The organism is Photobacterium sp. (assembly GCF_033720175.1).
Taxonomy (GTDB): domain Bacteria; phylum Pseudomonadota; class Gammaproteobacteria; order Enterobacterales; family Vibrionaceae; genus Photobacterium.
On sequence record NZ_JAWWDA010000003.1, the window covers coordinates 1 to 57,671 of the forward strand.

42 protein-coding genes, 5 tRNA genes, 1 pseudogene and 1 riboswitch (1 of these 49 running past the window's edge) are annotated in these 57,671 nt (G+C 45.9%); of the genes and pseudogenes, 27 read left to right on the forward strand and 21 right to left on the reverse strand.

Going from position 1 to position 57,671, the window contains the following annotated elements; all coding sequences use genetic code 11:
• The first annotated feature begins 51 nt into the window (after positions 1-51).
• The 3 genes from R3289_RS04470 to R3289_RS04480 all read left to right on the forward strand — a co-directional run bounded on the left by R3289_RS04470 (position 52) and on the right by R3289_RS04480 (position 379).
• Positions 52-138, forward strand: a tRNA-Leu gene (locus tag R3289_RS04470).
• 47 nt (positions 139-185) lie between these two features.
• A tRNA-Cys gene (locus tag R3289_RS04475) sits at positions 186-259 on the forward strand.
• Between the two features lie 44 nt (positions 260-303).
• Positions 304-379 (forward strand) — tRNA-Gly (locus R3289_RS04480).
• A 235-nt stretch (positions 380-614) separates the two neighbouring features.
• Here R3289_RS04480 and R3289_RS04485 read toward each other — a convergent pair.
• The 5 genes from R3289_RS04485 to R3289_RS04505 all read right to left on the reverse strand — a co-directional run bounded on the left by R3289_RS04485 (position 615) and on the right by R3289_RS04505 (position 5,446).
• Positions 615-923 carry an AzlD domain-containing protein gene (locus R3289_RS04485; protein WP_318924296.1) on the reverse strand — a complete coding sequence of 103 codons (309 nt, stop codon included), beginning with the start codon at positions 921-923 and terminating at the stop codon, positions 615-617.
• Positions 920-1,651: an AzlC family ABC transporter permease gene (locus R3289_RS04490; protein WP_318924297.1), complete on the reverse strand. Its 732-nt coding sequence runs from the start codon at positions 1,649-1,651 to the stop codon at positions 920-922. Before R3289_RS04490 ends, R3289_RS04485 begins: the two co-directional genes overlap by 4 nt.
• A 242-nt stretch (positions 1,652-1,893) precedes the next feature.
• Positions 1,894-3,123 (reverse strand): alanine racemase, encoded by a 1,230-nt coding sequence (alr, locus tag R3289_RS04495; RefSeq protein ID WP_318924298.1) that lies wholly within the window; start codon positions 3,121-3,123, stop codon positions 1,894-1,896.
• Positions 3,124-3,250: 127 nt separating this feature from the next.
• Positions 3,251-4,882 (reverse strand): methyl-accepting chemotaxis protein, encoded by a 1,632-nt coding sequence (locus tag R3289_RS04500; protein WP_318924299.1) that lies wholly within the window; start codon positions 4,880-4,882, stop codon positions 3,251-3,253.
• A gap of 165 nt (positions 4,883-5,047) precedes the next feature.
• A complete protein-coding gene (locus R3289_RS04505) occupies positions 5,048-5,446 on the reverse strand; it encodes a hypothetical protein (protein WP_318924300.1) in 399 nt (132 codons plus the stop codon).
• Positions 5,447-5,619: 173 nt separating this feature from the next.
• On the opposite strand from R3289_RS04505, the gene R3289_RS04510 reads away from it, so the two are divergent.
• The 4 genes from R3289_RS04510 (at position 5,620) to R3289_RS04525 (ending at position 7,059) form a co-directional block, all read left to right on the forward strand.
• A tRNA-Leu gene (locus R3289_RS04510) sits at positions 5,620-5,706 on the forward strand.
• Positions 5,707-5,753: 47 nt separating this feature from the next.
• A tRNA-Cys gene (locus tag R3289_RS04515) sits at positions 5,754-5,827 on the forward strand.
• A gap of 117 nt (positions 5,828-5,944) precedes the next feature.
• Positions 5,945-6,247 (forward strand): PTS fructose transporter subunit IIB, encoded by a 303-nt coding sequence (locus R3289_RS04520; protein WP_318924301.1) that lies wholly within the window; start codon positions 5,945-5,947, stop codon positions 6,245-6,247.
• Positions 6,244-7,059, forward strand: coding sequence for a PTS sugar transporter subunit IIA (locus R3289_RS04525; RefSeq protein ID WP_318924302.1), 816 nt, complete (start codon positions 6,244-6,246; stop codon positions 7,057-7,059). The genes R3289_RS04520 and R3289_RS04525 overlap by 4 nt, the downstream gene beginning before the upstream one ends.
• A gap of 2 nt (positions 7,060-7,061) precedes the next feature.
• Here R3289_RS04525 and R3289_RS04530 read toward each other — a convergent pair whose 3' ends face one another.
• The gene (locus R3289_RS04530) at positions 7,062-7,907 is read right to left on the reverse strand and encodes an AraC family transcriptional regulator (RefSeq protein WP_318924552.1); all 846 of its coding nucleotides are present in this window, start codon (positions 7,905-7,907) and stop codon (positions 7,062-7,064) included.
• A 435-nt stretch (positions 7,908-8,342) separates the two neighbouring features.
• On the opposite strand from R3289_RS04530, the gene R3289_RS04535 reads away from it, so the two are divergent.
• The gene (locus tag R3289_RS04535; protein ID WP_318924303.1) at positions 8,343-10,244 is read left to right on the forward strand and encodes a fructose-specific PTS transporter subunit EIIC; all 1,902 of its coding nucleotides are present in this window, start codon (positions 8,343-8,345) and stop codon (positions 10,242-10,244) included.
• 158 nt (positions 10,245-10,402) lie between these two features.
• The gene (gene manA, locus R3289_RS04540) at positions 10,403-11,602 is read left to right on the forward strand and encodes a mannose-6-phosphate isomerase, class I (RefSeq protein ID WP_318924304.1); all 1,200 of its coding nucleotides are present in this window, start codon (positions 10,403-10,405) and stop codon (positions 11,600-11,602) included.
• Between the two features lie 232 nt (positions 11,603-11,834).
• Here the strand turns inward: manA and R3289_RS04545 are convergent, their stop codons facing one another.
• Positions 11,835-12,317: a methylated-DNA--[protein]-cysteine S-methyltransferase gene (locus R3289_RS04545; RefSeq protein WP_413466679.1), complete on the reverse strand. Its 483-nt coding sequence runs from the start codon at positions 12,315-12,317 to the stop codon at positions 11,835-11,837.
• Positions 12,318-12,795: 478 nt separating this feature from the next.
• On the opposite strand from R3289_RS04545, the gene R3289_RS04550 reads away from it, so the two are divergent.
• The 4 genes from R3289_RS04550 to R3289_RS04565 are packed head-to-tail and all read left to right on the forward strand — an operon-like array spanning position 12,796 to position 19,402.
• A complete protein-coding gene (locus tag R3289_RS04550) occupies positions 12,796-16,956 on the forward strand; it encodes a response regulator (RefSeq protein WP_318924306.1) in 4,161 nt (1,386 codons plus the stop codon).
• The gene (locus R3289_RS04555) at positions 16,956-17,795 is read left to right on the forward strand and encodes a protein-glutamate O-methyltransferase CheR (RefSeq protein WP_318924307.1); all 840 of its coding nucleotides are present in this window, start codon (positions 16,956-16,958) and stop codon (positions 17,793-17,795) included. The genes R3289_RS04550 and R3289_RS04555 overlap by 1 nt, the downstream gene beginning before the upstream one ends.
• 3 nt (positions 17,796-17,798) lie before the next feature.
• Complete coding sequence (locus R3289_RS04560) at positions 17,799-18,389, forward strand: chemotaxis protein CheB (protein ID WP_318924308.1); 591 nt, start codon at positions 17,799-17,801, stop codon at positions 18,387-18,389.
• 2 nt (positions 18,390-18,391) lie between these two features.
• Positions 18,392-19,402: a diguanylate cyclase domain-containing protein gene (locus R3289_RS04565; protein WP_318924309.1), complete on the forward strand. Its 1,011-nt coding sequence runs from the start codon at positions 18,392-18,394 to the stop codon at positions 19,400-19,402.
• Positions 19,403-19,503: 101 nt separating this feature from the next.
• On the opposite strand, the gene katG is transcribed toward R3289_RS04565, so the two are convergent.
• Together katG and R3289_RS04575 are read right to left on the reverse strand one after the other, a co-directional pair.
• A complete protein-coding gene (gene katG, locus R3289_RS04570) occupies positions 19,504-21,714 on the reverse strand; it encodes a catalase/peroxidase HPI (RefSeq protein WP_318924310.1) in 2,211 nt (736 codons plus the stop codon).
• A gap of 466 nt (positions 21,715-22,180) precedes the next feature.
• Complete coding sequence (locus R3289_RS04575) at positions 22,181-23,269, reverse strand: GNAT family N-acetyltransferase/peptidase C39 family protein (protein ID WP_318924311.1); 1,089 nt, start codon at positions 23,267-23,269, stop codon at positions 22,181-22,183.
• 80 nt (positions 23,270-23,349) lie between these two features.
• Here R3289_RS04575 and R3289_RS04580 point away from each other — a divergent pair, with 80 nt between their 5' ends.
• On the forward strand, positions 23,350-24,801 hold the full coding sequence (locus tag R3289_RS04580) for a RimK family protein (protein ID WP_318924312.1): 1,452 nt from the start codon (positions 23,350-23,352) through the stop codon (positions 24,799-24,801).
• 164 nt (positions 24,802-24,965) lie between these two features.
• Here R3289_RS04580 and R3289_RS04585 read toward each other — a convergent pair whose 3' ends face one another.
• The 5 genes from R3289_RS04585 to R3289_RS04605 all read right to left on the reverse strand — a co-directional run bounded on the left by R3289_RS04585 (position 24,966) and on the right by R3289_RS04605 (position 32,143).
• Complete coding sequence (locus tag R3289_RS04585; protein ID WP_318924313.1) at positions 24,966-26,120, reverse strand: M14 family metallopeptidase; 1,155 nt, start codon at positions 26,118-26,120, stop codon at positions 24,966-24,968.
• A gap of 105 nt (positions 26,121-26,225) precedes the next feature.
• Positions 26,226-27,434 (reverse strand): PLP-dependent decarboxylase, encoded by a 1,209-nt coding sequence (locus tag R3289_RS04590; RefSeq protein ID WP_318924314.1) that lies wholly within the window; start codon positions 27,432-27,434, stop codon positions 26,226-26,228.
• Positions 27,434-28,204: a 2,3,4,5-tetrahydropyridine-2,6-dicarboxylate N-succinyltransferase gene (locus R3289_RS04595; RefSeq protein ID WP_318924315.1), complete on the reverse strand. Its 771-nt coding sequence runs from the start codon at positions 28,202-28,204 to the stop codon at positions 27,434-27,436. Before R3289_RS04595 ends, R3289_RS04590 begins: the two co-directional genes overlap by 1 nt.
• Positions 28,189-29,115 carry a 4-hydroxy-tetrahydrodipicolinate synthase gene (gene dapA / locus R3289_RS04600; RefSeq protein WP_318924316.1) on the reverse strand — a complete coding sequence of 309 codons (927 nt, stop codon included), beginning with the start codon at positions 29,113-29,115 and terminating at the stop codon, positions 28,189-28,191. The genes R3289_RS04595 and dapA overlap by 16 nt, the downstream gene beginning before the upstream one ends.
• A gap of 91 nt (positions 29,116-29,206) precedes the next feature.
• Positions 29,207-29,377, reverse strand: a riboswitch (Lysine riboswitch).
• 504 nt (positions 29,378-29,881) lie between these two features.
• On the reverse strand, positions 29,882-32,143 hold the full coding sequence (locus tag R3289_RS04605) for an acetyl-CoA hydrolase/transferase C-terminal domain-containing protein (RefSeq protein ID WP_318924317.1): 2,262 nt from the start codon (positions 32,141-32,143) through the stop codon (positions 29,882-29,884).
• 418 nt (positions 32,144-32,561) lie between these two features.
• Here R3289_RS04605 and R3289_RS04610 point away from each other — a divergent pair, with 418 nt between their 5' ends.
• Positions 32,562-32,921: a phasin-related domain-containing protein gene (locus R3289_RS04610; RefSeq protein ID WP_318924318.1), complete on the forward strand. Its 360-nt coding sequence runs from the start codon at positions 32,562-32,564 to the stop codon at positions 32,919-32,921.
• 116 nt (positions 32,922-33,037) lie between these two features.
• Positions 33,038-34,702 carry a wax ester/triacylglycerol synthase family O-acyltransferase gene (locus tag R3289_RS04615; RefSeq protein WP_318924319.1) on the forward strand — a complete coding sequence of 555 codons (1,665 nt, stop codon included), beginning with the start codon at positions 33,038-33,040 and terminating at the stop codon, positions 34,700-34,702.
• A 175-nt stretch (positions 34,703-34,877) separates the two neighbouring features.
• Here R3289_RS04615 and R3289_RS04620 read toward each other — a convergent pair whose 3' ends face one another.
• Together R3289_RS04620 and R3289_RS04625 are read right to left on the reverse strand one after the other, a co-directional pair.
• Positions 34,878-35,144 (reverse strand): acyl-CoA-binding protein, encoded by a 267-nt coding sequence (locus R3289_RS04620; protein ID WP_318924320.1) that lies wholly within the window; start codon positions 35,142-35,144, stop codon positions 34,878-34,880.
• Between the two features lie 64 nt (positions 35,145-35,208).
• On the reverse strand, positions 35,209-37,200 hold the full coding sequence (locus tag R3289_RS04625; RefSeq protein ID WP_318924321.1) for an SDR family oxidoreductase: 1,992 nt from the start codon (positions 37,198-37,200) through the stop codon (positions 35,209-35,211).
• Positions 37,201-37,491: 291 nt separating this feature from the next.
• Here R3289_RS04625 and R3289_RS04630 point away from each other — a divergent pair, with 291 nt between their 5' ends.
• From R3289_RS04630 to ald, 10 genes are all read left to right on the forward strand, one after another.
• Positions 37,492-39,129: a choline dehydrogenase gene (locus R3289_RS04630; RefSeq protein ID WP_318924322.1), complete on the forward strand. Its 1,638-nt coding sequence runs from the start codon at positions 37,492-37,494 to the stop codon at positions 39,127-39,129.
• A gap of 406 nt (positions 39,130-39,535) precedes the next feature.
• Complete coding sequence (locus tag R3289_RS04635; protein ID WP_318924323.1) at positions 39,536-40,585, forward strand: lipase/acyltransferase domain-containing protein; 1,050 nt, start codon at positions 39,536-39,538, stop codon at positions 40,583-40,585.
• 85 nt (positions 40,586-40,670) lie between these two features.
• Complete coding sequence (locus R3289_RS04640; protein WP_318924324.1) at positions 40,671-41,465, forward strand: metalloregulator ArsR/SmtB family transcription factor; 795 nt, start codon at positions 40,671-40,673, stop codon at positions 41,463-41,465.
• Between the two features lie 38 nt (positions 41,466-41,503).
• Complete coding sequence (locus R3289_RS04645) at positions 41,504-42,013, forward strand: tyrosine-protein phosphatase (RefSeq protein WP_318924325.1); 510 nt, start codon at positions 41,504-41,506, stop codon at positions 42,011-42,013.
• Between the two features lie 319 nt (positions 42,014-42,332).
• Entirely contained in the window at positions 42,333-43,334 is a 1,002-nt protein-coding gene (locus tag R3289_RS04650) for an ArsJ-associated glyceraldehyde-3-phosphate dehydrogenase (protein ID WP_318924326.1), read from the forward strand.
• A gap of 75 nt (positions 43,335-43,409) precedes the next feature.
• Complete coding sequence (gene arsJ, locus R3289_RS04655) at positions 43,410-44,642, forward strand: organoarsenical effux MFS transporter ArsJ (RefSeq protein ID WP_318924327.1); 1,233 nt, start codon at positions 43,410-43,412, stop codon at positions 44,640-44,642.
• A 255-nt stretch (positions 44,643-44,897) separates the two neighbouring features.
• A complete protein-coding gene (locus R3289_RS04660; protein WP_318924328.1) occupies positions 44,898-47,192 on the forward strand; it encodes a putative bifunctional diguanylate cyclase/phosphodiesterase in 2,295 nt (764 codons plus the stop codon).
• Between the two features lie 182 nt (positions 47,193-47,374).
• Positions 47,375-48,055 (forward strand): HAD family phosphatase, encoded by a 681-nt coding sequence (locus tag R3289_RS04665; protein WP_318924329.1) that lies wholly within the window; start codon positions 47,375-47,377, stop codon positions 48,053-48,055.
• 134 nt (positions 48,056-48,189) lie between these two features.
• Entirely contained in the window at positions 48,190-48,456 is a 267-nt protein-coding gene (locus R3289_RS04670) for a hypothetical protein (protein ID WP_318924330.1), read from the forward strand.
• A 626-nt stretch (positions 48,457-49,082) separates the two neighbouring features.
• The gene (ald, locus tag R3289_RS04675) at positions 49,083-50,198 is read left to right on the forward strand and encodes an alanine dehydrogenase (RefSeq protein ID WP_318924331.1); all 1,116 of its coding nucleotides are present in this window, start codon (positions 49,083-49,085) and stop codon (positions 50,196-50,198) included.
• A 171-nt stretch (positions 50,199-50,369) separates the two neighbouring features.
• Here the strand turns inward: ald and R3289_RS04680 are convergent, their stop codons facing one another.
• The 3 genes and pseudogenes from R3289_RS04680 to R3289_RS04690 all read right to left on the reverse strand — a co-directional run bounded on the left by R3289_RS04680 (position 50,370) and on the right by R3289_RS04690 (position 55,095).
• Positions 50,370-51,017, reverse strand: a complete 648-nt coding sequence (locus R3289_RS04680) for a murein L,D-transpeptidase catalytic domain family protein (protein ID WP_318924332.1) — start codon at positions 51,015-51,017, stop codon at positions 50,370-50,372.
• Positions 51,018-51,632: 615 nt separating this feature from the next.
• Positions 51,633-53,933 (reverse strand): annotated as a pseudogene (locus R3289_RS04685) (chitinase C-terminal domain-containing protein); the annotation flags it as partial.
• A 535-nt stretch (positions 53,934-54,468) separates the two neighbouring features.
• On the reverse strand, positions 54,469-55,095 hold the full coding sequence (locus R3289_RS04690) for a DUF2057 domain-containing protein (protein ID WP_318924333.1): 627 nt from the start codon (positions 55,093-55,095) through the stop codon (positions 54,469-54,471).
• 218 nt (positions 55,096-55,313) lie between these two features.
• Between R3289_RS04690 and R3289_RS04695 the strand changes: the two genes are divergently transcribed.
• A complete protein-coding gene (locus R3289_RS04695; protein WP_318924334.1) occupies positions 55,314-56,072 on the forward strand; it encodes a sulfite exporter TauE/SafE family protein in 759 nt (252 codons plus the stop codon).
• A 101-nt stretch (positions 56,073-56,173) separates the two neighbouring features.
• Here the strand turns inward: R3289_RS04695 and R3289_RS04700 are convergent, their stop codons facing one another.
• The gene (locus R3289_RS04700) at positions 56,174-57,364 is read right to left on the reverse strand and encodes a class I SAM-dependent methyltransferase (protein WP_318924335.1); all 1,191 of its coding nucleotides are present in this window, start codon (positions 57,362-57,364) and stop codon (positions 56,174-56,176) included.
• A gap of 114 nt (positions 57,365-57,478) precedes the next feature.
• Positions 57,479-57,671, reverse strand: the end of a protein-coding gene (locus R3289_RS04705; RefSeq protein ID WP_318924336.1) for a methyl-accepting chemotaxis protein. It continues 1,208 nt past the right edge of the window; only the last 193 of its 1,401 coding nucleotides appear in the window; the start codon falls outside the window, past its right edge; the stop codon is at positions 57,479-57,481.

Sequence of the window (57,671 nt, forward strand, 5' to 3'; positions counted from 1 at the left end):
AGATGGTGTCTAACTTAAATCAGTTACGAGCACCGCAATCAAGAATTGCGTGCCCTGGTGGTGGAATTGGTAGACACAAGGGATTTAAAATCCCTCGGCGTTCGCGCTGTGCCGGTTCAAGTCCGGCCCGGGGCACCATCTTACTTTTGTCTTTACCATAGAAGCTAAAGTACGCAATCAAATATGGCGCGTTGGCAGAGTGGCTATGCAGCGGATTGCAAATCCGTGTACCTCGGTTCGACTCCGGGACGCGCCTCCATCCTCTCTCTTTCTTTGTTTACGAGAAAGAAAATGAGTGAAAATGCAATACTAGCTCAGTTGGTAGAGCGCAACCTTGCCAAGGTTGAGGTCATCGGTTCGAACCCGATGTATCGCTCCAAATTATTCAGATATGGTAATTACGATATCTCGATGCTAAAAGCATCAACTTAAAACCAGCGAAAGCTGGTTTTTTTGTATCTGAATTTCGAGAACTCTATGCCATTTCATTTGCTTTATCACTTGGTTTATACCAGTCGCTAACTGCGCTCTTACATTTAGCACTTCGACAGTCGCGGTGAAAATATCCAGCAGAACACATTGGAGAAGTGTTATTGTTACCGTAGAAAGAGCAACTAAATAGCTCGTACGGCGGCGGCGGCGATGATGCCTGCTGCAATGGCTGGTAGAGGCTTTTTTACGATGAACATGACGACAGCTGTCGAAAAGAGTGCTGCTCTAGCGCCATTGTCACCTTCTACTGCAAGAGGTGCTAAAAGAGCGACTAATACGGAACCTGACATCGCGGAAATAAAACGTTGAACACGTTCGCTAATTGGAACAAATGACATTACATATACACCACCCCAGCGGGTGATAAGCGTTACTAATGCCATTGCAATGATTATCAGTAGTGTTCCACCTACGCTCGTTTCGATATTCATGCTTTTTTCTCCTTCCAACAAGCACCCAGAATTCCGCCAGCGATAGCACCAACTACAACATGGCTATTTTCCGGCAAATACCAATATGCCAACATTGAAGACACTGCTGCCGTGGTCCAAATCGCAAAAATTCTTAAGCTTTTAGGCCCCACAGCCACCATGGAAAGTAAAAAACAGCCCATAACCATGTCGAGCCCAAGGCTCACAGGATCTTGGATTGCGCTACCAAAGTAAATACCAACCCAAGTGCCAACAATCCAAAAAGACCAAAGTGCTAAACCACCACCAACGAGCAAACCAAAACCTGGTTCTTTCTTCCCAAATGCATTGAGTGCCATTGCCCAGTTTGCGTCCGAAGCAATCAACATAACACCATATCGCTTTGTCGGTGGGAGTTGGCGTAACCAAGGATAAAGCGTTGCACCCATCAAAAGGTGGCGAGCATTGATCGCAAACACGGTAATAAGAACAGGAATAAGAGGCACTTCTGCTCCCCACATATCTAACGTGGCAAACTGTGAAGCACCCGCAAAAACGAGTGTGCTCATTAACATAGTAGGAAAAGCATCCAGCCCAGTTTGTACAGCTGCAACACCGAATGCGAGGCCAAATACGATCACAAACATGGAGAGAGGCAAAAGTTGGGTGAAGCCGTTCCAGACGTCGATACGCGTAAACTCGTGTAATTCAGTCGAGGAGCGTTGAAGATGTTGAGTATTTTCTGTCATAGAGGTACCTAGCCAGCAGGCAAAAGGGCAGAGCCATGGAAGGATCTTGTTGTTATTTTGTAAACTGCATGTTTAACATCAATTGGGTAGGCTTTCAAACGCTACGTTGCATATAAAAATACATAAACGGTGGCAAAGACAGAATCTTGAAAGCCTAGTTCAATCAATAACATCATGAGCCATTAAATAAGAAAGCGAGCACGAGGCTCGCTTTTTCGTTCCGTTAGGAAGACCGAATCGGTCTATTTTACATATACACGAGGGTTTGCAGTACCCCAAACCGTGTATAACTCAGGGAAGATAACTTCTGAGTGCTTTTCCATTTCCGCAGCGGAAATGGTCTTGCCTTGCTGAGATCCGAATAGCACAACTTCAGAGCCAGGAGCGACATCTTTGATATCGGAGACATCAACCATGGTAGTGTTCATTGAAGCCACACCCGCGACTTTAGCGCGTTGGCCATTGATCAGTACTTCTGCTGTATTGCCCATTTTTCTCGGGTAGCCGTCAGAGTAGCCAACAGGAATATTCGCCATTAGACTCTCTTTACTTGTCTTGTAACTGCTGTCGTAGCCGACAGTGCTATTCTTTGGCAGGTGGTGAAGTGATGCTACGCGTGTTTTGAAAGACACGATAGAAGGGTATTCAGGGTTGGTTGGCAAATCACCATACAAAACGCCACCTGGACGAACCATATCAAGCTGTGCTTCTGGAACATTAAGCGCGGTGTAAGAGTTTGCAACGTGCAGTAAAATGTCTTCGCGCTTTAGATCTGCTTCTTTAATAAGCCATGCTGATCTGTTTTTAAATGAAGCTAACTTCTGACGAACATCGTCAGCGTTGTAGTTAGGGAAGTGAGTCATAATACCGACAATGTTAACGCCAACTTGTTGAGCGATCTCTAGCGCTTCTTGTTGACCTTCTTCTGTCGTCATATCTACGCCATTTCGCCCCATACCACCGTCGTTCAGAGCAAGGTGAATCTTGATTTCTTTATCGGCTTTTTCTGCTAACTTAGACAATGCTTTCGCTTGTTCAGCGCTACCAATAAGCTCTTCGATATTTAGGTCGATTGCGGCTTCGATTTCACCAATGTCAGCAGAGCGTACGCGCATAAGTTGACCTTTAAAGCCATTGTCGCGAACGGTTTTAGCTTCGGCATTACTTGCAATGGCAACGCATGGGATTTTCTGTTCAATAATGGTTGGCATGAGACCTGCGATGCCATTACCGTATGCGTCGGCTTTCATTACTGCGCATATTTTAGTTTTGCCATCCATGTGCGATTTAAACTGCTCAATATTTTCTTGGAATTGACCCAAGTTTACTTCCAGCCAAGCGTTAGCGCCTTGAACTTGCTCTGCTTTTACTGCGGCATTGGTGATTTGAAGAGGAGCAGCTGTTGCTTGCATAGCTGGAGCAAAAGTTGCGGCGGCGATGGTAAGTGCTAGTAAGGTTTTCTTTAAGTGCATAAAGTCTCCGTACGCGTTTTCTATTGGTTATGTCATTGGTTACTTGGGGAGAGTACCTGACGAAGTAAAACGCTCCAAGTGGTTACTTGGAGCGTTTCTGAGGGTCATGATTTAGCCTAGATCAAGCTTAACTTAGTTTGAAGCGGCCCATCACATCTTTAAGAGAAATAGACAGTTGGCTTAGCTCACGACAAGCTTGAGCTGTTTGCTCAGAACCTTGTGAGACTTCTTGAGATGCCAAATGTATATTTTCAATACTGCGGTTAAGCTCTTCTGCAACCGAATCCTGTTGGTGACAAGCGGTCGCGATTTGGCTGCCCATGTCTGAGATATCAGAAATAGAGTGCTCAATGTCGCTCATCAGTTGTTTCGATTGAACCCCTTGATCTGCACATTGTGAAATACTGCTTCTAGAAAGTTCAGTGGCAGATTTTGCGTCTTTTGCAAGAGATTGAAGCTGTTCAATGATCGCAGTAATTTCACTGGTTGAATCTTGTGTACGACCAGCAAGTGTTCTAACCTCGTCCGCAACCACTGCAAAACCACGACCAGATTCACCGGCACGTGCAGCCTCAATGGCAGCGTTAAGCGCGAGTAGGTTAGTTTGATCGGCAATGTCGCGAATAACATCTACGATAACGTTGATTTTGTTCGATTGCTGTTCTAGTTCAGCCACAGTATCCCCAGCAGCCCCAATAACGTTTGAAACTTCTTGGATCGTGTCAACCATACTTTGAGTTTCACGAACGCCGTCCTGTGTGCGACGGTTAGCTTCGTTAGCATGGTTCGCTGAATCTTCGGTGTTGCGTGCTACATCGGCTACCGCTGCTTTCATTTCTGTCATTGCAGTTGCAACGTGCGTGATTTGTAGCTGTTGGTCTTTCATCCCAGATGCTGAAATATCAGAGATTTGGTTCATCTCTTCTACTGCGCTGCTTAACTGAGTCACTGCTGAAATAACGTTATCAATTACTTGGCGTAAATCGTCTTGCATCTTCGTGGTCGCATCGGCTAGTTCACCAAGTTCGTCATTGCCGATTGCTTTACGGTCAATGTCGCTTGATAGGTCACCCGTCGCGATCGCGTTTGCTTGTTGAACGACAAGCTTAAGTGGACCGCAAATCAACTGTGTCAGGGCATACGTCATGCCAACCATGATCAACAGAATAATCACGTTGCTCGCGATCGACGAATTGCTTAATCCGTTTACAGAAGAAAGGATACGAGTTTTGTTATCGTCCATGGCATTTTTAAGCAGTCGGATCAGTTCACCTAGCTCAGAGTCGACCGCTTCGAAAGAAGGCAGTGAGTTCGCCAAGATAGGGTGAGCCTTGATTTTGTCGTTGGCTATCATCGCTTCGTTGTACTGGTCCATAGTAACCAAGTACTGTTGCCACTGACGCATAAGACGCTGGTAAGTTTGTTTCTCTTCACCTGGCCAAATTGTTTCACCATAAGCGTTTAGATCGTTACTGATCTTCTCGCGTTCGCGGATGTTACTGGCGATTTTATTTCTGATTTGGGCTGCGTCGTTATAGGTGTAAGTAGCAAACTGAGCACGGCGCCAGAGAGACATGTGATCTCGAATTGAGTCTACTCTTTCCATCGCAGGCAGAGTATCGTCGGTATAATTTAAAAGCTCAGATTTAATATTTTTGAGCTCTGTAGATAAAAATACGCCAAACGCAATGTTGACGATGGCAATGAGTAAAAATGATAGCGATATCTTTTTCGCTATAGAAAGGTTCTTGATAGACATTGGTGATATACCTTGTTTTTCTTATGTTGTGTCGCCAAAGTAAACCACGTCCTTATATGTGATATTTATCCATTAAATTACCGCAACAAATGTAACGTAACACTAATTAATGACATTTTCGATAATGAATTGAGCTTCAAATGAAAATAAAAAATGTCAATGATTTTATAAAGGTACGATCACATGAAATATAAAGTTATCAGTAACAAAATATAATGCTTGGCATGAATTAGAGCCAAGAGTAGGAACTTCAATTGTTACGGGACTGGAATAGCAGTAGCCAGTGATTTCCATTTCTAGTTGCTCGTCACTAGCTGGCATATCTTGAAGAACACAGCCAGAATCACCTTCAGTGACGCTGTAACTATTTAAGCCGTGTACACAGTCAATTTTCTCGTATTGGTTAATCCCAATGACGCCGTAATGGATCGTTGGTATCTGTCTGGTAGGATTGGTAGAGTCATATTCACTGTTATTTGCGATTTGGACATCGCTGATCCCTCTCGCAGTTAACACCTTGTACAGGGGGCGATATAAAACAGCTTCTATTTTCTTTGAAATCAATGCTAGCTGCTTACCTTTACGAACAACTTTTGTGAGCCATCTATATATTGATATCTCTTGCGTTAATCTTGCGCGATGTGAGGTTGAAAGATCGGTGGTTGGATTGATTTGTAACCAATTGAATCAAAGTCTTTCTAGACTATAGTGCCGATTATCGCAATCAAGAATTGCGTGCCCTGGTGGTGGAATTGGTAGACACAAGGGATTTAAAATCCCTCGGCGTTCGCGCTGTGCCGGTTCAAGTCCGGCCCGGGGCACCATCTTACTTTTGTCTTTACCATAGAAGATAAAGTACGTAATCAAATATGGCGCGTTGGCAGAGTGGCTATGCAGCGGATTGCAAATCCGTGTACCTCGGTTCGACTCCGGGACGCGCCTCCATCCTCTTTCGAATTCCCCCACTATCCTAATCTAAGTCAGTTTTTCCTGCCTTATGGCTTGACTATCGACCCCGGATCGAGACAATCATCTAAAACAACATCTGCCAACAGAGAAATTATGAAAATTGCAGCAGTTACTGCTTGCCCGACTGGGATTGCGCATACTTACATGGCGGCGGCCGAGCTAAAGAAAGCGGCACAGCAGTTAGGCATTCAGATCATGGTAGAAACTCAGGGTGCGATGGGGATCGAAAACCAGCTTAGCTTCCAGGATATTGGTCGTGCTGATGTGGTATTGATCGCCTCAGACATTGAAATAGAACACCGAGCCCGTTTTACTGGCAGCACTATCCATTGTGTCACCATTGAAGACGTGCTGACGGATCCCGCCAGTGTGCTGGCACGCTGCCAAGAATTATGATCGAGCGCAGTATTACCTTCATCATTGGTGATGAAGGAATCCCTGCCTGGAAATTGAATCAGCTAAAAACCTTGGCGGGTTATTTTCGTTCGGTAGTTGTGATGCTGGATGTCACCTATCTGCGCCGGGCCAATGTCGAGCAGACGGTCCGTATCATGAGTCTGGGCTGTATGCCGGGCGATCTCTGCCAGCTGCTCATTGAAGGCTCCGATGCTGAGCTGGCCTGTATGGTGCTGACGGATTTTCTGGCCGAGCAATTTACGCTGGTGAAAACCAGCGGTAAGAAAAAGAACCGTAATGCCTGCAGTGTTGATAGTGATGATGAGGGCAATAGCACTTTTTATCTGCCTTTCGAAATGAAATTTACCAGTCAGGTATTGGGCGAAGGGCTGGCAAATGAAGATAAGGCAAGCCAAGCCAAAGAGAAGCTGCTTGCCCGGTTGTGTCGTATGCTCAACCCTGAAAAATCGGCAGTGTTATTGAAGCTGATGCTCAAGCGGGAGCAAGTATCATCGACAGCGATGGGAAATGGTATTGCGTTGCCGCACATAATGTCAGCAGAAATCCAACAGCCAGCCATGGCGGTGATCCAAATGCCACGACCGATAGAGTGGGGATCGAATCGAGGCCCTGTCACACGACTGATTGCGATGACGCTACCAGCCCACGCACAACGCCCACAGACTCAGGCGTTTGTTCATTTCTCACAAGCTCTGCTGGAACCGGAGTATTGTCATTTGTTGACCGGAAACAACGAACCGGAAGCACTTAAAGCCATTATCCTCCACACCTTATCTCGCCCGTTTCATTAGGCCTAAACTGAGCTGCGATACTCTGAAGGTGTTAAGCCTGTTTTGTTCTTGAACACCCGGTAAAAGTAGTTTACGTCCTGAAATCCGCAGCGGGTCGCCACTTCATGTAGCCGGAACGCGTATTTCTTGAGCATGAATTTCGCGCGTTCGATCCTTACCCAAGTAATGTAATCGGCGAATCGCATATGACCTTGCTGGCGGAATAGCCGAGAGAGGTGGTTGGGCGTAATGTTAAATCGCTTGGCAATGGCATCCCGGCTGATTGCCCGGTGAAAATTTTCCTGAATAAAGATACAGATCCCCTGATAGAGATCTTCACTGCGTTTTTTACTCGAGTCTGACGGTATTGACAACATGGTCTGGCAATAGCTCATCAGTGCCAAGAGCAGGTGTTCGTCCATCGGTTGCTTTAACGGTTCTTTTGACAGGGCATTGAGCGCCGACAGTATATGGTCGATGGCGTGGCCTGTACGGGTCTGGATACTGTGCTTTTGGATATCATAAAAATTTGTCTGCTCTTTGGTCTTACTTACCAGGCTAAATCCGAGCTGCCTGCGGCCAAACAGCAGGCTCAGCACTGAGCAATCTGTATCCCAATTAGGCTTATTCCAACTATTGGGTGGGATATAAATTGCGTCGCCTGCCATAATTTTCACTTCGCTGATCCCGTGCTCCGGATCTTCGAGCTCGTTGATGTACTCGCCACTGATCACCAGTTCCAGACGGGGAAAGTTCACCTGATAGCTAAACGGCGGTGGTGTGAGTTGATCACCGGCAAACCAAATGCGGTTGAAGTGTTCCCGCTCCGAAAGCAGGGTAGCGATGAGATCATGGAAAACTTGGCTCATGGTGTTCGCAACTATGCCTATCTGTTCTGTAAATACAGACACTATTATTCATTGTCCCGCAGTTTGATACTACCCGAGCGAGCAGTCAGGGGAGATATCCGTGAGCGGGGTCACGCAAACAGACGTGCTGGTCTCGCATCATTGGTTACTCCTGTCTAGTTGAAGAGTAATTTTTTATTTCTGATTGGTGAGAGTAGTGAAGGTTTCATGATCAATATTCATATCAACTTACTGATATTTAATATTTTAGTGTGATTTTTATTTTTGGTGGTATATGGTTGGCAATATGAGAATTAGATCACAAAGACAAAGTGATGTTACAAATATCCAGTAAATGCCTCTCTGATACACTATCAGAGTGGTGCCGGATAGATGAAAATATCCCCCAACGGCAACACAAATGCTGAACATAAAAATAAAACAGGGGGAACACTTATGATCACCAATTTAATTAATGAGAAATTGATATGCCTGAGCCTTCAGGCAACGACCAAAGAAGAGGTCTTTGTTGAGATGATCGACGTCTTGCATCAGCAAGGTCGAGTTCATGACAAAGCACAGTTTTTAGCAGATATTCATGCTCGTGAAGAACTGGGCAACACCGGTTTCGAAGATGGAGTTGCCCTGCCTCATGCCAAAAGTGGCGCGGTTGCTGAACCTGCAGTCGCAATCGGTATCAGCCGAGGGGGTATCGAATACGGCGCAGAAGACGGCCTGCCATCAAAACTCTTTTTCATGATTGCCTCGCCAGACGGCGGTGCAAACCACCATATTGAAGTGCTGGCCGAACTTTCCTCAAAACTGATTGAAGACGGTTTCATTGATGCCTTTATGTCAGCGGAAAATGAACAGGACGCACTGAACCTGTTACTGGAAAAAACAGAACCGAATCAAGCAGCACCAGCAGCGGATAAAGGCCTGCTAATTGGCGTCACGGGTTGTCCGGCCGGTGTGGCGCATACTTACCTTGCCGCTGAAGCGCTGGAAAAAGCCGCGGCTGAGCTTGGTTATGAAATCAAAGTGGAAACCAACGGCTCGATTGGGGTAAAGAACAGCCCGACTGCGGAAGATATCGAACGTGCTGAAGCGATTATTGTTAGCTGTGACAAGCAGGTAGACATGGCACGTTTTGCCGGTAAAAAACTGGTAAAAACCGGAGTGAAGGCACCAATTAAAGATGGCAAAGGGCTGATCAACCAAGCGCTTCAAGCCACATGTTACCAGGTCTCGGGTGATGATGCGGCAGCGCAGACGGAAAACAAAGTGTCTCAGGCACGTTCCGACCTGTATCGCTTCCTGATGAACGGCGTATCCCACATGATCCCGTTCGTGGTCACCGGTGGTCTGTTGATTGCGCTGGCTCTGGCACTAGGTGGCCAGCCAACGGAAGCCGGGATGGCGATCCCTGAAGGTAGCATGTGGCAGAAAGTGCTTGATGTGGGTGTAGTTGCCTTTACTTTGATGATCCCTATTCTGGCCGGTTACATTGCCTATGCCATTGCCGATCGTCCTGCTCTGGCTCCGGGTCTGATTGGTGGCTGGATTGCTAACAACGGCTCATTCTATGGTGCGGAAGCGGGCACGGGTTTTATCGGTGCGATTGTTGCGGGCTTGTTGGTCGGTTATTTCGTTAAGTGGGTAGTTAACCAAAATTACCACAAGTTTATCCAGCCGTTGGTGCCAATCATGATTGCACCAATTACGGGTAGCTTGTTTATCTCTAGCCTGTTTATTTTTGGTATCGGCGCACCGATTGCAAGTTTGATGGATGGTCTGAATGCAATGCTAACCAGCATGAGCACAGGTAACGTGGTTCTGCTGGGTATTGTATTAGGTGGTATGGCTGGCTTTGATATGGGCGGTCCATTCAACAAGGTTGCCTTCCTGTTCTCTGTCGGCATGATTGCAAGTGGTCAGACACAATTTATGGGAGCGATGGCGTGTGCCATTCCTGTTGCTCCTCTGGGTATGGGTCTTGCGACAATATTGGGTCGCAAGCTGAATATCTTTGAACAATCGGAAGTTGAAGCGGGTAAAGCTGCCAGTGCGATGGGCTTGGTAGGTATCTCTGAAGGTGCAATTCCATTTGCCGCTCAAGACCCAATGTCAGTGATCCCTGCTAACGTGCTTGGCTCTATGGTTGCGGCAGTGATGGCATTCTCATTCGGTATCACCAACAGCGTGGCGCATGGTGGGCCTGTGGTAGCACTCCTTGGTGCGATGAACAAACCACTAATGGCTATCGTCTGTATGATAGCGGGCTCTGTAGTGACGGCATTGGTTGCGATTTCTCTGAAGAAAATGCGTCAGGCGAAAGCACAAGCGGCACTAGCATAAGCCACTGCTGAATTTGTACTAATGAAACAATAGCTAATAACGGCGTCACAGTCTCCTGAGTGAAAAAGCTTTGTACCCCCGGCTTGGCGCTTAACCTCCCTCCTTAATCGGGGGGAGGATTTTCTCGTTAAATCAGTAATAAAGATGAAAGGTAAACAATGACTGTCTCTACATCTCCGTGTTTTTTCCGCATGCACAATGCCATCCAAGATTACTCATGGGGTAGCACAACATCGATTGAATCTCTTTTTGGCATCGCCAACCCTGAAGGCAGGCCACAAGCGGAAATTTGGATGGGTGCCCACCCAAACGGTTGTTCGCAGGTTGATGTCGCCGGCAAGGCAACCCATCTGGCTGAATTTATCGAGACCGATAAAGCAACGATTATTGGCGAGGCAGCTGACAAGCAGTTTGGTGAGCTACCTTACCTGTTTAAAATATTAGCGGCAGAAAAAGCCCTGTCTATTCAAGTTCACCCAAGTAAGGCACAGGCCGAAGTTGGTTTTGCCAAAGAGCAAGAAGCAGGTATTGCGCTAAATGCCGGTCACCGTAACTACAAAGATCCAAATCACAAGCCGGAGCTGGTTTTCGCGCTGACACCTTATCAGGCAATGAACGGCTTCCGTGAATTTGCCGAAATTATTAGTTTCTTTCATGTTCTGGAAAACGCTGATTTAAATGAATTGGTGATAGCACTGGAAGAAAATCAAAATGAAGCCGGCCTGCGTCAGTTCTTCGAAGCGATTCTATCGTTGCAGGGTGAAATGAAAGAGACCGCGGTAAATGCGCTATTGGTTTATGCTGCGCAGCACAAAGAAGAGGCTCTGTTTGCGTTAATTTTGGATTTGGCCGGACAGTATCCGGGTGACATCGGCCTGTTCTCGCCGCTGATGCTGAATGTGCTGACACTGCAGCCTGGTGAAGCAATGTTCCTCGATGCTTGCACGCCGCACGCCTATATCAAAGGCACAGGCCTTGAGATCATGGCGAACTCCGATAACGTACTTCGTGCGGGCCTAACCCCGAAGCATATGGATATTGCTGAGTTGGTGGCAAGTACACGGTTTGTACCGATGCCAGCAGATATGCTACTACTTGCTCCAGAGCAATCTGAGGGGGGGCTTCACTACCCAATTCCGGTACCCGACTTTAAGTTCAGTGTGTATCAGAACCAGCAAGGTACAAAACTAACTACAGCAAGTGCTGAAATTCTTCTGGCGATCGATATGCCACTAACCGTAAATCACAGTAATGGCGAAACACTGACTATCCAAAAAGGTGAGTCGGTGTTTATTCCCGCTTATGCCTGCAATTACACAGCAAGCACAAAAGGTCGATTTGCTCGTGCTTATAACTAACATCACAGTTAGCTAATGAGAAAGTTTGGTGCGCTTAATCAGTATTTAGTACTTTTTCAAATAAATTCTAAATAATTGAAGCATCTAAAGATACCACTCCGGGATCGATACCCGAGATGTCTGGGAGACAGTTCTAACTGTATGTGCTTAAGGTTCCATATAAGTTTTTTCCTCACTTGGTGGAATGACGGCGTTTGGTTGCTGAACTCGTCAAAACTTCGTTGGTGAAGTATTAGATCTGAAGGGCTCCCTCATGTTTGAGTAGCCCCTCTTTTTGTTCAATACCACCGGCATAGCCGGTGAGCTTACCATTTTTCCCGATAACACGATGGCAGGGCACAATAATTGAAATCGGGTTCTTACCGTTTGCAAGGCCGACCGCGCGTACGGCTTTCGGGTTACCAATGGCATTCGCCAAGTCTTGGTAACTCCAGGTTGTGCCGAATGGGATCGTGGTAAGAGTCTGCCAGACTTTCTGCTGAAACTCAGTGCCTGTTGCGGCAAGAGGTACCTCAAACCGCTGGCGTGTTCCGGCAAAATATTCCTGGAATTCAGATACCGCTTGCTTCAGAACGGGATGTTCACTATCGAGCTTTCCCAGATTGTCTGGCTGGGTTGTCTGGGTTTGAAACCAAGCGCCAAGTAACCCTTCGTCATTCGCCTGGATAGTGACTCGCCCGATAGGACTTTGATAATGCGTATAAACATTCATGATTGTGAACTCCAATAATGAAAAGTGTCAACCGGTATACTCTGCAATACGTTTGTGGCACACGTGCCTGTTGGCATTGCTTTACGGTTACTGTTCAAGTTTAGCAATAAGCGTAGTGTAACCTTTCTAACCCGCCAGACTAGTCATTTTCGGGAGCCGGAACGCAGATAACTCATAGGCTATATTTTTTTGAGCTATCGCCGTGTAGCCGTTATCAACGACTGGCATTAAGTGAATATCTTGGCCTGTGGAGCCTCCTTTGGTTATTAATCGTATTTCAATTGATCCAATCACTTATCTGAGTCGAACTCTTACGTACTAATTATTGATTTTGTTAATAAGTTTATGGAAAAATATCCCCGCGACTTATAAGGCCTCTATTCGAACACTCTGGTTGGACTCATTGTCACCCAAGATTTCCCTGATAGATTGAAAGCGCGTATCTGAGCGCATGGGCTGCTTTTTAAATTTTGGAGTAACAATGATTCGTTTTGCCGATTTACGTATTCGCCCCAAGCTGGTGGGCCTGCTGGTTATCACGGGTGTTATCCCTATGGTGATCGCTGTTTATTTCAGCAGCCGACTTGCCACTGAAGCCCTGATTGACGAGTCGTTTGATGGGCTTATCACGATTCAGTCGATCCGAAAGGGGATTATTGAGGACTTTTTTAACCAGCGCTTGGCGGATATTGAAGTTCTGGCTGATTCTGAACGTGTCATTGAGTTATCACAGCAGCTAAATCAGCATGAGCATGAGAGTGATACGGAAACAACGTCCACTTTAGATGCCGAATCTGACGGTTATTCTCAGTTAATCGGGCGTTTTCTTCCTCATTTCGAGAGTTATGTTGAAGCTTATGGCTACAGCGATCTCTATATCCTTGATGCCGATCACGGGCATGTCATGTTCTCCCTCTCTAGCAGCGATATTCAGGGAAGCAATCTGGTGCATGGCCAATACCGAAACAGCGGACTGGCCAAGGCGTGGCGCGAGGTGATTTCGACCGGCAAGGTGGTTTTTACCGACTTTGATGCCTTCGAGCCTTCTGCCGGCAGCGAAACCGCTTTTCTTGCCCACCCAATCTCTGATGAACACGGGCAGCTGAGCGGTGTACTGGCTCTGCAACTGTCGCCGGAGCTTATTACCCGTATCGTGGATTCTCGTATTGGTATGGGGAAGACGGGTGAGTCTTACCTGATCGGTGCAAATGAGAAGACGGGCTTATACGAGTTTCGCAGTAACATGCAGACGATGGGCAACGGGCGGAATGTGGTTGGCTATTCTTTGCCCGTACCACTTGATTATTGGCTCAATGCGGCCGAAAAAGGAGTGGGCGGAGGCTTTGATACCTATATTGATAGTGCTGGCGTTTCTGTTCAGGTGGCCTATAACAAGGTCATTATACCGGGTGTTGATTGGTATCTGATATCTAAAATTAACGAGAATGAGGTGACCCAGCCGATATATATGATCTACCAGACACTGTCCATTGTCGGTGGCTTGCTGTTGATGCTGATTATTTTTGCCGCTTCAGTTCTTTCCCGGGCCACCACGCGACCTTTGATTGAAGGGATGCACTTTGCCCAAGCGATCGCTAAAGGTGAACTGTCATCAAGCCTGGATCTGGATCGTAAAGATGAGCTTGGCGATTTGGCTCTGGCATTAAACAATATGGCGAGTAATCTTCAGGATCAGGATTGGCTTAAATCGGGTAAAGAAACATTGGACGATCAGTTACGCGGTGATTTGGAAACGACTGATCTTGCAACTCGGTTTATCACCTTTTTTAGCAAACATATGGGGGCCCAGCTGGGCGCTTTATACCTTGTAAATGAAGATGTTCTTGAGCTTCAGGCAAGCTACGCGTTCACTGACCGAAAAGGGAACTTCAACCGTATTAAGTTGGGTGAAGGCATGGTCGGACAGGCCGCGCTTGAAAATGAAATAATTACTTTTACCGATATTATTGATAACGCACCAGCCATTAATTTCGGTGCCGGAGAAGTGGTTCCGCACAACTTTATGGCGATCCCTATTACCTTAGACGACAAGCTGATCGGTGCCGTGCTACTTGGTACATCAGGCCAATTTACCAAGCTGCACCGGCGCTTTGTGAATCAAGTGATCCTCAATGCCGGTATTTTGTTTAATGCCGCTAACAATCGCCAAGTGATCCGCGAACTACTTGAACAAGCTCAGAAGCAACAGGAAGAGCTTCAGGTGGCCAATGAAGAGCTGGAAGAGCAAGCGATAGCGCTCAAGAAATCGGAAGAGATACTTCAGACCCAGCAGGAAGAGCTTCGTGTGAGTAATGAGGAACTGGAAGAGCAGGCGCAAGTGCTTAAGGAATCTGAGTCTGAATTGCAGGCGCAGCAGGAAGAACTGCGAGTTACCAATGAAGAGCTGGAAGAGCGTACCAAGGCGCTAGAAGAACAAAAAGGGGAAATACTCCTAAAAAATGAAAAGCTGGTTCAGGCACAAGAAGTGGTAAAAGAAAAGGCTCGCGAGGTTGAAGTAGCGAGTAAATATAAATCCGAGTTTCTTGCCAATATGTCTCATGAGCTGAGAACCCCGTTAAATAGCATTCTTATTCTTTCCCAGCTATTTGCTAATAATAAAGACGGAAACCTGACAGATAAACAGATTGAGTCTGCTAATGCGATTAACTCCTCCGGTTCAGATCTGCTCTCGTTGATTAATGAAATTCTGGATTTGTCTAAGATTGAGGCCGGCAAGGTTGATCTTTTTATTGAAGAGGTCGGTATTGACAGCCTGATCACCGATCTGAATCGGATCTATAAGGAGATTGCCAACGAGAAAGGGGTCGCGTTTGAGTTAAATATTACTGACGATGCGCCGAAATCCTTGCGCACTGACTCGCAGCGCATTCAACAGATCTTGCGCAATTTGTTGACAAATGCCTTTAAATTCACACATGAGGGGGCCGTGGAGTTGGCAATTTCAAAGCCAGCCCCTGATATGTGTCAGCAGCTAAATGCTGAACCCGAGTCGATGATCGTGTTTGCGGTTAAAGATGATGGGATAGGGATTGCGCAAGAGAACCAAGTAGCGATTTTCCAGGCGTTCCAGCAGGCCGATGGCAGCACCAGCCGCAATTACGGTGGTACTGGGCTCGGGCTTTCTATCACTAAAGAGTTGACTCACCTGTTGGGAGGCTCTATTTACCTGGAAAGTGAAGAAGGGCAGGGAAGTACCTTCACCATTGTGCTGCCCCTTGCACATGAAAGCAAAGTAACCCATCGCGATGAAATGGGGGCTACCCCAGGGATTACTATTGATGCCATACCTGACATTAAATCGGTCAAGTTACCGAAAGCGGCAGGGCTAGAAGTTCAAACTGAGCCCCGAAAACCGACGTCGTTGATATCTGCACAGCCGGTGCAATCGTTACAGACACCGCCCGAGGATAGCGAGTACATTGATGATGATCGCAAGGCGGTAACGGCTGAAAACAAAAGCTTGCTAATCATTGAGGATGATCGTGCCTTTGCCCAGATTATGCGCGATTTTGGCCGTGAAAGAGGCTTTAAGTGTATCGTCGCTGAAGACGGTGAAACGGGTCTGCACTTTGCCGATTACTATAAGCCCAGCGCTATTATTCTCGATATTGGCTTGCCAGGTATCGATGGCTGGACGGTGATGGAGCGCCTTAAGGATAACTCTGAGTTGAGGCACATTCCGGTGCATTTCATGTCTGCCAATGACAGTACGCTGGATGCCATGAGAATGGGAGCGATCGGTTATCTGACCAAACCTGTCGATGTGAATAAGATGGAAAAGGCATTCGGCAAGATCGAAGATATTATCTCAAAGCCGGTGAGCCGGCTGCTAGTGGTGGAGGATGATGACGTACAGCGAGAAAGTATCAAGGCGCTGATTGGCGACGGCGATGTCAGCATTACCGCGGTAGGTACAGGTAAAGAAGCGTTACATGAGCTGGAAGGCAGCATCTATGACTGCATGGTGCTGGATCTGGGGCTTGGTGATATGTCCGGGTTTGAACTTCTCGAGTGCATTCGCAAAAGCGAAACCGCCGCCCGGGTGCCGATTATCATCTATACCGGTCGCGACCTGACGCGAGATGAGGAGAAAGAGCTCAATCGCTATGCAGAAAGTATTATCATCAAGGGCGTGAAATCGCCGGAGCGGCTGCTCGATGAGTCAGCGTTGTTCCTGCACCGGGTAGAAGCTAACCTGCCGGAACAGCAACGCGGTATGCTCAAGATGATCCATGATAAGGAAGCCGTTTTGAGCGGAAAAACAATGTTGCTGGTGGATGATGATATGCGCAATGTGTTTGCGCTATCCAGTGTGCTGGAAGAGAAGGGTATGGAGGTCGTTATTGCCAGAAATGGGCTTGAGTGCCTCGATAAACTTAAAGAGGAAACCAATATTGATGGCGTCCTGATGGACATAATGATGCCCAAGATGGACGGTTATGAAGCGATGCGTGAGATCCGTAAACAGCGGGAGTTCGCGAAGTTGCCCATTATTGCGTTAACGGCCAAGGCGATGAAAGGTGATCGCAGTAAGTGCATCGAGGCGGGTGCCAGCGACTATTTAGCTAAGCCAGTGAATACCGACAAACTCCTATCCATGCTGAGGGTGTGGTTGTACTAATGTCAAATACAATAACTATTTCAGATGAGCAGCTGGAGATCCAGCTGTTGTTAGAAGCCATCTTTCGAAAATATGGCTATGATTTCAGGAATTATGCGTTCGCCCACACCAAGCGCAGGCTTGAACACCGGCGTGCGCACGAGGGGTTGAGAAACTTTTCGGAGATGCAGCACCGATTGATCTGTGAGGAGCCGTTTTTTAATAAGGTGCTGCTTGATCTGTCCATCAATGTCACTGAGATGTTCAGAGACCCCTGGTTTTATCAGCGGGTTCGCGACACCGTAGTGCCTCATCTTAAAACCTATCCTTTTATCAAAGTGTGGCACGCGGGCTGTTCATCAGGCCAGGAAGTTTACTCGATGGGGATCCTGCTCGAAGAAGAGGGCGTAAAAGATCGAGTTCAGATCTATGCCACTGATTTTAATGAGCGGATCCTTGAAAAGGCAAAACTAGGCATCTACCCGATGGATCTCGTGCGGGAGTACACCGCCAATTACCAGCAGTCAGGTGGCACCCGATCCTTTTCAGACTACTATGCTGCCGATTATGACAATGTAGTAATGAAGAGCTTTCTCAAAGATAAGATGTTGTTCTCACCCCATAATTTGGTAACCGATGGGGTGTTCGGAGAGATGAACATCATTTTCTGTCGAAACGTATTGATATATTTCAACCGGGAGCTGCAGAACCGGGTGCTGCAGTTATTTTGTGATAGCTTATGCCCAGGCGGTTTCCTCTGCTTGGGTTCAAAGGAGAGCCTTAGATTTTCTGATGTTGCCGATCAGTTTGACGTAGTCTCTGAGCGAGAAAAAATATACCGCAAAAAACGTATATTGTAGGGAATGGATGGGATGAGTAAGAGCAGACAATACCGGGCGATAGTTATTGGTGTTTCAGCGGGCGGATTGGCCGCGCTGGAAAAAATATTGCCTGTTCTTAAGCCGACATTTTCACTTCCGGTACTGGTTGTTCAGCATATCAGCCCCACCTCAGAAAATTACCTTCCTATCCATTTCAGCAATCATTGCCTGTTGGACGTGAAAGAGGCTGAGGATAAAGAACGTATAGAAGGGAGCGTAGTTTATTTCGCCCCGCCCAATTATCATTTGATGGTTGAGTGCGACAGGGCTATCGCATTATCAACAGCCGAGCGGGTGAATTTTTCTCGTCCATCTATTGATGTGCTGTTTGAAACGGCAGCAGAGGCTTACCAGAATGAGCTGATCGGGATCGTTTTGACTGGCGCCAACTCTGATGGCGCTGCCGGGCTGAGCAAAATTAAGCAGCTTGGAGGGCTGACCGTGGTGCAGTCCCCAGAGACCGCCGAGGCGCAAGCCATGCCCAAAGCGGCCATCGAAGCAGTAGAGGTTGACCATATTTTGCCTTTGAATGAAATAGGTCATTTTTTGAATATACTTTGCGAAGCAGAATAATTATGGGTATTCCCAAGATATTGATTGTTGATGACAGACCAGAAAATCTGTTAGCGCTTGAAGGATTGCTTGAGCAGTTCAATATTGACCTCATCAAAGCCAACTCGGGCGAGGAAGCGTTAGCACATACTCTGGATCATGAATTTGCGTTGATCCTTCTCGATGTTCAGATGCCGGGAATGGACGGCTATGAAGTTGCCGAATTGATGAGGGGAAATAAAAAAAACAGACATATCCCGATTATTTTTGTAACGGCCGCCTCGAAAGCGTCGGCACATGTCTTCAAAGGTTATGAGTCGGGTGCTGTCGATTATCTGTTTAAGCCCCTGGTTCCCATGGTGTTTCAAAGTAAAGTCGGGGTATTTATCGAATTATTTCAGCAAAAAGAAGCTTTGCGAGAAAAAACACAGGAATTTAATCGCAAGCTGGTTGAGCTTGAAGAACTGCAACAGCAGTTGGAGGAAACAAATGAACAGCTCCTGATGTTGTCCACCACCGATGGTCTAACCGGTTTGTTGAATCGACGGCGTTTTGATGAGGTGTTTAACGCGGAATGGAAGCGGGGAGTAAGAGCTCAGAGACCACTTTCTTTGATTATGTTAGATATTGATCATTTTAAAGCATACAACGATACCTATGGCCACCAGGTTGGCGATGACTGCCTCAGAGAAGTTGCCCGCACGCTTTCGAGCATTCCGCTGCGTGAGTTGGATAAGTTTGCTCGTATTGGTGGTGAAGAGTTTGCCATTATACTCCCCGAAACCGACAGTGAGGGGGCGATGCAGGTTGCAAAGCGTATCAGAGAGAGCATTGATATACTGAGTAAACCTCATAGCTCTTCACCTTCGAGTAATTATCTTACTGTCAGTGTTGGCGTCTCTACCGTTATTCCCAATTTGAAGCTTTCCTCTCGCAAACTGATGGAGCTTGCGGATAATGCGTTATATGAAGCGAAACATAGCGGCCGAAACTGCTGTTGCAGTATGGCAGTAAAAGAAAAATTAAGCGCTTAACTGACTCGCCTGCTTTATCATCACAGCAGCCAGTGAGCGCGCAAGTCTTGATAATAAATAAACGGGCGCTATGTGTGCAGGCACCCGTTCGAAATCCGCAACTACTTCAGGTCGAAGCGGTCAGCGTTCATCACTTTTGTCCAGGCTTTTACAAAATCGTTGACGAACTTCTCTTTCGCATCGTCACTACCATACACTTCGGCAAGGGCGCGCAACTGCGAGTTAGAGCCAAAGATCAGGTCAACGCGTGTGGCTGTCCACATCAGGGTACCGGTCTTACGATCTCGACCTTCGAACTTCTGTGCGTCATCTGACGTAGGTTTCCATTCCGTGCCCATATCAAGGATATTCACGAAGACGTCGTTGGTAAGTGTACCGGGTTTGTCCGTCAAGACGCCGTATTGCGACTGACCGAAGTTCGTATTCAGCGCCCGCATACCGCCTATGAGTACCGTCATCTCTGGAGCTGTCAGTGTCAGTAGTTGCGCACGGTCAATCAACATCGCTTCAGGAGATACAGTGAACGCTTTCTTCATATAATTACGGAAACCGTCAGCGGCGGGTTCGAGTACATTGAAAGATTGAGCGTCGGTTTGCTCGTCAGTTGCATCGGTCCTGCCCGGAGAAAAAGGTACGTCGATGTTAAATCCGGCGTCTTTTGCCGCTTGCTCAATCGCGGCAGAACCACCAAGCACAATCAGGTCCGCAAGAGAAATCGCTTTATTGCCTGACTGAGAGGAATTGAAGTCTTTCTGGATACCTTCAAAAGTACTCAGCACTTTTTGCAACTGATCAGGCTGGTTAACCTCCCAGTCTTTTTGAGGTGCTAGGCGGATACGTGCTCCATTGGCACCTCCGCGGCAATCCGAACCGCGGAACGTTGAGGCAGAAGACCAAGCCGTATAGACCAGTTCGGAAACACTCAGACCCGAACGCATGATAATTTTTTTCAATTCTGCTACGTCGTTGGTATCCACGAGGTCATGATCAACCGACGGTATCGGGTCTTGCCAAATTAAGTCCTCAGCCGGTACATCTGGGCCAAGATAACGGGATTTAGGTCCCATGTCGCGGTGAGTCAGTTTGAACCATGCTCGCGCAAATGCACCTGCGAACTCTTCAGGATTGTTGTGGAAGTGTTCAGAGATCTTGCGATACGCCGGATCTTCGCGCATTGACATATCAGCGGTGGTCATCATGATCCCGACCCGCCTGGAGGCGTCTTCCGGATCTGGCGCGTGATTGTTTTCTGCAAGGTTTTTAGGTGCCCATTGGTAGGCACCGGCAGGGCTTTTCGTTAGATCCCAATCGTAGCCTAACAGCATGTCAAAATAACTGTTGTCCCATTTGGTTGGGCTTGGCGTCCATGGACCTTCGAGCCCACTGGTTATAGCGTCACGGCCCTTACCACTACCATAGCTGCTGTTCCAACCCAGGCCCATCTCTTCCAGTGGAGTCGCTTCTGGCTCAGGACCTACATGAGCCGCATCACCGGCACCATGGCACTTGCCAAATGTATGACCTCCGGCAGTCAGTGCAACCGTCTCGTAGTCGTTCATTGCCATGCGCGCGAAAGTCTCACGAACGTCTTTACCTGACGCAACAGGATCCGGGTTGCCGTCTGGTCCTTCCGGGTTGACGTAAATCAGCCCCATTTGTACCGCAGCAAGAGGGGCATCAAGCTCACGTTCACCACTGTAACGTTTGTTACCTAACCACTCGTCTTCTGCCCCCCAGTAAATGTCTTCTTCTGGTTCCCAAATATCTTCTCGGCCGCCACCAAAGCCAAAAGTTTTGAAGCCCATGGATTCGAGAGCCACATTACCAGAAAGAATAAACAAGTCTGCCCATGAGAGTTTGTTGCCATATTTTTGCTTAACTGGCCACAACAGACGACGTGCTTTGTCGAGATTAGCGTTATCTGGCCAGCTGTTTAATGGTGCAAAACGCTGGTTACCGGTAGAAGCTCCGCCGCGTCCATCACCGGTACGGTAGGTTCCCGCAGCGTGCCATGCCATGCGAATCATTAAAGGGCCATAATGACCGTAGTCTGCTGGCCACCAGTCTTTTGAATCGGTCATGACATATTCAATGTCTTTTTTCACTTCTTTAAGATCGAGTCTGGTAAACTCTTCCCTATAGTTGAAGTCTTCACCCATAGGGTTCGATTTTCTGTCGTTTTGGTGAAGGATTTTTAGGTTCAGTTGGTTAGGCCACCAGTCCATATTTTTTTTGCCGTCCCCTCCCATGCGAGCATTACCACCGTGCATTACAGGACATTGACCCGAAGCGGTACTTTTGTCATTGCTCATCTAAAACTCCTTTTTAGGTTGGTTTTATGTCGTGCGTACTACATATACCCGCAGCCTCTACCCTGAAAATATAGACGAGTATTGCACCGAGATGGACGGTTTTACCCATTACATTAATTGTTTGTTTCAATCTAAATCTAAGGAGTATTAAAACCTTAGTGGGAAAACTGTGTTTTTCAGAGCAATTGCCCAATATCTTAGGATTAAATGGCCTGGTTTAATCCGGTCACAATATCCCTATACGTCGAACACGAACTCGCTTCAGAACAGCACATGAGCAGGACTCTGGAAGCAGGGTTAATGGTAGTAAATCAGAAGCATATGACTGCTGGTGGGATGGCCGGACACAAGGGGGCAAAGCCTGTTGCTTTCCAAGATAGAAAGCCAGGTTTTTTATTTTGTATCTTATTCGTAATGTATGGTTGAATGGCCAGAAAAAAGTAAAGTGTTTTTCTTCGGGAAGTTTTTATCTTCGGCGAATCATTACACACGCGGTGTGTTTCTGTTTACCGAATCCGAGAATTTGCGACAAGCTGAGCTTACTCACCGGAATATACGCTGATGATGCCGCATCCGCTGGTGTATCAGCATGGGGATCGTGGAAAAAAAAGAATCTATCACTCATGCCACTCAGCACAATCCAGTGCGGCTCTTTGCTTCCATTGAATCGATAAGTACTAATCAGCAGCAATACACAGGCCCCCTGGCGAATCCACTCCTCAAGCATTGCTGTACTCGGCGGTGCATCAATCATCGGAATTTGCTCAACGTTAATCTGTTGGCAAAAATCTTGATGGACAAGCTCTATAACCTCTTTTTTGTTCTTGTCCCGTACACTATCGATAAACGGTGTAGACTGCGATTGAGTCCATAACTCAACATGATAACCACGTCGTTTCGCCGCCAACGCTAAGCCATGGCCGCTACAGCCACCATGTCCTGCTGCCATATAAATAGTTGTCGCCTCGCGCCACAATTGTAGCTCTAACGTGCGAGATAGTTCCTGCTGCGAAGAGAGCGTCGCAAAACTCATCAATAAGCACGCCGAACCACAGGTAAATGGCGTAGTTTGAATATACAGCGGCATAGGAAGTAAGGTTTTTGGCTCCGTCGGGGTTAAACGCTTTTGCATCCGAAGACCATCAGCCAAATCATCATAGTAATGAATCAGTACTTTCAACTTCTTATAACCGAGGCGCTGATACAATTTTTTTGCCGGGATATTGTCATCACGCACTTCTAGTCGTAATGTAGTAGAGCCTTGATTAAGGGCCGACTCTTCACAAAGCTCAAGCAAACTTTGTGCGATTTTTTGCCCTCTGAAATCTGGTTTAACGGCAATCGAATATAATCGTGATAGCAGTGTCCCTTGATGGAATAACAGTAAGGCATATCCTACCAGCTCAGCGTCAGAAACGGCGATAAACACCATGCAATGAGGTGACAGAAGAAAACGCTTCATTTGACGGGGCGATATTTTATCGCCGTCAAAGAGCTGTTGTTCTAGCGAGTTTAGAGCACTGAGATCGGCCAATTCCGCTAAGCGAAATTCCATACAAAATCCTTACACGATTGACGGTTGCAACGAGATTAAATAGTAGAAAGTCTTCTAATGCTATAGTTGGGAAAAAATAAATGGCAAACATTCTGATTGTTACCGACCAAACCAGTGACTGGCGGCAATATTTTCCTAGTAAACAAATAATTACAGTCGATGATTATCTGCAACCAGACTGGAAAGAAACACATCGTAATCTGCAAGTTGTCAACTTGTGTCGTGACTATGGCTACATGAGCAACGGCTATTACTGTTCATTAATGGCCGAAGCGCGCGGCCATCGTGTGATTCCGCGCGTTGTGGCTATCAACGACATCAACCAACCGTTTTTCATCTCACTGCACCACTCAGAGCTGGATAAAAATTTTGCTCATCAAGATGAGATCCACAGTAAGATCTATTTCGGTCGGACGTCTACTCCGGGGCTGGACAAAGTAGCAAGACGCCTCTTTGAACAGTTTATGGTACCAGTGTTGGAAGTGGTGCTAAAAAAACGCGCAAAGCAGTGGCAGTTGATTTCAGTTCAGCCTTTTCCATTCCAAGATCTAACGGATCCAGAGCAAGACTTCTTCGCCGAATCTCTTGAGCTGTTTTCGAACAAAGTTTGGCGAACGCCTAAGCCAGAGAAAAAATATCGTTACGACATTGCGATGCTGGTCGATCCGGATGAAAAAATGCCCCCATCCGATCCTGCCGCGCTGAAGTTGTTTCGCCGAGCGGCCAATCGATTGGGTATGAATTTGCAAACCATTACTCAAGATGACTTATCCCGCTTGGGTGAGTTTGATGGTCTATTCATTCGCGCCACGACCAACATCAGCAACTTCACCTATCGATTTGCTAAAGCAGCAGAAAAGCTTGGGCTGGTGGTAATGGATGACTCGGAATCTATTATGAAGTGTACCAATAAGGTATTTTTGACCGAGTTGCTACAACGCAACAATGTACCCGCACCCAAGAGCGTGATTTTGCGTAGCTTCGATTCCAATTGGAAGCAAGCTTTGCTTGAAAATCTTGAACTGCCTTTGGTGCTCAAAATTCCTGATGGTGCATTTTCTCGCGGCGTGGTCAAAGTGAGTGACGAAGCCAGCTTAGAGCGTGAGGCTTCGGCACTATTTGAAAAAAGTTCGCTGATTTTGGCCCAGGCCTATATGCCGACTGACTTTGACTGGCGGATAGGGGTGATGAATCGCCAGGCGATTTATGGTTGTAAATATCTCATGAGCCGAGGTCACTGGCAGATTTATCATCATCACAGCAGCGGCCGAGTCTCCTCGGGGGGCTTTGAAACCTTAGATCTCAAGCAAGTTCCAAAAAACGTTGTGGATGTCGCGCTGAAAGCGGCTAACTTGATTGGCTCCGGTATTTACGGTGTCGATTTAAAAGAGATCGATGGCAAGGTTTATGTGATTGAAGTGAACGATAATCCAAGCATCGATCATCATGTTGAAGACGCCTTCTTAGGCGATCTGCTTTACGATCGAGTCATGACTGAGTTTTTACGCCGCATTCAAATGAGAGGGTTGTAACGGATTTAATCAGATGGCCCGCCTTGTTATTGCATTGATAAATTGCGAGAACGAGGCGGGCCAGACATTTTGTACCTGAGATGCAATACATCATAAAATCTTGAAATAGCACCGTCAGAATTCAGTTATGAGACTTGAATACAGAAATACTAAGTCAGATAGTTCTAAAGCCTAAATGTATTGGTCAGAACCTTATACAGCTCTGTGCCTTGTTGCACGCTTGCTGAGGCAAAGTGCAAGACAGGGATGCTGTCACAGGGCAGAATCAGTTTACGGCTCAGGCAAGAGTCACTGCCGAGGGTATTAAAATGCCAAAGTGTTGCAAGCGGCTCGCCGGCTGCAAGTGGCTGATTAAGCTGAGCCTGATATTCGACCTGACCGCCGGCCGGACTGTGATAGGCTTTATAGTCGCTGAGATAACAGGCGTAAAGGGAGACAGGATCACAAATAAATGATTTGTCTGGCCACATGCCCTGATGCTGCAGGTAATTGCAAATCCCCAGCGCATCGCGTCCGGCGGCGTTTACATCCAGCAGCTCTTGTGAACCCAATTCCAGGGTGAAGGCATCCACCATTACCGGCAGTTTGCGGCCAAGTTTGGCAAATTGCTGGCTTAACTGCCACCAGGGGCTAAAGCAGGCTTCATCCATTGCGCCGTCAAAGTCGCTTGGAATAAGAATATTTAGTGGGATATTAAAATAGCGGGCCCGTTCGCGTGCATATTCAGGGACATAAAGGTGACGGGCAGAGATCGGTCCGGTATGCAGGTCAAGAACAATATCGGCTTCCATCGCCATTTTCTGTAAGTTCATGGCTAAATGTTGGCCACAGGTCAGGCCCCACGGTGAGCTCTGGCGTTGGTTGATTTGCTCTCTCAGCCTGTCGCGAAACGCATCACGGATCACCGCTTCATCAGCATCAATATATTGCTGGCTGAACGGCTCAAGCAGGCTGCTGTCAAAATAATACTGGCGATTCCAGTTGGTGCCTGTAACCGGATCGAATCGACCAAGGGTAAATTCGCCACTTTTTTGATTAATACCCAGAGGGTTAGCCTGAGGCACCATAACCACATCCCCTTGTGGCGGATGTTGGCGGAAAAACTCCAGCAGCTGGTAAATGACGGCATTGCCCTGCACCTCAGCGCCATGGATATTGGCCTGGATATAAACGCGCGGACCATTGCCCTGACCTTGAATGTTGATCACCGGCACTTCCATCGGATTGCCGGTCGGCTGCTCACCGACTTTGACTGTGGTTGTTTTTATCATCAGCATTGCCGGATGTGCTTTATCCGGCTCCTTTCTCTGTTTTGGCAACCGCATGGCACCTGGTTGTTAGAGGTGTATGCGGTTACCGGTGACATTTGATAAGTGAACTCGCCGTAGCTTGGCGGGCTGTATATTCTGTATTTCCGCCGTTATTTAAGCCAAATAATGACTGGCCGGAGCACTCGGTCGCAAAACGTTAATGCCCGACTGCGAAAAGGTTAGCTCTGCAGGAAGAGCGTGGCACAGGAAGTAGGGCATACTTTCGGTAAAACCATAAGCGCCCGCCTGAGAGAAAATCAGCCAATCGCCCCGCTGCAAGCTGTCTGGTAGCTGTAAGCTGCCAAGGCAATCCAGTCCGGTGCAGAGCGCACCATGGATCTGGTAAGACATCAGCGGAGAATCACAAGGTTGCAGAGATTCAACCGGGAAAGCTTGCTGTGTAAGCGCCGGGCGCAGCAGGTGCTGGCTTCCGCCTTCAATCACGGCAAAGCGGACACCCTGATTATCTTTGATATCGGCAACCTTACTGGCGTAATAACCATAAGGGCCAACGGCATAACGGCCTAATTCCATCCAGCATTGGCCAAGCTGAAACTCACTTTTCAGCTGTTCCAGCCCCTGGCAAACCCGCTGCCAATCTAGCTCTTGCTGTTGTCCGGCATAAGGGATACCCAGTCCGCCGCCTAAGTCGACGACAGGTTCTGATATCTGCCAGACATCAAGCAGGGCGGTAAGTCTAGGCATCGCGGCCTGCCAGGTTTGCACCAGAGTATCGGCACAAAGGATATTGCCCCATTGGAAGCAATGCACACCCAATAGCTCAAATTCATCTGGCAAAGTGAACGTATCAGGCATCCACTGCTCAGGTGTTAGCCCGAACGGAGTAGGGTTGCTGCCCCCCAGTACATTCATCTTTTCTTCTGGATCTCTAGCCCACGGCAACTGCACCCGTAGCAGCACCTGAATACGGATTCGTTGTGCACGGGCAATTTGGGCCAGATCATCAGCCTGCTGGTGGCTTTCCAGAACAAAAATACGTACGCCGTGCTTGATAAACTCGGCCAGGTGCTCCGGTGTTTTTACCGGGCCGGTATTTAAAATACGTGACGGGTCGACGCCTTGTGCCAATACCTGTTTCAATTCGCCCAGGCTCGCGACATCAAAGCCAAAGCCTCTGGCATCAAGAGCCTGAATGATGGCCGATAACGGATTCGCTTTAACGGCATACCATAACTTGGCCGGCGCACTTTCTAGCCCGGCCAAGTGCTGATCCAGTCCGTCAAGATCATAGGCATAAAAAGAATGTGGCTGTTGCTTGCTGGCGAGTTGTAGCGCCTTGCGAACCTGCTCAGTCAGTGTCATTAACGAAGCGCCTCTTCCAGAATCAGTGAAGCATCGCTGCTGTCATCGCGGTATTTGATGATCACCGGACACTGTATGCTCAGGCCCATTTTTTTGCCCCACTCGCTGCTGGCCGGGCGGCTGCCAGGAACAACAACCGCGCCTTCTGGGATCGGCGCGCCTTTTGGTAACAGACATTCATTAATCAGATCATAAACGGCAACAGCCGCAGACAGTGTCACTCCCGGTGCCAGTACCGCCCCATTTTTTACAACAATCCCTTCAACGATCACACAACCGGCACCGATAAATGCGTCATCTTCGATGATCACCGGAGTTTGACCGACAGGCTCAAGCACGCCGCCAATCTGTACCCCCGCAGAGAGGTGGACATTCTTGCCGATTTGGGCACACGAGCCGACAAGGGCATGGCTGTCGACCATGGTACCGCTGTCGACATAAGCGCCGATATTAATGTAGGCCGGTGGCATGATCACAACGCCCGGTGCCACATAAGCACCGCGGCGAACCGCTGATCCTCCCGGAACCAGACGAACCCGTTCTTCCGGCGAAAACTGTCGCGGACTCAGGTTATGTTTGTCAATTGTGCCTGGGTATGCCGGTCCGAAACTGATCAGTTCTCCGGCTGAGAATGCGGCTAGGATCCCCTGCTTCACCGCAGCATCGGCGTGCCAGTTTCCTTTCAAATCTTGGGTCGCAGTGCGTATTTCACCGCGCTCAAGTTGATCAAGTAAAAGTTTCCAGTCCGGGGTTACTACTGATTCAGACATGTTTTCATCCATTGGTGTATTGCCGCATCGGCATTTAAAACAGGGGTTAACTCTGGCATCTCTTCGATGTAAAGCGGGGGACGCAGTCCAGGATTATCAAGGCGGCCCTGACGCTGCATTAGTGCCTTTACCGGGATCGGGTTGGAGGCACAGAACAAGCTGTTGCTGGCTTGTTGCCATAAGGTCTTGAAGCTTGGAGTTGTTTGGCTAAGGCTCTGGCGAACATAGTGTGCAGTGGCTTCAGGCCAGGCGTTGGCGGCCACCGATACCAGGCCGCAGGCGCCGGCGGCAACAAAATCGACCAGCAGGCCATCATCGCCGCAGTAAAATTGTAGCGATGGAGCTGCCTCGCGGTAGCGGGTAAAAGCCTCAACGCTGCCACTGGCTTCTTTCACTGCCCATGCATTGGGATGACTTGCCAGTGAACCCAAGGTTTGCTCATCAAGGGCGACACCGGTGCGTGAAGGTACGTTATAGATCATGCATGGCCAGTTGCTCGCATAAAGCAGACTGTTAAACCACTTCAACTGGCTAGCGGCACCGGGCTTGGCGTAAAGCGGAACGGGTATCAGCAGGGCATCGACAGAAAAATCCCGCAAAAAATCCAGCCATTGCATTTGTTGCTGCAGTTGAAAACCGCCGACACCCACCATGAGTGGAACGGAAAGATCCAGCGCACAGACATGGCGGATCACATCCTGCTGTTCAGTCGGTGTTATTGCCAATGCTTCGCCGGTACTACCGAGGATCAGGATCCCATTCCCGGCTGCCTCTTGTTCTTTGGCAAGCTGGGTCAGGGTTGGATAATCAATAGATTCATCGGAGTGGAACGGGGTGATGAGGGCCGTCCATAGTGTAGTGTGTTGTAAGCGTTCATTCCCGATTACAGGAATAGAATTTTGATTAGACATCTCTCATCCGAACTTTTTGATATCAGTTCAGAGAGCTTGGTTTTGCGAAGGCGCCAGTGACAATTAGCCACTTGGGGGGCGATAAAACACAAACACCAGAAGCTCTCCACCATAGGTGACAGCCCTGAGGATTCAGCCCCAGCGACCGATAAGCCTTGCCTCCAAAAGCAAACTTATCTCGGCGTTAATCCCCCTTATCTGTGGTCACGGGTAGTTGGATACCTCGAACAGATTACCTGGTTAACGCACCTCTTCTGATCCCAAAAATCTGGGATGGCTTGATTCAAACATCAACGTGGTTATGTGTCAATAACAATGTGAATATTTATGCAGCATGGTTTCATCTTCCGTCATAGCTGATGCGGGCCATGTTCATTTAGCAAATAGCATTTTGCGCAAGTTATTTCTGTATTTACTCTCAATTGAGAAAAGAAAGAAAGCACAACTGCTTTCTTTCTTTATAGGAGGGTACTTTGTTTGGCGCGATGTGGAATGTCGTGCTATTTAGTTTTTCTCGCCTTAGGTTTTAAAGGCTGATCGCCAATCGTAGTTTTGCCCGGACAAATTCTCTTTACCGGACACTTTGGGCAGCCCCAGATTGCTGCATAGGGGCAAAGCGCCATTACTTTGTTCTTTTTTGTCATTGTTAATATACCTCGCACAACGTCAGTTGTTCATATTGGTAAGTTCATATTTACCGATTGACTCTTCAGTAAATCGATGAATAACGACCGGATTATTGCTTTTGTTTTACCGCTTAGGTTGATTATTTAGATAACTCAGCAGTCAGTAGTCGTTTCGTTATATGTTCTTGCAGATTTTTAGGGTTATCTAGCCCCATACGTTTTAGCAAAGGTATAACGGTCTGACTTGGCTTTGGTGCGGTAACTACCTGCCATAAGCATTGCATTTTCCCTTTGCGAGAGGCGGATTTACTCTTCAGTGATTTCAATGCTTTACCCAGTTTCAATTCTTGTTCAGTAAAGCTGCAGCCAAAGGGAAACGGGCCGAAGACCTCTTTTTGTGTATATGTTTGGTAGATCTTAGCAATGGCTTGCGGAGTGTTATTGCAGAACTCTGCAGGGATCTCATAATTTTTCGCGACTTTACCTGCAGCTTTGGCTTTGTTAAGTAGCTCTTGCTGGAAGCGAGAATCAGAAATTTTGATCAGTTCGGTATAAACGACATGATCCGGTTTGCTGCGCAGATCAGCAATACCATATTCAGTGATAACAATGTCACGCAGTTGGCGAGGAATGGTCGTATGGCCGTAGTTAAATAATATGTTGGATTTCAGTTTACCGTTTCGTACAGCGCAACTACGTAGTTTCATGATCGAGCGTGAATCTGGCATCTGATGCGACTGCGCGACAAAGTTGTACTGACCGCCAACACCACTCACCACCTGACCGTTTTCCAATGCATCTGAAATAGCAGAGCCATTCAGTGTGACCATCATTGCTGAGTTAATAAAACGGGCATGTTTACGCTGAGCTTGTTTGAGCTGTTGGTTTCCAATGAAGTGATCATAAAGATCATTGACGTAGTTAACACTGGTCATGCAGAATTTCTTATGGTCCGCGTCACTCATGTTATTAAGGGCATCATAGAAATCTTTCGGCCCGATGAAGAATGCACCATGCATGACGACACCACCAGTCAGTGCATCGCCTAAGCAATATTTAGTGATCCACTGTAATGCTTCAGCATTTTTCAGGTTGCCGGCAAAGCTCTGTTCGCCGATGTGCAGCAGGCCGTCAATGAGCTCTACAGACGGTTTGAAAACACCAATTCGTTTTAGATAAGTGACATCGTTATCAGTTAATACGGTTGAGATCGCATTATGATCCTGCAAAATTAGCAGGGTAGAAATAGTGACCTGAGTGGTAATTTTCTTTTTGTTGAGTAAGGTCTGGATCGTCAGATCTTCAAAGACTTCACGCTTTAACACCCCGGCATTATACAAATGCATAAAACCATCGACCATTAACTCGCTGCAACCATATAAGCCTTCCACAAAAGTCCCAGTGTCACCGACAGTTTTACAGATAGGGAACTTCTGCTCTACCTGCAGATCTTTCATGAGTTGCGTATACAGTGAATTTTGTTTGTGGCGTAGCAATGTACTGTAAGTCAGTGCGCTGCTTAAAGAGCCAATCCCCACTTGGAGGGTGCCGCCGTCTTTAACCAGTGTGCTGGCATAAAAGCCTATCATATGATCTTCTGGTGAAATACTGGCGTGAGGCGCGGCGAACAAAGCGTAATCTTTATGATCTTGCTGTAAATTTTGGTCTAAAACCAAATCAAAGACATTATCAGCGACTTCGGCATGGTTTTGCATGAAAGGCATATTGGAGTTGACTTCAGCGACCATCGCCACATTTGTCCCGTTTTTTTGCAGTTCGTCCATTACCGGTGCAAAATCGAGAGCCAGATCAGAATTACTGCATAAGCTGTAGGTCGTTACGCCGTTAATGGTGCGCTTGGCTACAAGCTGGGCAACGACATTGACGCCTTTGTCTAACAGATCACGAACGGCATGAGTATAGTTTGTACTGGTGTAATTTTGTTGTTGAGGACTGTTTAAGAAGCTTCCTGCTTTAAAGAAAAATTCGTTGATGGCTATGTTGTCTGGTACTGCTCCTTTTCTTAAATCAAGTATGTAGTCAAGATCAGGTACATTAGCAAATTCACGATCGACAAAAGGTTTCAGAAATTGCTTTTCTAGTGAATTTTTTCCGACAGGCTTTTCAAGAGAAATACCCGTTTCTATATTCAGTGAAATAGAAGGATCGGATTTAGCTCTTTGGTAGAGTGCATTGACAAAAGCGATCGGTTTACCAATGGCAAGCGGTAGACCGAGGACAATGTTTTTTCCCACGTGTGCAATAATACTGTCTACAAGTTCGTCTGGATGAGCAAGTAGCTCAGCAGGTGGCTTGACGTCACCGATTGCTTCATCCGTAGGAATTGTGGATTGCATAGAAAGGGATTGAGTACTTGTTCCAACCAGCTCCAGTACTGACATAGCGAAGTCCTTTTGTGATGTATTAGTATTGGCCATGAAATATTGTGATTATTTTTTATTTTATTTTTATTATTTGTCTACTATTAAGAATAGAGCCATAACTCTAGTTGTCTAACAACTAATCACTTCTTATTTCATTTAATTGATACCAATCACAAATATCACTCTGTTGCATAGGAATAACTGATTATATTGTTAAGTCTATAAATAATGCCAGTCAAAGAATTAATCAGTTAAGGTATTGAAGTTAATGTTTTTATTTGTTTCTTTCTGGAACTCAGTTTTTTGTGATCTGGATGCTTTAAAAGAATTAAAATTAGAAAGAATGATCTAATTTTAATTGTTACCCTCGTTGATTGGTAATAGACGTCTTCTTTATTATGTAAGTCTAAGAAGATAATAAATAAGGTGAAAATTCATGATGTTTGGAACAATAATTAAGAGTGTAAATCCAATGACTGCTTTCGGTGAAGGCATCGTCCGTAATGTTTTCCTTGCTGGTTTAGGCGTTTACAGCAAAGGCAAGGAGCAGAGTGAACAAACTCAGCGTTTACTTGCCACTCAATTTAACGGTTTTGTTGAAAAGGGTACTGACGTCGAAGCTGAAACATTGCAGCGTGTTGAAACAACGAAATCGGCCGTCTTCAATAAAGTCGAAACTCAGGTTAATCAGGTTATCCGTTGTACTAGTGGGATTGATCGTACTAGGCTATTAGAATTGGAAAACAGCGTTGATGAACTGACTACAGCTGTCGATAAGTTAATGCAAAAGAAATAACTGTTCCACTTAATTGCATTCTCTCTGATACGAACAAGTACTTTTTCTCAACGCGGATCTAGTGCTTATTGTTTGGGGTAGATTAGTAGACATACAGGATTGATAAAGGAACATCTATGCCAAATTTGTCTCTTCTTGACTTAAGTTTTATTATTTTTGAGTCGGCGAAAACACCGATGCATGTGACAGGGCTGGTTGTTTTGGATCCGCCTAAAGAGCAAGCTGCCACGTTTGCTCAGGATCTTTACGCGCACTTTTTGCAACAAACAGATGTGACAGCCCCGTTTAACTGGAAATTGGATTGGTCATTTACCGGCAAGCCGAGCTGGAAAACCGTGCGTACTGTAAATTTAGAAGACCATTTACGCATTACCATGCTGCCATCACCGGGTACTGAGCAGCAGTTACAACAAGTCGTTGGCCGTTTGCATAGCCAGGTATTGGATCGCAATAAACCTTTGTGGGAAGTCTGGCTGATTGGTGGGCTTGAAAATAACCGCGTGGCACTGGTTCTGAAGGTACATCACTCAATGGTTGATGGTGTGCGTGCCAGCAGAATATTTACTCATAGCTGTGCAACGACGGTTGAAGAGTCTTTCACGAAACCGCTCTGGCAACGTGATTTACGGAAAACAGCCTCTGAGCGAACAGCAGAAACGCATTTGACCGACATGGTGATGAAGACGGCAAAGCAGGCTTCTAAACAGGTTTCGCTTATTCCTTCGATGCTCCGTCTTGGCAGTAAGTTGGCTTTAAAAGCGGTAAACCTGGCTGACAGCGATCTTAAAATCCCGTTTACTGCACCGAAAACGCCGTTTAACCTCAGTCCCAAACGCAGCCGGGCGGTAAGTCTGGGGCAATTTCCGATTGCCAAATTAAAGCAGCTGAGTCGTATTACTGGAGCGTCGATGAACGATGTGCTTTTCACTGTCAGTGATATAGCCTTGAATCAATATTTAAATGATCGCTCATTGCCGCTAAGAAAGCCCCTGGTTGCTATGATGCCGATGAATTTACGTGGTAAAGGTGAATTAGAAGCTAAGGGCAATAAAATGTCGATTGGCCATGTTGAACTTGGCCGGCCAGGTTTATCACCGCTTGAGCGTTTAGAAGCTATTCAGCAGGCTACGTCCGATCTGAAAAATGAAGCGTTGAATATCTCTCCTGACGCCTACATTAATTACTCCCAGTTAGTCAATGGCGTTTCATTAATCAGTGGCAAGCTTGGTCTCAATAGCTTTATTCCGCCAGCAAGCAATCTGTTGATTTCTAATGTTCCAGGTACCGACGATCGCCTTTATTTTATGGGTGCAGAAGTAAAAGAACAGTACCCGGTATCACTGTTAATGCCTGGCCAGACACTTAATATTACTTTCTATAGCAATGCGGGTACGATGTATTACTCACTGGTTGCATGTAATCAATCGTTGCCTGGCTTCGAAGTGATTGCCGGCTATATGGAAGATGCGCTGCGTGAGCTTGAACAAGAAGTGATGGATGCGGCTATTTCAACAGTCGCTGAACAGATTGAGCATAATGACGATGAAACGCTGGCAGTGGAAATGGCTGTAACTGCAGCGCGTAATTCGTTAAGGCCTGAGGATGATGAATTTGAACGTTTATATTTAGAGAAGCAGAAACGAGTAGAAGAATTAGAAAAACAATTAGAAAAATTAACTGAGATGCTTTCTGTGACAGTAGAGGTAGATCCCCAGGCTGAAGCAATAAACCAAGATAACATTGGAAATGATAGCGATACAAAAGTCGTTAATCTTTTATAAATACATTATAAAAATCGGGATAATTGTCCCGATTTTTATTAATAGTAAACGACCGAGTTGATTTTATTTTTTATAGCTTTGATGCCGCGATAGATATTGCGGTATTTTTTTGCGCGAGAATAAGGCCGCATTTGCGGCCTTGGTTATTTATGTTGCTGTCTTGATGAATCAGCGTTTATGCGTAAGCCTCTATTATTTTAGATACTTTATCAATGTACTTCTGCATTGCAGTATCTGCATCCATGCCTTTGCGCTTTTCCCACGCTTCATATTTTGCCGCGCCTTTGAAATCAAACATACCTGGGCGCTTGCCGTGTACATCGCCGTCAGTTGCTTGCTTGAAAAATGAATACAAAGCCAGCAACTCATCGTTGGATGGGCGTTGAGTAAGTGCTTTCACCTCTCGCTGGGCTTGTTCAAAACTTGCTTGTAAATCTGCCATGATTATATTCCTTTAATTAAACTTTTATTATCTAGCCAGCTAAAAGACTGGCAACTAGAACCGGTTATAAATGGATGCCACGGAGTAATGCCGAGAAGGCGATTAGCTCTGCCGAAGAGGCTCTTTCTGTTTTCTGTTCTTCATCTTGCTCGTTCTTTTTTGAATCAGGGAACATGCGGAAGCTGCTGTTCATGATAATCTCGGCGAGTTTCGGGAATAGCGCATGTACGATAGCACCAAAAATACCGAGTTTCGTCGCAATGCGCTTGGGCTTATCAATGATTGCGGTTGCTAACAGATCGGCAGCCTCGTCGGGTGATAACGTTGGGACCGATTCGTAGATTTTGGTTGGTGCAATCATCGGTGTTGCTACCAATGGCATGTTAATGGTGGTGAAATTAACATTCACATCGGAGTACTCTGATGCGGCACAGCGAGAGAAAGCATCCATTGCCGCTTTCGAGGAAACGTACGCAGAGAATCGCGGCGCATTCGTTAGCACGCCAATTGAAGAGACGTTGATAACGTGACCACCTCCTTGTGCTTCCATGCTTGGCAGTAAACCGAGAGTCAGCTTCAATGCTCCAAAGTAATTCAGCTGCATGGTGCGCTCAAAGTCGTGGAAACGATCGACGGAATCGGCGACGGAGCGGCGGATTGAGCGACCGGCATTGTTAACGAGAATATCGACGCGGCCATGTTCCGCGAGCACATCTGCAACCAGGGTATCGACTTGTTCGATACTTGATAAATCGCACTTGTATGTGTGAGCGATGCCGCCGCGTTTTTCAACTTCTTCTCTGGTGAGGGCCAGTTTCTCTTCGTCACGAGCAACTAACACCATTTCGGCACCATTTTCAGCCAGTTTATAGGCCGTTGCCTGACCAATACCGGAGCTTGCACCAGTGATTAGGATGATTTTGTTGGCAACGCGACCTTTCAAGCTGTGATCACCAGAGATCTCCGGATCCAGGTGACGCTCCCAGTAGTCCCAAATGACAGGCGCATAAGTTGGAAGGCGAGGGCACTCAATGCCTGAACCTTTCAATGCCATTTGGGTTTCACGGCAATCAAAATCGGTCGGGTATGTGAAAAACTGCAGAGCAGAAGCTGGAATACCTAAGTCTTTCATGGTGACGTCAGCAATTTGCTTAATCGTCGGCAATGAAAGAATGGCGTTCTTAACCTGGTTCGGGATAAAACCAAACAGTCTTGCATCAAAGCGTAGTGCCATGCGAGGAGCATGACCGGCTTCAGCAAAAATGTTGAGTACTTCGCCAGAACGATAGGGTTTTGGATCCGTCAGGTGGAAGCAGCGCCCATCAAGATCTTCCTTATGAGCAATATGATCTAAAGCATCAATAACGTAATCGACAGGTACAATATTCAGACGTCCGCCTTCGAGACCAATGGTCGGCACCCAGGCAGGCAGCACATTACGAATGCGCTGTAGCATCTTAAAGAAGTAATAGGGCCCGTCGGCACGCTCCGCAATCCCAGTTTTAGAATCACCCACAACCATTCCGGGGCGATAGACGCGAAACGGTATTGAGCACTTATCACGTACGACCTTCTCTGACAGATGCTTGGTCGAGAAGTAAGGGTGGTCAAGGTTTTCGGCTTCATCAAACATGTCTTCGCGGAAGTGGCCTTCATACAAACCGGCCGCAGCGATAGAGCTGATATGATGAAAACAGCCTGCATTCAGTGCGATGGCAGCATCAACCGCATTTTGAGTGCCGGCAATATTAACCGCTTCCTGAATTTCAGCTGTGGCTTTAAGATCGTAGATCGCTGCAAGGTGAAAGAAATGAGAAATATTGCCCTTAAGCGCGGCGATATCAGCTTCTGATAAACCTAAACCTTGCTTAGTCAGGTCTCCCTGAACCGGCATGACACGACCAGCGGGTATATCCCACTGTTGTATGCTGGATGCTAAACGATCTCGTGCCAGCTGATCGTGACAGAGTACATAAATGTCACCCTCGCGTTTTAATAATCGGGTGATCAGGTTACGGCCTAAAAAGCCCGTACCACCAGTCAGAAAATATGCCATGGGTTCTCCTTAAATGTGCCAACTGAGGCAAAAAATATTCCTTTTCGTAATATAACTTACACTGGTCTGAGTTGTTGTCTTTAGGCAATATTGAAATTCATTAAATAGATCACCTTTTTATTTGTTATCACTGAATCATTTACATCTTTTTAAGAAATGAATAAGTTTTTCCATAGTTTAATCTATGATTGATTAGAGAGAAAAAAATAAAGTACAAGGTTACTGTCTTTGTAAACTATTGGATTTCGAAAATGGCTGGCATAATTATTACGAGAAAATTGAGAGGATGTTATGTATGACTTCGTAATTGTAGGAGGAGGCTCTGCTGGGTGTGTGCTTGCCAATAGATTGTCTTCCAATCCAAAAATCAAAGTATGCTTAGTCGAAGCCGGGCCAAAAGATTCCAGTTTGATGGTTCATGTGCCATTAGGGTTAATTGGAATGATGCATTCAAAGAAGATGAATTGGCGTTATTACACTGAGCAGGAACCGAACTTACAGGGGCGAAAACTGTTTTGGCCACGTGGTAAAACATTGGGAGGCAGTAGCGCTTCCAATGCCATGTGTTATGTCCGGGGACATGCGCAGGACTACGATGAGTGGGAAGCGTTGGGAAATCATGGCTGGAGCTATGATGACGTGTTGCCATACTTCAAAAAATCCCAACATCAGGAACGTGGCGCAGATGCTTACCATGGTGTCGGGGGGCCATTAAATGTTGCTGATCTACGGAGTAAAAACCCGTTGTCAGAGGCCTTTATCGAAGCGGCAAAACAAGCCGGACATACTATAAATCAAGACTTTAATGGCAAAGAGCAGAACGGTATCGGCTACTATCAGGTGACGCAAATAAATGGCCAGCGCTGCAGTGCAGCGGTGGGCTATTTACGTCCGGTTGAAAAGCGAAAAAATCTCACTATTATTACCGACGCCCTTACTACCAAGGTGGTGTTTGACGGAAAGACGGCGATTGGTATTGAGTACCTTAAAGGTGGTGAAAAGCTGACGGTTCGTGCAGCCTGTGAGGTGATTTTAAGTGGTGGAGCTATTAACAGCCCACAGTTACTGATGCTGTCAGGTATTGGTGATAAAACTGAATTAAATCAACACAAAATCAATGTGGTTCACCATCTGCCCGGGGTCGGGAAAAACCTGCAGGATCACCTTGATGTGCTTGCTGTGACCCGAGAGCGGACCTTCCACTCTGTGGGTTTTTCTCCGGTTGCTTTACTGCGTTCGGTAAAAGGACTTTTTGATTACTTCCTGTTTAAGAAAGGCAATTTCACCTCCAATATTGCCGAGGCAGGAGGGTTCGCGAAAAGCGATCCAGAGCTATCGGTACCGGATGTTCAGTTCCATTTTTCACCTTGTTTTTTGGATAATCACGGTTTGGATCTGTGGACAACCACTCGGCATGGTTACTCGCTACATGCTTGTAATTTAAGGCCAAAAAGTCGAGGAGTGTTAAAGCTTCGTAACTCCGATCCAACGGTGCCCCCCGTGATTGAGGCCAATTACCTTGAGAATGCTGATGATGTAAAAGCATTGGTGAAGGCGGTAAAAATGTCTCGTGAAATTCTAAAACAACCGGCTTTTGACCATTACCGTGGCAAGGAAGTTTTTCCAGGAAAAGAGGTGCAGACAGACGAGCAGCTAGAAGCGTTTATACGTCGAAAAGCAGAATCGATTTATCATCCTGTTGGTACATGCAAGATGGGCAGCGATGAGATGGCAGTGGTTAATTCGCGGTTGAATGTTATTGGTATTGCAGGGCTTCGTGTCGTTGACGCATCAATTATGCCGACACTCATTGGCGGAAATACGAATGCTCCCACAATAATGATCGCTGAAAAAGCCGCTGATATGATTCTGACTGATTTAACTTCGCAGCTGACACACTCCAATACGATAGAAAGAGATTACGCATAATATTTTATAAAGTTCTAATTTCAGATCAGATTTTGCTGGTCTGAAATTATTTCAAATAATAATATAAATTAGAGTGCATATTCTAATTTTTATATCTATAGTTACCGGTTAATTCTTTTATTCTATCCGTATTCTAAATATTAATTGTTTAATATTCATTTTGATATAATTGTCATTATTTAACACGATTCCGATGTTTAATCGAAAACATATATCTACAGTACTACGGGTTTTAATTACTCGAAAAACAATGGATATTTCTTGCATTAAAACACCTTAAATTGAAAATTTTAGACAGCCTGAATGAAGGGTATATAATATGACTTACCTGAAACAGGTGATCACGGCAATACTGAGGTGAAGTATGATTTCTAGGAATAATCTGAGTAGGAAATTTCAGACTTTGATGGATGAAGTATCCACCAAGATTGCGGAAAATAGGGTAACAGCGAAAGGTAAAGTCAGTGAATTTATCGAACACAGCTTACCGTATAATCATAGCGATGCAATGATCTCGATACTGAATGGCATGGTTGGTGACTACCTCGTACAGCGTAGTAGTCGGCTAATGCAGGAGATGGTCTTTCGAGATCAGCACCAGACTTTGCGTATAGAGCCTGAACGGCTGAACCAGTTGTTGCCCCAAGCCAGTGACAGGATTGTATTATGCGTGCACGGCTGGTGCATGAATGATGTTCAATGGCTGCGTAAAGAGCATGATCATGGCCGTTTTTTAGCTAAATTTGGCTATACACCGTTGTATCTGCGCTATAACACAGGACAGCATATCTCTCTTAATGGTGAAGAGTTTGCATTCAAACTCGAAAAACTCATTTCAGCTTGGCCCTGTGATGTCAAGGAAATCGTGATTGTTGGTCATAGCATGGGGGGGCTGGTAACAAGAAGCGCCTGTTATTATGCTGAGCACCACCAGCTGAGTTGGTTAGCTAAGCTTCGTACCTTCATTACCCTTGGCACTCCTCATAACGGCGCGCCACTGGCCCAGCTGGCCTGCTGGGTTGATGAAAGGGTCGCTGAAGCCCCGTATTTGTCTGCATTATCAAAGATAGCTGATGTTCGCAGCAGTGGCAGCCGGGATCTCAGTCAAGGCTACATTTGTCATGCTGACTGGCAGGATGAAGACAATGAGAGGGCGCTTCATCGAGTACGTCCCGCATTGCCTGAGAAAGTAGCATGCTATGCAATTGCCACGTGTTTGGGGCAGAATCTTAATGATGAGTCGAATCGAGCTCTTGGTGATGGCTTAGTTCCCGTATCGAGCGCTTTGGGAGAGAGCGACGCTGGGCATACGAACGTCTTGTATTCCGCAGATAATCAATGGGTAGGTTACGGTATTAACCATTTAGATTTATTGAGTCACCCTTTAGTGGCATCGAAGCTAAAAGAGTGGGTGTTAAGCCATACCGTGCAACCCTTTGAGCCGCTTGAGCCGTGATTTTTGTTCGTGGCTGATAATTCCGATTGGTATTATATGTGGAAAATCATATATACTGCTGAAAATGCCGTAAATCGAGACTCATATGAAGCGAATACTCTTTCTCTGTACTGGAAACTCTGCCCGCTCCCAACTGGCTGAAGCATTGATGCGCCATATGGCAGGAGATAATTACGAGATAATGAGTGCTGGCATGAGCCCTGAAACGGTTGATGATCGGGTGTACCAGGTGCTGGCGGATCAGAATGTCAATACCGACAATCTCCGGAGTGTCTCTGTAACATCTTTGAATGATCAGCATTTTGATGTCGTGATTACATTATGTGACAAGGCCAGTAATGAGTGCGCGCTTTTTCCTGACTCGGATGCTCTGATCCATTGGGATTTTGCAGATCCTAAGCCGACAGAAGGGTTACAGGCATTTTATGAGACCGTTGAGGGGCTCAAAGCAAGAATTTCGCTTTTCCTGATGTTAAATGGTGAGCAGCAAAACGATACAATTGGTCCTGTTGAGCTGTTTAAGATCATGAGTGATCCGCTAAGATTGCGGATTTTAATGCTGATTGAAGATGAACTGGCATTAACCGTTGGCGATTTAACCAAAGCACTGGAAGTAAGCCAGCCGAAGGCCTCACGGCACCTGGCTTTATTACGTGATGCCGGGATATTACAAGATCAGCGAGAAGGGCTGTGGATATTTTATCACTTCCCTGAACACCTGCCGGCTTGGGTACGTCATACCCTGGCAACGGTGAGAAACGGTAATCCCGGATTAATCAATCAGGAAAAGCTTAGACTCAGTCAGATCACCGATCGTAAAAAGCCCGGTTTCAGCAATAAGCCAAAGATCAATAAGAAGCAAACGGCCTCAGCGGTTTGAGTTATACCCACAGAATTTTATTAAAACGGGAAAGAAAAATGTCAAATACACATCCATTCTGGCCGCTACCGCTAAACAATGGTGCACAGTTGCTGCTGACGCCTTGTCCGGGAACCAAAGCCGTTAATCTGCATGACTCCTTAGTGCAATTAAAAGCCGCTGGTGCAACCGCTGTATTGACCGCATTGCAATCAAGTGATCTGCCGGATGATGGTTTCCAGAAACTTATTCAGGAGTGTGAGGCCCTGGGGCTTCAATGGTACCACCTGCCAATTGAAGATGATTGTGCTCCGGGGGAAGAGTTTAACGCAAACTGGCCGGCAGTCAGCCAGGCAGCCCAGAAAATGCTTGATAACGGAGATTCACTGGCCATCCATTGTATGGGGGGATCAGGCAGAACGGGTTTAATTGCAGCTCATCTGATGCTGGCACGGGGGATGGATCTGAAAGCAACCATCAGTCAAATTCAGGCGCTACGCCCGGGGGCTTTTACTCGACAGGCCCATACTGACTATATTCAGGCTTTCGAATTTCAGTCAAAGTCTTAACCCTTTATAAATGAAGTCGCTTATACCCAAAAACTCCGCTATTAGGCGGAGTTTTTTAATGCAATTTCAGGGTGCTGATTAAGTCACCATCGCAATCCAATAGTGGCTATTTCCTTTGCTGACGACCACTTTGGTGATGGGCACACAGATGCCGTGCCCGTAGAAGCGGATGAATTTAAGAATGACAAAATCTAAGCCTGATGGAAAAAGATCTGGTTAATTTGTATTGTTCCGCATACTATATGCGTATATTCATATATATGTTTGTTCGTATGTTGTTAGTGGCATCAATAATGAAACGAGTTAAAGGATAGAGATCATGGCAATTAAAGTAGGTATCAACGGTTTTGGTCGGATTGGTCGATTAGCACTTCGTGCGGCTTTTGATTGGGAAGAACTAGAGTTCGTCCAAATTAATGATGTGGCTGGTGATGCAAAAACACTGGCACACTTGCTGGAGTTTGACTCTATTCAGGGTCGTTGGCACCATGAAGTAAAGGTTGACGGCGATCAGATCTTCATTGGCGATAAGACTATTATCTGTTCTCAGGAGCGTGACATTGACGCTGTCGATTGGTCTGGCTGTGATGTGGTACTGGAATCGACCGGTGTGCACCGTAAAAAAGAGCTGTTGCAGAAATACCTGGCTCAAGGTGTGAAGCGTGTCGTGGTATCAGCACCGGTTAAAGAAGAAGGTGTCTTGAACGTTGTCGTGGGTGTGAACGACAATTTGTTTGATGCAGAAAAACACAGCATTGTGACTGCGGCATCTTGTACCACAAATTGCATCGCACCTATTGTCAAAGTGATCCATGAAAAGCTGGGCATTGAACAATCTTCATTTACTACCATTCATAATTTAACCAATACCCAAACCATTTTGGATGCCCCGCATCAAGATCTGCGTCGTGCGCGTGCCTGCGGTATGAGCTTAATTCCAACCACCACGGGCTCTGCTACGGCTATTGTTGAAATCTTCCCTGAGCTTAAAGGCAAGATCAACGGTCATGCGGTGCGTGTTCCGCTCGCGAATGCATCACTGACCGATATTATTTTTGACGTGAGCCGTGATACGACAGCTGATGAAGTGAATGCACTGCTGAAAGAAGCGGCAGAAGGTGAGTTAGCAGGGGTGCTGGGCTTTGAAGATCGCCCATTGGTCTCGATTGATTATAAAGGTGATCGGCGTTCGACCATTGTTGATGCCTTATCTACCATGGTTGTCAACGATCGCATGGTGAAGATTTACGCCTGGTACGACAACGAGATGGGTTACGCAACCCGGACGTCTGAGCTTATCCGTAAAGTCGGTCTGGCATAATAAGACTGCTCTTGGTTAAATGAATCGCTCCTGTGGGATTAACTTCTGCAGGAGCAAACTGAAAGAGAACTCTGCATGATTGCCGTTTTTTCAACTCTGTCGAAAGAGGTACGCCAGTATATGCTGGTGACGTTCAATTACTGGAACTTCACCATCACCGATGGTGCCTTGCGTATGCTGGTGGTGTTGCATTTTCACCAGCTAGGGTATTCACCGCTCGAAATTGCTTCATTGTTTTTGTTTTATGAATTCTTTGGCGTGATCACTAACCTGATCGGCGGTTGGTTAGGTGCGAAACTCGGTTTGAATCGCACCATGAATATTGGCCTTGCGATGCAGGTGGTCGCGTTATCTATGCTGGCGGTGCCTTCTTCCTCTCTCACTGTTGCGTGGGTAATGCTGGCGCAAGCCTTGTCAGGCATTGCGAAAGATTTAAATAAAATGAGCGCCAAGAGTGCGATCAAAACACTGGTGCCGAACGATCAGCAAGGGGCCTTGTATAAGTGGATTGCGATCCTTACCGGTTCGAAAAATGCGTTAAAAGGTGCCGGTTTTTTCCTTGGTGGTCTGTTGCTGGCGACTCTGGGTTTCCAAGGTGCAGTGCTTTTAATGGCATCGGTGCTGGCCGCAGTGTTTGTGATGAGCCTGAGCTGGCTGGAAAAGGATCTGGGTAAAGCCAAAAATAAGATTAAGTTCAGTCAGATCTTCTCGAAAAGCGCCAGTATCAATATTCTTTCTGCGGCTAGAATGTTTTTATTTGGAGCCCGGGATGTCTGGTTTGTCGTGGCTCTTCCGTTGTATTTGGGTCAGGTATTTGGCTGGGATCATCTATGGGTCGGCGGTTTTCTCGCGTTATGGGTTATCGCTTACGGGGTCGTGCAGGGATTTGCACCGCGCTTAACCGGCAAAGCTAAAGGTGTGGTACCAGATGGCCGTGCCGCATTGGCTTGGGCCGGGCTATTAGCGACCATTACTGCGGCTATCGCGCTCGGGGTTCAGCTTAACTGGCAACCTGAACTGACTATCATTGTTGGTTTACTGATTTTTGGAGCGGTATTTGCGGTTAATTCATCTTTGCATTCTTACCTGATAGTCAGCTATGCCAAAGATGATGGTGTATCGCTGGATGTCGGTTTCTATTATATGGCGAATGCAATGGGACGCTTGATCGGCACCATTCTATCGGGATGGTTATATCAGGAAGCCGGGCTTGCCGCGTGTTTGTGGGTATCTTTTGCCTTTTTAGCCATCACTACGGTGATATCAGTGCGCTTGCCTGCGCACCCTAAAGTGCAAACCGTCACTTGAATAACTGTTGAAAAATACCCATGACTGCTTTGCATCATGGGTATCTATTCGTGAGGTTTTTGCAGAATATATTCATCATTCGATTCTTATCATGATGAAAGTCATCATTTTATTCATTTTTTTTGCTTCTCGGTAAAGAGCTCTTTTATTGATATATTGCATACTGTAGAGTCGCCCCAGATATGGGCTGATAAGCGGGAAGCAGAATACCGACTTATTAACACGAGGGTAGCTTGATAGTGGCACTTTATAGTGATGAATAAAATAATAAAGAATGCACTTCAGAACCTGTATGGAACAGAATTATTTGATAAAGCCACTGAGCTAGTTTATGACAAATTGAACCCTCAGCACTGTTTTATCGGTTACTTTGATGAGCATAAAAAGCAGGTCTGCACCCTGTCATATCGTGAAAACGGGAGAGTGGGGAAAAACTTCAGCTACAACCTTGTCGATACCCCGTGTAAACATGTTCAGTCAGACCGTTGTACCTGCCATTACCCTTCAAGTGTACAAGAGCTTTTCCCCCGTGATAAACCACGGCAAGACTTAAACGCAGAAGGCTATCTTGGCGTGCCAATTTTTGCTCATACCAATGAACCTGTCGGTATTGTTGCCTGCTTATTCGATAGTACTTATGAGCACTCTCAGGAGATTGAAGAGTGGAGTTGCAGCCTCAGTTATTTGCTCGGCGTTGAACTTAAATACTCGGCACTGTTATCCAAACAAAAAAAGTTAATGTGGGAGTCGGGTCAGGAACGATGGTTAACGATCAAAGGCAGGGAGGGTGAAAACGATGGTGATGGCAATCCGACGCGTATCGCCGGTATTCAACGTGATGCGACGATAAGTGTTGAAACAGAACGTCAGTTGAATCAGGCTAAGGTTGTGTTCGATAACACCTCGGAATGTATCCTTATTACAGATAACAACAACCGGATAATTTCGGTTAATCATGCATTTGAATGTACTACCGGGTATAAACAGCATGAGTTGCTGGGTTTGTCTCCTAGCGTTCTTTCCTCCGGCCTGCATGACAAAGATTATTACCAGTCGCTGTGGTTGAGTTTGCATACCAAGGGACGCTGGAAGGGAGAAATCTGGAATCGTCGTAAAAGTGGAGAAATTTACCCGGAGGAAATATCGATCAATGTGATTAAAGGCGTTGACGATTCCGTGGTGAATTACGTTGCGGTTTTCCGCGATATTAGCCATTGGAAAAAAGCGGAAGAGCAGCTGATATTTTTTGCCTATTATGATGCTTTAACAGGCTTAGTAAACCGTCGCAGCTTTACACAGCGAGTCGAAACTCAAAGCAAAAAAGTCAAAATGGATGATCAGGTGTTCGCGATTCTGTTTATTGACATGGATGATTTTAAGTCAATAAATGATCTCTATGGTCATGATTTCGGTGACAGGGTGTTAGTTCAGATTGCAGATAGACTGAAGTTAATTTTTCCTGACCATGACAATATCTGCCGCTATGGTGGTGATGAATTTTCCGTACTACTGCCAAATGTTAATGCAGAACAAGCCTCTGAATTGGCGCGAGAAGTGAACAGATCGATCGCTGAACCTATTAATATTGATGATATTGAAGTCAATGCGACCGTTAGTATTGGTATTTCTGCATACCCTGAAAGTGGTTTAACTCATAACGCATTGCTGAAAAATGCAGACTACGCCATGTACAATATGAAAGGTGAGGGACGTAATGGTGCTTGTCTTTATGATAGTCAGTTGCAAACACAAGATATTTTAAAGCTTCAGTTAAGAGATAGACTGAAAAAAGCGATTGCTGAACAGAGGATCTACGTTTGCTATCAGCCGATCATTCATACCCAAACAGGCCAAATTGTTAAGTTTGAAGCCCTTGCACGCTGGCATGACGACATCCAGGGTGACATTTCTCCCGCGGTTTTTATTCCTATAGCTGAAAAATACGGCCTGATAAATCAGTTAGGTATGTTGGTGCTCCATCAGGCTTGCCAGGATCTGAAAAAAATTCATGCGCTGGGTTATGGCTCTATCTGCTTTTCAATCAATCGTTCAGTAAAAGAGTTTATCAATCGTGGGCAAGATGAATGTATCTGCGATGTAATTGAACAGTATGAATTACCAAACAGCTCAATTGTGATTGAAATTACTGAGACAACTGCATCGAAAGAGAGTTGCTATATTCATGATGTATTGGCGCGATTTAAAAAGAGGGGAATTAAAGTTGCCCTTGATGATTTTGGTACCGGGTATTCATCACTGGGTGCGATCGTTGATCTGAGGCCTGATCTTATTAAAATTGATCGCAGTTTTATTACTGAGATTGAGAGTAATACCGGCAGCCTAACTCTGGTGTCACTCATACTTGAGCTTAGCCATAAGCTTGGTATCAAGGTCGTAGCTGAAGGGGTAGAGACAAAGGCGCAGTTTGATCTTTTGGAGGGTATGAATTGCCATTATATCCAAGGTTTTTATGTCAGTAGCGCAAAGCAAATAGATGCGTGTATCGATATGCTGATGAATGAATCCACGTTAATGCCCCGTGCGATCTAAATAAAAATCATGTGGTACGAATGCGGAATGAGTCACTTCTGTATTGGCTATCATAACTTGCAATTTAAAACGCAGTTTAAGCAATAAGAGAGAGATGTTATTCGCGATACATGGTTGAGTTGCGATCAAAGTGCGGAGCTTTTAATATAGCGCCTTCGCGGTAAGTTAAGGATGTAGGTTCTATGCAGGCAATTTGTTTCGACTTCGATGGTACGCTCGTCGATTCTGAAGTTTTCCATGCCGATAATTGGTCAACATTTTTAGAAAGTAGGGACATCGATTTTTCGAAGTCATCATTTCTGACGGATTATGCCGGTGTAACCTGGGATAAAGTCGCACAAGATCTGAAGCGACGATTTACTATTGAGCTGTCCGCTGAGTATATGCTGGAACAGATGGAGTCGATTACCGAACAGGCTCTTCTAGTCGGTAATATTCCAGCCAAGTCAGGGGTTAGCACCTTATTAAAAGCGTTAGCAGGTAAAGTACCTCTGGCTGTTGTGACAGGGGCGCCTCGGGCTTATGTTGAGGAAATTTTAGCCAGACATGGTTGGCTCGAGTTGTTTGATCATGTCTTTAGTGGTGACGATATAGCTAATAATAAACCTGCACCGGATATCTATCAGTTAGCTTGCGAGACGTTAGGTTTTGCTCCGCATCAGGTATTGGCGATAGAAGACAGCATTACGGGCGTGACTTCGTCAGTCGCTGCAGGGTTGAAAACGGTGTTAGTTAACGAAGTGGAACTGGAGCATAGCCAGCCGCTTGACTACTCTTTTTATTCAATGGATCACGCACATTCTGCGGTCATGGCGTTAGTGACTACATCAGCCGAGTCGTCGGTTTCTCAAGCTGTGGGCTAGCATTAAAACACTTGCTAATTTTTTGGTTTCTTATCGTCCTTGGATCTGGAGAGAAGGAACGCCGACAACGCTTAATATAACTGTGGTGTGAAATAGTATAAAATTTGTCGTAATTATTTAAGTAGGCACTAAAGATGCAGAATGAAGAAATCATGACTGGCGATATGCTGGTTGAAATCGTAGAAAACCAGCTTACAGATAGTAATCCGATCAAAGTTAAAGAAACGTTGATGCGTCTGATGATGACAGGAATAGGCCGTGATGAAGCCGTGCAGATGATCGCGTGCGCATTGTCTATCGAAGTGTTTGATGTGGCCAAAAACGAAGGTAGCTTCGATCTTAAACGCTATACAGAGAACCTGGCCGCACTTCCGGATATGCCATGGGAATTCGAAGACTGAGGCTCAGTTACTGCTAATCAGCCCTGATTCAGTCAAAAGAAGCCGTTAGCAGTCTATTGTTTTAGCGGCTTTCTTATCCCACCTGATTAATTTGAATGCCATGGCTTGCAGCTTTCATCAGCTTAATCTCCCTCTTTAGTCCTACTTCAATAATTCTATATATACCCACGCAACCTCAAGTATTAGACAGTGCTGAGGGGCAGGGCTTACCTTTCACCTCCTTTGTTAATAAAATATGTCTTTTGTTATAAGTCAGGTGTGTTCGTGTCAACCAAATTTGAGTCAAAACTAACCCAAACAGGATTTGATTCTAATTAACACCACGCAATCTCTTTCTAATTAGCTGAAATAGCTTAATTTTATCCACCTATGGTAGTGGTTGGCTCCACCTATACTTACATTTTTGGTTTTTATATCCAATATTACATTTAAACGTGGCTTACTGGTCTATCATGTGGCCATTATGTGATTCTTTATAATGTGACGAACTGCAAAGTTAGTTTATTCTGCTGCTGCAGAACAAAATGCCAGTTCCGGTTGTTTCATTTAGGTTAAAATTTGGTGACACATTCCGGAGGAAATTATTTATTGTTACTCAACACTAAACAGGCAGTAAGGAAACGACGATGATTATTGGTGTACCGAAGGAAATTAAAGTTCATGAATACCGTGTTGGTATGGTTCCAGCTTCTGTAAGTGAAGCAGTTGCCCATGGTCATACTGTGTATGTTGAGACACTTGCGGGTTCTGGTATCGGCTTCAGTGATCAAGATTACATTGATGCCGGGGCACAAATCTTGCCGACTGTTGATGCAGTGTTTTCAGAGGCTGAAATGATTGTCAAAGTAAAAGAGCCTCAGGCGGTTGAGCGTGCAATGCTGCGCGAAGGCCAGATTTTGTTCACTTACTTACACCTTGCCCCTGACCCAGAACAAACAGAAGATCTGATCAACAGCAAAGCCATCTGTATTGCTTATGAAACGGTTACTGACGATAAAGGTCGTTTACCATTGTTAGCGCCAATGTCTGAAGTGGCTGGGCGTATGTCGATTCAGGCTGGTGCTTTTGCCCTTGAAAAGTCAAAAGGTGGTCGCGGCATGTTACTTGCCGGTGTTCCAGGTGTTGAGCCAGCTAAAGTGGTTATTATCGGTGGGGGTGTTGTTGGTGCTAATGCTGCTCAGATGGCAGTGGGCTTGCGCGCAAATGTTGTTGTGCTAGACCGAAGTATTGACGTTTTGCGCAGCCTAGATGCTCAGTTCGGCGGTGCTGTTCAGTGTGTATACTCAACGAAAGATGCGATCGAGAAATATGTACTGGAAGCTGATTTGGTTATCGGTGGTGTACTCGTAGCGGGTGCAGCGGCTCCTAAGTTGGTAACTGCTGAAATGATTAAGAACATGAAACCAGGTTCAGCTGTTGTTGATGTAGCAATTGACCAGGGCGGTTGTGTAGAAACTTCACACGCAACCACCCACAGCGATCCTACGTACATTGTTGATGATGTTGTTCACTATTGTGTGGCCAATATGCCGGGTGCTGTTGCCCGCACGTCAACATTTGCTCTCAATAACGTAACGTTACCTTATATACTTAAACTTGCAGATAAAGGATATAAAACGGCACTTCAGGAAGATCGGCATCTTTTGAATGGCCTTAACGTGTACCGAGGTCAGATCACTTGTGAAAGTGTCGCTACAGCGTTAGATTTAAAGTTTGTATCTGCAGAACAAGTACTTGCTTAATTAATAGTGTCATTCCATGTTATATAAATCCCTGCTTCGGCAGGGATTACTTTTATCTATCCCCAACCCCCGAATTAATCGTGAAGCCATTTGCCTTTTTAATTAGATATTCATGTTAATAAAAACAGATGAGGCAAAATATCTCATCTCAGTTTATTTAAATATATAACATTAAGCGTGAGCGTAAATTACGCTGCCATTTTTAATGGTATCGATTATTTTCCTGGATAAACCGGTAGGCAGTGCCGGGCAACCCCAACTGCGTCCTAAGTAGCCATTTCGTTTGATAAAAGCTTCAGTGGCATACTCTGCACCGTGTACCACTATATAGCGACGGCGGGCGTTATCATTTACACCTTTGGTCAGGCCATTGAGTTTTAATGAATAACCATTACCGCCATTATAAGTTGTGTCAGTAAGAAAAGTGCCAAGGGATGTCTGTCTTGAGCTGACTATGTTAGAAAAACGGTTTGCGACCTTGCCGCCACTGTTTACACCGTGTGTTACATATGTATGATAAAGTAATTTATTTGTTTTTAAATCAATAACAAAGAACCTTTTTTCAGTCGACGGCCTGCTGTAATCAATAATAGTCAGTATCGATTTTTTTCTACCCTTAGTTGCAGTATAGGCAGCGTAACCTTCGGCAAAGAGTTGATAATCGATGATGTGATCGAGCTGGGCTTGTTTGTATATGTATTTGATAACAATATCGGCATTGGTACTTTCCGTGTATGAGTGACTTCTAACGTTACTTGCAGTTGCTTGAAGTGGTAAATAACTTAAAGCCAAAATGAATAGGCAAATTGCTTTGTTCATCGTCCTTACTTAACACTCTTTTTATTTTTAGGGTTAATGGGGCGGTGACTTTAGCATAAAATGAATTAAAGTTGATTGTTTGGGATATAAAAAAATATATACTTTTTACTTTATTTAGTCAGTTATATTTAACTTTAATGAATGATATTTGTTTATCTATCATAGAGTTATTTACATAACATGATTTAATTTTGACTTGCCACAAATGCAATCAAAAATGTAATAAAGTCTGAATGATTTTTTAATTATATGGTGTAAATTACTGTTATTGATGACTAATTTTTAAAGTGATTTATAAACAGTTTGATAAATACACGGTTAAACTGTTTGATTGAAAATTGAGCACAATATCTCATTTTTCTCTCTTTTGAGAAGAGTCAGCGCTATATAGCATACGCAACATTAGTCACGGACCTCCATGAGAGGGACTCGCAGTTTAAAGACCGAATGGAACAGCGATGAAGTGATATGTAATATACTGATATTTCATATGTCGTCGCTAAATAAAAAAACGCAGGTGATAGAGCTGGCCGAACATCACCTAATTGAACTACCACCTGCGTCCTTCATTGTGTCACTTAACCGATATTTTTTAACGGCAGTTTTTGACTACCGCTAAATGGCGCAGACACTAGCCCAACTGCCATCACTGCCTGGTGTTGAACTTGTCCACCAGTTGGCCTGATAGACAACACCGTTATGGATGATTTTATCACCTTGGTTAGCATGGCTGGGGTTTCCGGCCCAGTCTGTTTGTGGCCAGTTGGGGAAAGTGTTGATACCTGTTGTGACACATGGTTCGTCAGGACCAGGACCAGGCCCCGGACCTACAGGACCTACTGGCAAGGTCGGTTGCTCAAACTTAAACGCGTAATCTACACCATTTACATTCACAGTATAGTTAGCCGGGCCAGAGATTGGCAGGTAGTACACCATATCTAACTCATAAGTGCCGCCAGCCGGTAAGCCTTTCCAGCTAGGCAGAGTGAAGGCTACCCGGTGCATTACACCATCTAAACCACCGATGTTATCGGCACGAGTGTGACCAGAAGAGATAACCTTCAGACCGCCACCAGACTGATCTTTAGCATTGTCAGGCGCTGATACAGGAATATCGAACTGGAATTCAGTGCCTCCCGGCAGTTCCGTACCAGTGTTGTTGGTGAATGTGATTTTAGGATTGATTGGGTAGTTTTGGTCGCCAACCTTAAAGCCGCCAACCGATACTGTAATATCCAGTGCTGCTGTAGGAACAGGGCCTGTAGCGACGGTATTACCATATGGTGTGGCTGACTTGAACTTCTCGTAGATAGCCTTGGTCATAGTGTTACCCATGTGGTATTCACCATTGCCAGAAGCGCAAGCGCTTTCCGTTGCATCTACACTGGTACGCTTACCATTGGCATCAAGAACATAACAGCTGTAGTCACCTGCCAGTTCCCAGAACATGATGCCACCGATTTCTTTATCAATAACGTAGCTGGCTTTGGTGTTGATAGACTCTTTATCTTCAGTTGAAAGGAAGACCTTCTTCTCAGCATTCCACAGCCAAGGAGCAATCGCGACATTATCGTAATGTCGGTTATAGGTGCCAACCAGTTGATGCTGAGGATTATTGACCGGATCTAGCTCATAAGTAGCGGCATAACTACCGTAGATGCCCTTAGCAAGGTTCATTGCGTGCCACATTGGATTCGACCCCGCAGCCATTTCATGACCTTTGGTATTTTTATCATGCCATAAATTATCGATCCCCATAGCACCGTTGCCGCAATTGTTTTTCTCGCCCTCACCTGTACCGGGCGCGCATTCTGCCTGGTTAGGAAGTGCTGCTCTGCCCCAAAGGCCATTGGTACCGCCAGTGACATCTTTCCAGCCGCGGGTGTAGTAGGGGACGCCGATATTGATCCGGCCGGCTGGCATAGAACCGCGGAAATAGTGATAAGCCCAGTCGGTATTTAGGTAGCCAATGCCGCCGTAGGCAGCGGTACCATAAACGTTCCATGCTGCCAGTTCTGAGTCTTTACCAGTATCGTAGAGGGCTGCATTGTGGCCCACATGATCATTCCATGCACCGTGTAAGTCATAAGACATGATATTCACGTAGTCGAGGTATTTGGATACATCATGGGTTTCCATACCACGGAGCAGATAACCTGATGAAGGGGCGGCAATTGTGAGCATATAGTGGACGCCGTCAAGGGCACTTGCCTGATCCAGCTTTTCACGCAGAACACGCATTAACTCTTGATATGAACGCCATAGATATGGACGACGAGACTCAGAAAACGCTTTATCGTAAGGGTTACCGGCACCCGCCATGCTGGTTGGGTATTCATAATCGACATCAACACCGTCGAATTTGTATTTACGGATCATTTCAACGGCAGAAGTCGCAAATTTATCGATACCGGCTTGGTTGATACTGCCGTCAGCATTGGTGGTCATGCTATAGAATCCGCCGTCGGCAATACGGTTACCATCAGCACCGAAGTGACCGCCTGTTTCGGCCCAGCCGCCAATTGAGATCAGAGTTTTAACGCCATGTTTTGCTTTGGCGGTTGCCAACGCCCCGAAGTGGCCTTTAAAACCAAGCGCCGGATCGATTTCGACACCATCCCACTCCATCCCAACAGCCGGATTTGTTGGATCGGCTACATCGCCAATATTCACATTGCCGTCAGAGCCAATACTAACGAATGCATAGTTGATATGTGTGAGTTGCTCCCATGGAATATCTTTTACCAGGTACGAACTCTGTGGATCATTGCCAGCGCGCCAGCTGGTAAAGTAACCAATGACACGACGTGGGTGGTCGGCTCCCATGATTTCACGACCATCTTGATCATAAACGGTACAATAAGGCACCGTTACGCCTTCAGTCTGGTAGAGTCCGTCAGGGCGACAGTTGTTAGCAGTGTTTGCTGCTTGTGCATTGAATGCAATTAAGCATGATGCGGTAAGGGCACTGAGTGAAAAGATACACTTGATCACCTGGTGTTTCGAATGATTCATTTATTTATCCTTCAATCTTCGTTTAAGTAGGTAAGACAGTAAAACGGCTTGTTTTGCTTTAATTACGCCGAAAAACAACTATATGTTATGTGCCTAAAAAAGCATCATCACCTGTCTTTTTTTCCATACCAAATCTCAAAAAAATGTCATTTTAATGAAAGGCAACACTACTTATTTTGCAACAGCAACTAATTTATTCTATGAATGGAAAATACAAGATCAAAAGCGGTGATTTTACAGAATGTGGTCTTGTTTGTTATGGATAAGGAAAGGGTGAGAGTGTCGATTGCTGTAAATCCGGTATCATCGGATATTGTTTAATGTGAGATCTAATTATTACCTGAGGGCAGACTAAGTGACTAATCATCCATAGTACTCAGCCTTCATGCCCAAGCTACCTCAAGATGAAGGATTCAGTGGGATACCTGCTGTTTGATTACAGCTGATTGATACGTGCCTTAAAGCGAACACGCGTAGCCTCATCAGCTTGTTGATACCAATAATTCAGCATGCTTTCTGCGACATTTCCATCTTCTGCTTGGTTAGCCACAATGGTACTTTGATTGATTGCTGACAGTGAGGCGATTGGTAAGCTGGTTACAGCGGCAGGCTGCGATGTCTGGTTGTAAGCGGCAATTTCAGCTTCAAAATCACGCCCAAGCTGCATACCGCTATTCATCAGTTTGTCTTGTTCGAACGCTATGGGAGTACCGGTATTATTCGTTAATGTAAGTGCCGGTTCACGATTAAATGCCCGCCCGTCTAAACTCGAACGTAACTTAGGAAGTGTTAGTGAAACGTGGGTATCTGTCCCGCTAAACGCCATGATAATAACATCTGATTTGAAGATACTGTATTCACCGTTTTCACGATATCCGCCTTCGTACCGGAAAGCGATTTGGTTTTGGCCATTGTTCAGAGTAAGCGTGTCGTTCCCCTGAGCTTTAATACCATTAACCAAGATAAGTTCAGCGCTGTCTGGCAGGTCAATATTCACAGCTGCAAAGGATGGGAAACCTAGCCCACATGCTGTCATTGCTAGAATGGCGGTACGTAGTTTCATGTTTATTCCTTGATCATTTTTGTTGTACATTGATATCAAATTTAATAAATGGCTTATAGTACTGTTAGATCTTAGTGACTGATTTTGAAGCTTTAACCTTAACCTAAACTGAATACTGAATATTTATAGCGTTTATAACAATGTGACATAAAATATTTGCAGAATGACTTATAAAATACGTTAACATAACCTGAAGGGCTAAAGGATGGCGGTTTGATATGGATATAACGCTGCTACAAGTTATTCTTTTATTGGTGACAGGGTTTCTTGCCGGAATGATTAATACGCTTGCGGGGGGCGGTTCAAACTTAACCTTGCCTGCACTGATGTTAATGGGGATGCCCGCGGAGGTTGCGAATGCAACGAACCGACTGGGGGTGCTAATGCAAGCCGTTACTGCCGTCGCCGGTTTTAAGCGTCACAGAAAAATGGAATCTGACGACATTGTTCCCATTCTTATCCCTTCGGTTATTGGTGGATTACTAGGAGCGGGAGCAGCAGCATATATGCCCTCCAGCCTCATCAAACCGCTGTTATTAGGCACGATGTTAACAATGGCATTCGTTATGCTGGTCAAGCCTTCAGTGATGGCGCCTGAGCCTGGCACACCCGTTAAGAAAGTCATGCAAACACCACATTCGTGGTGGGGGCTTGGGATGGCGGGTTTTTATGGCGGATTTGTTCAGGCTGGAGTGGGGTTCGTCTTAATTGCCGCACTGGCCGGTACGCTACGTTATGATCTGGTTCGGGCAAATGCATTAAAAATGCTTTGTACGCTAGTGTTCACTCTTGTCGCTTTGGTATTGTTTGTTATTGAAGGATTAGTGTTGTGGACGCCAGGTTTGATCTTGGCATTTGGAACGATGTTTGGTGCCCATATTGCAGTAAATATGGCAATTAAAGCCAAACCATCAACGTTAAAGTGGTTTTTGTTTGTGATGACATTGAGTGGTTGTATTGCCGCGATGCTGCATTAGCCGCTTTTAAGGTATCAGTGATACGTCTATTTTAGATTATTCGGCCCTAGACTGAATGATAAAGCCTGACGGGTGTCAGGCATTATCATTTATCGTATTGCTTATTTTACGTAGCAGGCAAAGCCTTTCAGGTAGAAACCTTCAGGGTATGCACTGTCTAACGGGTGATCGGCCGCCTGACTAAAGCGTTCGATAAATTGTACTTCACGCTTGGCATCAAGAGCGGCATCGGCAATGATCTTTTGAAAGAGGTTATTGTCCATCAGACCTGAACATGAGTAGGTCAACAGTGTGCCTCCAGGCTTCAGAATTTGCATCGCCAGCATGTTAATGTCTTTGTAACCACGACATGCACCCATTAGCTGCGATTTTGACTCCGCAAACTTTGGCGGATCCATAATTACCACATCAAACAGCTCGCCGCGCTCACGGTATTCACGTAACAGTTTAAAGACATCGGCATTTAGGAATTCAGCATTTTCTACCGGAAGGCTGTTCATTTCAGCATTCAGGCGTGCTGTATCAAGTGCCGGCTGTGAAACATCGACATTGACAACCTGGCTTGCGCCACCTTTTAGGGCATACAAACCAAAACCACCGGTGTAGCAGAAGCAGTTGAGAACGCGTTTGCCATTAACATATTTCACGGCAGCCTGGCGGCTATCTCGCTGATCAAGGTAGAAACCTGTCTTGTGGCCACCAACGATATCGACATTAATCTTTATACCGTTTTCTTCAATGACAACAAATTTAGGGGGCTCTTCACCAGAAAGCACGCCGGTACGTTGCTTCAGGCCTTCTTTTTTACGTACCGCAACATCAGAACGTTCATAGACACTGCAATCCGGGTAGCAAATGTTAAGTGCTTCTACCAATGCATCTTTTTGTGCTTCAGCACCCGCACTTAGCAGTTGACAGACAAGGAAGTTCTGATAGCGGTCGATAGTAATACCAGGCAAGCCATCCGATTCAGCGGCGATCAGGCGGTAACCTGTCAGCCCATCACGAGCGGCCAAAATATCACGCAGGCCTTGCGCTGCTTTGAGGCGATTAACAAAAAAATCGACATCAATGGCTTCGTTTTTATTGAATGTCCATACGCGAACACGGATCTGAGACTGTGGAGAATAAGCACCGCGTGCTAACCATTCACCTTTGTTGTCATAGATATCGACGGTTTCACCCAGTGAAGGTTTACCGTCAATGCGATCAATGCCGCGAGAGAAGACCCAAGGATGGCGGCGGCGCAGTGATTTTTCACGGCCTTTTACCAGATAAATAGAAGCTGTCATGACTTGCCCGGTGTGGAATTCGAATGGGGGCGTATTATGTTGCTCGTTGTTCTGAAAAGCAAATGAAAAAGCCGCCAAATCAGGCGGCTCTAGGGACTCAGGCTGAGCTCAGAATTAAGCTTTCAAGCCGCTCATCAAAGATTCCAAGACCTGTGCTTGCTGATTTAAACGTTCAATTTCATTGGTTGCTTGTGAAATGACATCGCAGATCTGGTGTGACTGTTCACGAACCTGCTCAACATTAGAGGCAATATTATCGGCAACGGCACCTTGTTGCTCTGCAGCGGCCGCAATTTCAGTACTGCGA

What these genes read in the sequence shown, in the direction of transcription:
- R3289_RS04485 (WP_318924296.1), bottom strand. Translation starts at nt 923, where the DNA reads ATGAATATCGAAACGAGCGTAGGTGGAACACTACTGATAATCATTGCA.
- R3289_RS04490 (WP_318924297.1), bottom strand. Translation starts at nt 1,651, where the DNA reads ATGACAGAAAATACTCAACATCTTCAACGCTCCTCGACTGAATTACAC.
- alr (WP_318924298.1), bottom strand. Translation starts at nt 3,123, where the DNA reads ATGCACTTAAAGAAAACCTTACTAGCACTTACCATCGCCGCCGCAACT.
- R3289_RS04500 (WP_318924299.1), bottom strand. Translation starts at nt 4,882, where the DNA reads ATGTCTATCAAGAACCTTTCTATAGCGAAAAAGATATCGCTATCATTT.
- R3289_RS04520 (WP_318924301.1), top strand. Translation starts at nt 5,945, where the DNA reads ATGAAAATTGCAGCAGTTACTGCTTGCCCGACTGGGATTGCGCATACT.
- R3289_RS04525 (WP_318924302.1), top strand. Translation starts at nt 6,244, where the DNA reads ATGATCGAGCGCAGTATTACCTTCATCATTGGTGATGAAGGAATCCCT.
- R3289_RS04530 (WP_318924552.1), bottom strand. Translation starts at nt 7,907, where the DNA reads ATGAGCCAAGTTTTCCATGATCTCATCGCTACCCTGCTTTCGGAGCGG.
- R3289_RS04535 (WP_318924303.1), top strand. Translation starts at nt 8,343, where the DNA reads ATGATCACCAATTTAATTAATGAGAAATTGATATGCCTGAGCCTTCAG.
- manA (WP_318924304.1), top strand. Translation starts at nt 10,403, where the DNA reads ATGACTGTCTCTACATCTCCGTGTTTTTTCCGCATGCACAATGCCATC.
- R3289_RS04550 (WP_318924306.1), top strand. Translation starts at nt 12,796, where the DNA reads ATGATTCGTTTTGCCGATTTACGTATTCGCCCCAAGCTGGTGGGCCTG.
- R3289_RS04555 (WP_318924307.1), top strand. Translation starts at nt 16,956, where the DNA reads ATGTCAAATACAATAACTATTTCAGATGAGCAGCTGGAGATCCAGCTG.
- R3289_RS04560 (WP_318924308.1), top strand. Translation starts at nt 17,799, where the DNA reads ATGGATGGGATGAGTAAGAGCAGACAATACCGGGCGATAGTTATTGGT.
- R3289_RS04565 (WP_318924309.1), top strand. Translation starts at nt 18,392, where the DNA reads ATGGGTATTCCCAAGATATTGATTGTTGATGACAGACCAGAAAATCTG.
- katG (WP_318924310.1), bottom strand. Translation starts at nt 21,714, where the DNA reads ATGAGCAATGACAAAAGTACCGCTTCGGGTCAATGTCCTGTAATGCAC.
- R3289_RS04575 (WP_318924311.1), bottom strand. Translation starts at nt 23,269, where the DNA reads ATGGAATTTCGCTTAGCGGAATTGGCCGATCTCAGTGCTCTAAACTCG.
- R3289_RS04580 (WP_318924312.1), top strand. Translation starts at nt 23,350, where the DNA reads ATGGCAAACATTCTGATTGTTACCGACCAAACCAGTGACTGGCGGCAA.
- R3289_RS04590 (WP_318924314.1), bottom strand. Translation starts at nt 27,434, where the DNA reads ATGACACTGACTGAGCAGGTTCGCAAGGCGCTACAACTCGCCAGCAAG.
- R3289_RS04595 (WP_318924315.1), bottom strand. Translation starts at nt 28,204, where the DNA reads ATGTCTGAATCAGTAGTAACCCCGGACTGGAAACTTTTACTTGATCAA.
- dapA (WP_318924316.1), bottom strand. Translation starts at nt 29,115, where the DNA reads ATGTCTAATCAAAATTCTATTCCTGTAATCGGGAATGAACGCTTACAA.
- R3289_RS04605 (WP_318924317.1), bottom strand. Translation starts at nt 32,143, where the DNA reads ATGTCAGTACTGGAGCTGGTTGGAACAAGTACTCAATCCCTTTCTATG.
- R3289_RS04610 (WP_318924318.1), top strand. Translation starts at nt 32,562, where the DNA reads ATGATGTTTGGAACAATAATTAAGAGTGTAAATCCAATGACTGCTTTC.
- R3289_RS04615 (WP_318924319.1), top strand. Translation starts at nt 33,038, where the DNA reads ATGCCAAATTTGTCTCTTCTTGACTTAAGTTTTATTATTTTTGAGTCG.
- R3289_RS04620 (WP_318924320.1), bottom strand. Translation starts at nt 35,144, where the DNA reads ATGGCAGATTTACAAGCAAGTTTTGAACAAGCCCAGCGAGAGGTGAAA.
- R3289_RS04625 (WP_318924321.1), bottom strand. Translation starts at nt 37,200, where the DNA reads ATGGCATATTTTCTGACTGGTGGTACGGGCTTTTTAGGCCGTAACCTG.
- R3289_RS04630 (WP_318924322.1), top strand. Translation starts at nt 37,492, where the DNA reads ATGTATGACTTCGTAATTGTAGGAGGAGGCTCTGCTGGGTGTGTGCTT.
- R3289_RS04635 (WP_318924323.1), top strand. Translation starts at nt 39,536, where the DNA reads ATGGATGAAGTATCCACCAAGATTGCGGAAAATAGGGTAACAGCGAAA.
- R3289_RS04640 (WP_318924324.1), top strand. Translation starts at nt 40,671, where the DNA reads ATGAAGCGAATACTCTTTCTCTGTACTGGAAACTCTGCCCGCTCCCAA.
- R3289_RS04645 (WP_318924325.1), top strand. Translation starts at nt 41,504, where the DNA reads ATGTCAAATACACATCCATTCTGGCCGCTACCGCTAAACAATGGTGCA.
- R3289_RS04650 (WP_318924326.1), top strand. Translation starts at nt 42,333, where the DNA reads ATGGCAATTAAAGTAGGTATCAACGGTTTTGGTCGGATTGGTCGATTA.
- arsJ (WP_318924327.1), top strand. Translation starts at nt 43,410, where the DNA reads ATGATTGCCGTTTTTTCAACTCTGTCGAAAGAGGTACGCCAGTATATG.
- R3289_RS04660 (WP_318924328.1), top strand. Translation starts at nt 44,898, where the DNA reads ATGAATAAAATAATAAAGAATGCACTTCAGAACCTGTATGGAACAGAA.
- R3289_RS04665 (WP_318924329.1), top strand. Translation starts at nt 47,375, where the DNA reads ATGCAGGCAATTTGTTTCGACTTCGATGGTACGCTCGTCGATTCTGAA.
- R3289_RS04670 (WP_318924330.1), top strand. Translation starts at nt 48,190, where the DNA reads ATGCAGAATGAAGAAATCATGACTGGCGATATGCTGGTTGAAATCGTA.
- ald (WP_318924331.1), top strand. Translation starts at nt 49,083, where the DNA reads ATGATTATTGGTGTACCGAAGGAAATTAAAGTTCATGAATACCGTGTT.
- R3289_RS04680 (WP_318924332.1), bottom strand. Translation starts at nt 51,017, where the DNA reads ATGAACAAAGCAATTTGCCTATTCATTTTGGCTTTAAGTTATTTACCA.
- R3289_RS04690 (WP_318924333.1), bottom strand. Translation starts at nt 55,095, where the DNA reads ATGAAACTACGTACCGCCATTCTAGCAATGACAGCATGTGGGCTAGGT.
- R3289_RS04695 (WP_318924334.1), top strand. Translation starts at nt 55,314, where the DNA reads ATGGATATAACGCTGCTACAAGTTATTCTTTTATTGGTGACAGGGTTT.
- R3289_RS04700 (WP_318924335.1), bottom strand. Translation starts at nt 57,364, where the DNA reads ATGACAGCTTCTATTTATCTGGTAAAAGGCCGTGAAAAATCACTGCGC.